This window comes from Streptococcus shenyangsis (assembly GCF_006385785.1).
Taxonomy (GTDB): Bacteria; Bacillota; Bacilli; order Lactobacillales; family Streptococcaceae; genus Streptococcus; species Streptococcus shenyangsis.
In genome coordinates, this window is the sequence record NZ_VFSH01000012.1 from 1 (window position 1) to 57,671 (window position 57,671).

Annotated in this window: 54 protein-coding genes, 2 pseudogenes and 1 riboswitch (1 of these 57 running past the window's edge); of the genes and pseudogenes, 40 read left to right on the forward strand and 16 right to left on the reverse strand. The window is 41.7% G+C overall.

All coding sequences use genetic code 11. From position 1 onward, the window contains the following. The 12 genes from FJR77_RS08280 to tig form a co-directional block, all read left to right on the forward strand. Window positions 1–2,255: Ig-like domain-containing protein (locus tag FJR77_RS08280; RefSeq protein ID WP_140860112.1), on the forward strand; the 2,255-nt coding region annotated here is incomplete at its 5' end. Window positions 2,256–2,694: 439 nt separating this feature from the next. After that, window positions 2,695–3,705: a choline-binding protein CbpJ gene (gene cbpJ / locus FJR77_RS08285; RefSeq protein ID WP_140834332.1), complete on the forward strand. Its 1,011-nt coding sequence runs from the start codon at window positions 2,695–2,697 to the stop codon at window positions 3,703–3,705. Between the two features lie 17 nt (window positions 3,706–3,722). Further along, window positions 3,723–4,619, forward strand: coding sequence for a choline-binding protein CbpC (locus FJR77_RS08290; RefSeq protein ID WP_140834334.1), 897 nt, complete (start codon window positions 3,723–3,725; stop codon window positions 4,617–4,619). A gap of 121 nt (window positions 4,620–4,740) precedes the next feature. Then, window positions 4,741–5,619 (forward strand): mevalonate kinase, encoded by an 879-nt coding sequence (gene mvk, locus FJR77_RS08295; RefSeq protein ID WP_140834336.1) that lies wholly within the window; start codon window positions 4,741–4,743, stop codon window positions 5,617–5,619. Then, window positions 5,601–6,554: a diphosphomevalonate decarboxylase gene (gene mvaD / locus FJR77_RS08300; RefSeq protein ID WP_140834338.1), complete on the forward strand. Its 954-nt coding sequence runs from the start codon at window positions 5,601–5,603 to the stop codon at window positions 6,552–6,554. The genes mvk and mvaD overlap by 19 nt, the downstream gene beginning before the upstream one ends. Further along, the gene (locus tag FJR77_RS08305; RefSeq protein ID WP_140834340.1) at window positions 6,541–7,548 is read left to right on the forward strand and encodes a phosphomevalonate kinase; all 1,008 of its coding nucleotides are present in this window, start codon (window positions 6,541–6,543) and stop codon (window positions 7,546–7,548) included. Before mvaD ends, FJR77_RS08305 begins: the two co-directional genes overlap by 14 nt. Beyond that, complete coding sequence (fni, locus tag FJR77_RS08310) at window positions 7,532–8,542, forward strand: type 2 isopentenyl-diphosphate Delta-isomerase (protein ID WP_140834342.1); 1,011 nt, start codon at window positions 7,532–7,534, stop codon at window positions 8,540–8,542. The genes FJR77_RS08305 and fni overlap by 17 nt, the downstream gene beginning before the upstream one ends. Window positions 8,543–8,618: 76 nt before the next feature. Beyond that, window positions 8,619–9,317 (forward strand): cell wall-active antibiotics response protein LiaF, encoded by a 699-nt coding sequence (liaF, locus tag FJR77_RS08315; RefSeq protein WP_140834344.1) that lies wholly within the window; start codon window positions 8,619–8,621, stop codon window positions 9,315–9,317. Beyond that, a complete protein-coding gene (locus FJR77_RS08320; RefSeq protein WP_140834346.1) occupies window positions 9,314–10,309 on the forward strand; it encodes an envelope stress sensor histidine kinase LiaS in 996 nt (331 codons plus the stop codon). Before liaF ends, FJR77_RS08320 begins: the two co-directional genes overlap by 4 nt. A 13-nt stretch (window positions 10,310–10,322) precedes the next feature. Beyond that, window positions 10,323–10,955, forward strand: a complete 633-nt coding sequence (locus FJR77_RS08325; RefSeq protein WP_140834347.1) for a response regulator transcription factor — start codon at window positions 10,323–10,325, stop codon at window positions 10,953–10,955. After that, a complete protein-coding gene (locus FJR77_RS08330; protein ID WP_140834349.1) occupies window positions 10,956–11,612 on the forward strand; it encodes a DNA alkylation repair protein in 657 nt (218 codons plus the stop codon). 92 nt (window positions 11,613–11,704) lie between these two features. Further along, the gene (tig, locus tag FJR77_RS08335; RefSeq protein ID WP_054435119.1) at window positions 11,705–12,988 is read left to right on the forward strand and encodes a trigger factor; all 1,284 of its coding nucleotides are present in this window, start codon (window positions 11,705–11,707) and stop codon (window positions 12,986–12,988) included. A 198-nt stretch (window positions 12,989–13,186) separates the two neighbouring features. On the opposite strand, the gene recD2 is transcribed toward tig, so the two are convergent. From recD2 to rnhC, 3 genes are all read right to left on the reverse strand, one after another. Continuing rightward, window positions 13,187–15,553, reverse strand: coding sequence for an SF1B family DNA helicase RecD2 (gene recD2 / locus FJR77_RS08340; protein WP_140834351.1), 2,367 nt, complete (start codon window positions 15,551–15,553; stop codon window positions 13,187–13,189). A gap of 243 nt (window positions 15,554–15,796) precedes the next feature. Further along, the gene (gene lepB / locus FJR77_RS08345; protein WP_049523793.1) at window positions 15,797–16,411 is read right to left on the reverse strand and encodes a signal peptidase I; all 615 of its coding nucleotides are present in this window, start codon (window positions 16,409–16,411) and stop codon (window positions 15,797–15,799) included. A 3-nt stretch (window positions 16,412–16,414) separates the two neighbouring features. Then, complete coding sequence (gene rnhC / locus FJR77_RS08350; RefSeq protein WP_140834353.1) at window positions 16,415–17,296, reverse strand: ribonuclease HIII; 882 nt, start codon at window positions 17,294–17,296, stop codon at window positions 16,415–16,417. 86 nt (window positions 17,297–17,382) lie between these two features. Here rnhC and zapA point away from each other — a divergent pair, with 86 nt between their 5' ends. From zapA to FJR77_RS08365, 3 genes are all read left to right on the forward strand, one after another. Beyond that, window positions 17,383–17,685 carry a cell division protein ZapA gene (gene zapA / locus FJR77_RS08355; protein WP_000002019.1) on the forward strand — a complete coding sequence of 101 codons (303 nt, stop codon included), beginning with the start codon at window positions 17,383–17,385 and terminating at the stop codon, window positions 17,683–17,685. Continuing rightward, window positions 17,682–18,230 carry a CvpA family protein gene (locus FJR77_RS08360; RefSeq protein WP_140834355.1) on the forward strand — a complete coding sequence of 183 codons (549 nt, stop codon included), beginning with the start codon at window positions 17,682–17,684 and terminating at the stop codon, window positions 18,228–18,230. Before zapA ends, FJR77_RS08360 begins: the two co-directional genes overlap by 4 nt. Before the next feature lie 218 nt (window positions 18,231–18,448). Continuing rightward, a complete protein-coding gene (locus FJR77_RS08365; RefSeq protein WP_140834358.1) occupies window positions 18,449–20,785 on the forward strand; it encodes an endonuclease MutS2 in 2,337 nt (778 codons plus the stop codon). Between the two features lie 50 nt (window positions 20,786–20,835). Here FJR77_RS08365 and FJR77_RS08370 read toward each other — a convergent pair whose 3' ends face one another. Next, on the reverse strand, window positions 20,836–21,765 hold the full coding sequence (locus FJR77_RS08370) for a helix-turn-helix domain-containing protein (protein ID WP_140834359.1): 930 nt from the start codon (window positions 21,763–21,765) through the stop codon (window positions 20,836–20,838). A 286-nt stretch (window positions 21,766–22,051) separates the two neighbouring features. Between FJR77_RS08370 and FJR77_RS08375 the strand changes: the two genes are divergently transcribed. The 9 genes from FJR77_RS08375 to FJR77_RS08415 all read left to right on the forward strand — a co-directional run bounded on the left by FJR77_RS08375 (window position 22,052) and on the right by FJR77_RS08415 (window position 31,056). Beyond that, window positions 22,052–23,095 carry an SPFH domain-containing protein gene (locus FJR77_RS08375; protein WP_140834361.1) on the forward strand — a complete coding sequence of 348 codons (1,044 nt, stop codon included), beginning with the start codon at window positions 22,052–22,054 and terminating at the stop codon, window positions 23,093–23,095. A gap of 9 nt (window positions 23,096–23,104) precedes the next feature. Then, window positions 23,105–23,515, forward strand: coding sequence for a hypothetical protein (locus FJR77_RS08380; protein WP_140834363.1), 411 nt, complete (start codon window positions 23,105–23,107; stop codon window positions 23,513–23,515). After that, window positions 23,515–24,543 (forward strand): hypothetical protein, encoded by a 1,029-nt coding sequence (locus tag FJR77_RS08385; RefSeq protein WP_140834365.1) that lies wholly within the window; start codon window positions 23,515–23,517, stop codon window positions 24,541–24,543. Before FJR77_RS08380 ends, FJR77_RS08385 begins: the two co-directional genes overlap by 1 nt. Further along, entirely contained in the window at window positions 24,544–24,966 is a 423-nt protein-coding gene (locus FJR77_RS08390; protein WP_140834367.1) for an MFS transporter, read from the forward strand. It begins immediately after the preceding gene. Window positions 24,967–25,128: 162 nt separating this feature from the next. Then, complete coding sequence (locus tag FJR77_RS08395) at window positions 25,129–26,043, forward strand: N-acetylmuramoyl-L-alanine amidase family protein (RefSeq protein ID WP_140834369.1); 915 nt, start codon at window positions 25,129–25,131, stop codon at window positions 26,041–26,043. Between the two features lie 61 nt (window positions 26,044–26,104). Further along, the gene (locus tag FJR77_RS08400; RefSeq protein WP_140834371.1) at window positions 26,105–27,664 is read left to right on the forward strand and encodes a DUF6287 domain-containing protein; all 1,560 of its coding nucleotides are present in this window, start codon (window positions 26,105–26,107) and stop codon (window positions 27,662–27,664) included. A 202-nt stretch (window positions 27,665–27,866) separates the two neighbouring features. Continuing rightward, a riboswitch (glycine riboswitch) is annotated at window positions 27,867–27,955 on the forward strand. Between the two features lie 90 nt (window positions 27,956–28,045). Next, window positions 28,046–29,368, forward strand: a complete 1,323-nt coding sequence (locus FJR77_RS08405) for an alanine/glycine:cation symporter family protein (RefSeq protein ID WP_140834373.1) — start codon at window positions 28,046–28,048, stop codon at window positions 29,366–29,368. A 131-nt stretch (window positions 29,369–29,499) separates the two neighbouring features. After that, a complete protein-coding gene (locus tag FJR77_RS08410) occupies window positions 29,500–30,048 on the forward strand; it encodes a carboxymuconolactone decarboxylase family protein (RefSeq protein ID WP_140834406.1) in 549 nt (182 codons plus the stop codon). 108 nt (window positions 30,049–30,156) lie between these two features. Beyond that, window positions 30,157–31,056 carry a TDT family transporter gene (locus tag FJR77_RS08415; RefSeq protein ID WP_140834375.1) on the forward strand — a complete coding sequence of 300 codons (900 nt, stop codon included), beginning with the start codon at window positions 30,157–30,159 and terminating at the stop codon, window positions 31,054–31,056. Window positions 31,057–31,080: 24 nt separating this feature from the next. On the opposite strand, the gene serS is transcribed toward FJR77_RS08415, so the two are convergent. The 3 genes from serS to FJR77_RS08430 all read right to left on the reverse strand — a co-directional run bounded on the left by serS (window position 31,081) and on the right by FJR77_RS08430 (window position 34,307). After that, entirely contained in the window at window positions 31,081–32,355 is a 1,275-nt protein-coding gene (gene serS / locus FJR77_RS08420) for a serine--tRNA ligase (RefSeq protein WP_140834377.1), read from the reverse strand. Between the two features lie 213 nt (window positions 32,356–32,568). Further along, the gene (locus tag FJR77_RS08425) at window positions 32,569–32,940 is read right to left on the reverse strand and encodes a DUF956 family protein (protein ID WP_140834379.1); all 372 of its coding nucleotides are present in this window, start codon (window positions 32,938–32,940) and stop codon (window positions 32,569–32,571) included. A 2-nt stretch (window positions 32,941–32,942) separates the two neighbouring features. Continuing rightward, entirely contained in the window at window positions 32,943–34,307 is a 1,365-nt protein-coding gene (locus tag FJR77_RS08430; RefSeq protein WP_140834380.1) for an aspartate kinase, read from the reverse strand. Window positions 34,308–34,516: 209 nt separating this feature from the next. Here FJR77_RS08430 and FJR77_RS08435 point away from each other — a divergent pair, with 209 nt between their 5' ends. The 13 genes from FJR77_RS08435 (at window position 34,517) to FJR77_RS08495 (ending at window position 45,075) form a co-directional block, all read left to right on the forward strand. After that, on the forward strand, window positions 34,517–35,302 hold the full coding sequence (locus FJR77_RS08435; protein ID WP_140834382.1) for an enoyl-CoA hydratase: 786 nt from the start codon (window positions 34,517–34,519) through the stop codon (window positions 35,300–35,302). A 91-nt stretch (window positions 35,303–35,393) separates the two neighbouring features. Then, window positions 35,394–35,828, forward strand: a complete 435-nt coding sequence (gene fabT / locus FJR77_RS08440) for a fatty acid biosynthesis transcriptional regulator FabT (RefSeq protein ID WP_140834384.1) — start codon at window positions 35,394–35,396, stop codon at window positions 35,826–35,828. Then, window positions 35,828–36,802 (forward strand): beta-ketoacyl-ACP synthase III, encoded by a 975-nt coding sequence (locus FJR77_RS08445; protein WP_140834385.1) that lies wholly within the window; start codon window positions 35,828–35,830, stop codon window positions 36,800–36,802. Before fabT ends, FJR77_RS08445 begins: the two co-directional genes overlap by 1 nt. 58 nt (window positions 36,803–36,860) lie before the next feature. After that, a complete protein-coding gene (locus FJR77_RS08450) occupies window positions 36,861–37,085 on the forward strand; it encodes an acyl carrier protein (RefSeq protein WP_140834386.1) in 225 nt (74 codons plus the stop codon). 117 nt (window positions 37,086–37,202) lie between these two features. Then, window positions 37,203–38,177: an enoyl-[acyl-carrier-protein] reductase FabK gene (gene fabK / locus FJR77_RS08455; RefSeq protein ID WP_140860115.1), complete on the forward strand. Its 975-nt coding sequence runs from the start codon at window positions 37,203–37,205 to the stop codon at window positions 38,175–38,177. Then, window positions 38,170–39,090, forward strand: coding sequence for an ACP S-malonyltransferase (gene fabD / locus FJR77_RS08460; RefSeq protein ID WP_140834388.1), 921 nt, complete (start codon window positions 38,170–38,172; stop codon window positions 39,088–39,090). The genes fabK and fabD overlap by 8 nt, the downstream gene beginning before the upstream one ends. 43 nt (window positions 39,091–39,133) lie before the next feature. Then, entirely contained in the window at window positions 39,134–39,865 is a 732-nt protein-coding gene (gene fabG, locus FJR77_RS08465; protein WP_140834389.1) for a 3-oxoacyl-[acyl-carrier-protein] reductase, read from the forward strand. A 21-nt stretch (window positions 39,866–39,886) separates the two neighbouring features. Further along, window positions 39,887–41,122, forward strand: a complete 1,236-nt coding sequence (gene fabF / locus FJR77_RS08470; RefSeq protein ID WP_140834390.1) for a beta-ketoacyl-ACP synthase II — start codon at window positions 39,887–39,889, stop codon at window positions 41,120–41,122. 2 nt (window positions 41,123–41,124) lie between these two features. Continuing rightward, window positions 41,125–41,610 carry an acetyl-CoA carboxylase biotin carboxyl carrier protein gene (gene accB, locus FJR77_RS08475; RefSeq protein WP_140834391.1) on the forward strand — a complete coding sequence of 162 codons (486 nt, stop codon included), beginning with the start codon at window positions 41,125–41,127 and terminating at the stop codon, window positions 41,608–41,610. Continuing rightward, window positions 41,607–42,029 (forward strand): 3-hydroxyacyl-ACP dehydratase FabZ, encoded by a 423-nt coding sequence (gene fabZ / locus FJR77_RS08480; protein WP_000565512.1) that lies wholly within the window; start codon window positions 41,607–41,609, stop codon window positions 42,027–42,029. Before accB ends, fabZ begins: the two co-directional genes overlap by 4 nt. Before the next feature lie 11 nt (window positions 42,030–42,040). Next, window positions 42,041–43,408, forward strand: a complete 1,368-nt coding sequence (gene accC, locus FJR77_RS08485) for an acetyl-CoA carboxylase biotin carboxylase subunit (RefSeq protein WP_140834392.1) — start codon at window positions 42,041–42,043, stop codon at window positions 43,406–43,408. A 36-nt stretch (window positions 43,409–43,444) separates the two neighbouring features. Then, the gene (gene accD / locus FJR77_RS08490; protein ID WP_140834393.1) at window positions 43,445–44,311 is read left to right on the forward strand and encodes an acetyl-CoA carboxylase, carboxyltransferase subunit beta; all 867 of its coding nucleotides are present in this window, start codon (window positions 43,445–43,447) and stop codon (window positions 44,309–44,311) included. Next, window positions 44,308–45,075, forward strand: a complete 768-nt coding sequence (locus FJR77_RS08495; RefSeq protein ID WP_140834394.1) for an acetyl-CoA carboxylase carboxyl transferase subunit alpha — start codon at window positions 44,308–44,310, stop codon at window positions 45,073–45,075. Before accD ends, FJR77_RS08495 begins: the two co-directional genes overlap by 4 nt. 264 nt (window positions 45,076–45,339) lie before the next feature. Here the strand turns inward: FJR77_RS08495 and nusB are convergent, their stop codons facing one another. The 6 genes from nusB to gatC all read right to left on the reverse strand — a co-directional run bounded on the left by nusB (window position 45,340) and on the right by gatC (window position 50,071). Further along, on the reverse strand, window positions 45,340–45,765 hold the full coding sequence (gene nusB, locus FJR77_RS08500) for a transcription antitermination factor NusB (RefSeq protein WP_140834395.1): 426 nt from the start codon (window positions 45,763–45,765) through the stop codon (window positions 45,340–45,342). Beyond that, entirely contained in the window at window positions 45,758–46,147 is a 390-nt protein-coding gene (locus tag FJR77_RS08505) for an Asp23/Gls24 family envelope stress response protein (protein WP_000536307.1), read from the reverse strand. The genes nusB and FJR77_RS08505 overlap by 8 nt, the downstream gene beginning before the upstream one ends. A gap of 21 nt (window positions 46,148–46,168) precedes the next feature. Then, window positions 46,169–46,729 (reverse strand): elongation factor P, encoded by a 561-nt coding sequence (efp, locus tag FJR77_RS08510; RefSeq protein ID WP_000568643.1) that lies wholly within the window; start codon window positions 46,727–46,729, stop codon window positions 46,169–46,171. 131 nt (window positions 46,730–46,860) lie between these two features. Then, the gene (gene gatB / locus FJR77_RS08515) at window positions 46,861–48,303 is read right to left on the reverse strand and encodes an Asp-tRNA(Asn)/Glu-tRNA(Gln) amidotransferase subunit GatB (protein WP_140834396.1); all 1,443 of its coding nucleotides are present in this window, start codon (window positions 48,301–48,303) and stop codon (window positions 46,861–46,863) included. After that, window positions 48,303–49,769, reverse strand: coding sequence for an Asp-tRNA(Asn)/Glu-tRNA(Gln) amidotransferase subunit GatA (gatA, locus tag FJR77_RS08520; RefSeq protein WP_140834398.1), 1,467 nt, complete (start codon window positions 49,767–49,769; stop codon window positions 48,303–48,305). Before gatA ends, gatB begins: the two co-directional genes overlap by 1 nt. Further along, entirely contained in the window at window positions 49,769–50,071 is a 303-nt protein-coding gene (gatC, locus tag FJR77_RS08525) for an Asp-tRNA(Asn)/Glu-tRNA(Gln) amidotransferase subunit GatC (protein WP_000705419.1), read from the reverse strand. The genes gatA and gatC overlap by 1 nt, the downstream gene beginning before the upstream one ends. A gap of 212 nt (window positions 50,072–50,283) precedes the next feature. Here gatC and FJR77_RS08530 point away from each other — a divergent pair, with 212 nt between their 5' ends. After that, entirely contained in the window at window positions 50,284–51,828 is a 1,545-nt protein-coding gene (locus FJR77_RS08530) for a peptide chain release factor 3 (RefSeq protein ID WP_140834400.1), read from the forward strand. A 1,006-nt stretch (window positions 51,829–52,834) separates the two neighbouring features. Then, window positions 52,835–53,077: pseudogene (locus FJR77_RS10525) on the forward strand (accessory Sec-dependent serine-rich glycoprotein adhesin); the annotation flags it as partial. A gap of 26 nt (window positions 53,078–53,103) precedes the next feature. On the opposite strand, the gene FJR77_RS10485 reads toward FJR77_RS10525, so the two are convergent. Both FJR77_RS10485 and FJR77_RS10490 read right to left on the reverse strand, forming a co-directional pair. After that, a complete protein-coding gene (locus tag FJR77_RS10485; protein WP_140834402.1) occupies window positions 53,104–53,373 on the reverse strand; it encodes a hypothetical protein in 270 nt (89 codons plus the stop codon). Between the two features lie 120 nt (window positions 53,374–53,493). Continuing rightward, on the reverse strand, window positions 53,494–53,865 hold the full coding sequence (locus tag FJR77_RS10490; RefSeq protein ID WP_140834404.1) for a hypothetical protein: 372 nt from the start codon (window positions 53,863–53,865) through the stop codon (window positions 53,494–53,496). Between the two features lie 781 nt (window positions 53,866–54,646). Here FJR77_RS10490 and FJR77_RS10530 point away from each other — a divergent pair. Then, a pseudogene (locus FJR77_RS10530) lies at window positions 54,647–56,341 on the forward strand (sialoglycan-binding domain-containing protein); the annotation flags it as partial. Between the two features lie 1,022 nt (window positions 56,342–57,363). Here FJR77_RS10530 and FJR77_RS10555 read toward each other — a convergent pair. Beyond that, a protein-coding gene (locus FJR77_RS10555; protein ID WP_456243020.1) for a hypothetical protein crosses the window boundary here: on the reverse strand, window positions 57,364–57,671 show its final stretch. It continues 2,299 nt past the right edge of the window; the window shows 308 of its 2,607 coding nt (coding positions 2,300–2,607); its start codon lies beyond the right edge, outside the window; its stop codon occupies window positions 57,364–57,366.

Consider the following 57,671-nt stretch of genomic DNA (forward strand, 5'->3'; position numbering starts at 1 on the left):
AAGACGGTAATAAGCTTGGTGAAGGCGTAGCGGACGAAAACGGAAAAGCTACAATCACACCAACGAAAGAGCTTCCAGCAGGAGACGTAACAGCGAAAGCAACAGATCCAGCAGGCAATGTATCAGAACCAAGTGTTCCAGCAACCGCAACTAAGGATACAAAAGCTCCAGCTAAACCAGAAGTTAAGACAGATCTAACAGATAAAGCAGGAACTAAGACACCAGTTGAAGTGACAGCAGAACCAGGATCTAAAGTTGAGTTGTTCGACAAAGATGGTCACAAGCTTGGTGAAGGCGTAGCGGACGAAAACGGAAAAGCTACAATCACACCAACGAAAGAGCTTCCAGCAGGAGACGTAACAGCGAAAGCAACAGATCCAGCAGGCAATGTATCAGAACCAAGTGTTCCAGCAACCGCAACTAAGGATACAAAAGCTCCAGCTAAACCAGAAGTTAAGACAGATCTAACAGATAAAGCAGGAACTAAGACACCAGTTGAAGTGACAGCAGAACCAGGATCTAAAGTTGAGTTGTTCGACAAAGATGGTCACAAGCTTGGTGAAGGCGTAGCGGACGAAAACGGAAAAGCTACAATCACACCAACGAAAGAGCTTCCAGCAGGAGACGTAACAGCGAAAGCAACAGATCCAGCAGGCAATGTATCAGAACCAAGTGCTCCAGCAACCGCAACTAAGGATACAAAAGCTCCAGCTAAACCAGCGGTAACACCAGTTGTAGATCCAAGCAACTTGACTGAAGCAGAAAAAGCTCAGGTAGCAGACGAAGTTAAGAAATCAAACCCAACAGTAACAGATGTTAAAGTTGGTAAAGATGGTACAACAACAGTAACCTTCCCAGATGGCAGCACAGCCGTTATTCCATCAGGTGATGCAGTTAAGAAATCATCAGATAACGCAGTTAAGGATCCAGCGGTAACACCAGTTGTAGATCCAAGCAACTTGACTGAAGCAGAAAAAGCTAAGGTAGCAGACGAAGTTAAGAAATCAAACCCAACAGTAACAGATGTTAAAGTTGGTAAAGATGGTACAACAACAGTAACCTTCCCAGATGGCAGCACAGCTGTTATTCCATCAGGTGATGCAGTTAAGAAATCATCAGATAACGCAGTTAAGGATCCAGCGGTAACACCAGTTGTAGATCCAAGCAACTTGACTGAAGCAGAAAAAGCTAAGGTAGCAGATGAAGTTAAGAAATCAAACCCAACAGTAACAGATGTTAAAGTTGGCAAAGATGGCACAACAACAGTAACCTTCCCAGATGGCAGCACAGCCGTTATTCCATCAGGTGATACAGTTAAGAAATCATCAGATAACGCAGTTAAGGATCCAGCGGTAACACCAGTTGTAGATCCAAGCAACTTGACTGAAGCAGAAAAAGCTAAGGTAGCAGACGAAGTTAAGAAATCAAACCCAACAGTAACAGATGTTAAAGTTGGCAAAGATGGCACAACAACAGTAACCTTCCCAGATGGCAGCACAGCCGTTATTCCATCAGGTGATACAGTTAAGAAATCATCAGATAACGCAGTTAAGGATCCAGCGGTAACACCAGTTGTAGATCCAAGCAACTTGACTGAAGCAGAAAAAGCTAAGGTAGCAGACGAAGTTAAGAAATCAAACCCAACAGTAACAGATGTTAAAGTTGGCAAAGATGGCACAACAACTGTTACTTACCCAGATGGCACAACAGTAGTAATCCCAGCAGATAAGGCAGTTAAGAAATCTAATCCAACAGCAACAGATGTTAACGTAGGTAAAGATGGTACAACAGCAGTAATCCCAGCTAATAAAGCAGATGATAAGTCTAAGGATGCAGATGGTGTTAAAGATCCATCAGTAACACAAGTTACAGATCCAAGCAACTTGACAGACGCTGAAAAAGCTAAAGTAGCAGAAGCAGTTAAGAAATCAAACCCAACAGCAACAGATGTTAAAGTAGGTAAAGATGGTACAACAACAGTAACCTTCCCAGATGGTACAACAGCAGTAATCCCAGCTGATAAAGCAGTTACATCTGCTGAACAAGGTTCACATGCAGTAGCACCAGCTGATAAAGCAGTTACATCTGCTGAACAAGGTTCACATGCAACAACACCAGCTAAGAAAGCAGGAGCGAAAGAGTTGCCAAATACTGGTACAGCAGATTCTACTGTAGCTATGGTAGCAGCAGCCGCAAGTGCATTACTTGGTCTTGGTCTTGCAGGCCGTCGTCGTAAAGAAGACGAAGAAGCTTAATTGGTAGATTATTTGATAATTATCAGATGATAAGTCCGATTTTCAAAGCTTAAATAAGTACCTCTCATAAGAAAATCCCCTAGCAGGAAAGTCTGCTAGGGGATTTTTGCATTTCAGGAAGTTGAAGGCTGACTGTAAGCGCGTCATAATATAGTGGAGTGAAATAAGATGTGAAGAAATAGATTAGGAAATTCAAATTAATTTCTAGGAATATTTTAGTATGCACAATGTAGTATTCTAGATTCAATATGATATATTTTAGGAGTCATGGTGTACTATTATAGTTTCAATATACTATAATTTCTAAAAATATTTTCAAAGCCAAAGTGTACTACTACTGTTTCAATTTTTAATATGTTTCGTTATTATATGATTTTAAGGCCGTCATATTGACATACAATTTAATTTTTACTATAATTCTTGCAGGAGGATACGTCTAATGAAAATAATAAAAAAATTGATGCAAATTGCATTGGCAGTCTTTTTCTTCGGTTTGCTAGCGACAAGTGCAGTATCGGCGGATGATGCTGATTCAGAAGGTTGGCAATTTGTCCAAGAAAATGGTAGAACCTACTACAAGAAGGGGGAACTCAAAGAAACCTACTGGCGAGTGATTGATGGGAAGTATTATTATTTTGATCCTTTATCTGGAGAGATGGTGGTCGGCTGGCAATATATTCCGTTTCCATCTAAAGGTAGTACAATTGGTCCTTACCCTAATGGTATAAGATTAGAAGGTTCCCCAATGCCAGAATGGTACTACTTTGACAAAAATGGAGTGCTACAAGAGTTTGTTGGTTGGGAAGCATTAGAGGTTAAAACTAAAGACAGCGTTGGAAGAAAGTATGGTGAAAAACGTACAAATCCGGAAGATAAAGAAGAGAAGAGTTTTTACACGAACTATTACTTTAATCAAAATCATTCTTTAGAGACAGGTTGGCTTTATGACCAGTCTAATTGGTATTATCTAGCTAAAACAGAAATTAATGGAGAAAACTATATTGGTGGTGAAAGACGTGCAGGTTGGATAAACGATGGTTCAGCTTGGTACTATCTAGATCCAGAAACTGGTATCATGCAAACTGGTTGGGAACAACTTGGCAATAAGTGGTACTACCTCCGTTCATCAGGAGCTATGACAACTGGCTGGTATCAGGAAGGCTCAACTTGGTACTATTTAGATGCTGAAAATGGCGATATGAAAACAGGCTGGCAATATCTTGGTAACAAGTGGTACTATCTCCGTTCATCAGGAGCCATGGCAACTGGTTGGGTGAAAGATGGTTCAACTTGGTACTACCTAAATGCAAGTAATGGAGATATGAAGACAGGTTGGACAAAAGTAAATGGAAACTGGTATTATCTCAATTCAAATGGAGCAATGGTTACAGGTAGTCAAACTATCGATGGTAAAGTTTATAACTTTGCTTCATCTGGTGAGTGGATTTAATATTGGAGGACATATAAATGAAACTTTTAAAAAAAACTATGCAAGTTGGACTAACAGCATTTTTCTTTGGTTTGCTAGCTACTAATACTGTATTTGCGGATACCACAGGTGGCCAATTTGTTGATAAGGATAATAGAAAATATTATGTAAAAGATGATCATAAAGCAATCTATTGGCATAAAATAGACGGTAAAACTTACTATTTTGGTGATAAAGGAGAAATGGTAGTTGGATGGCAATACTTAGAAATTCCTGGAACAGGTTATCGTGATAATTTATTAGATAACCAACCAATTAATGAAATTGGACTCCAACAAAAATGGTATTATTTTAGCTCAGATGGAGCTTTGCTAGAACAAACAGATAAACAAGTACTAGAGGCAAAAACGTCTGAAAATACAGGAAAAGTATACGGTGAACAATATCCTTTATCTGCTGAAAAGAGAACTTATTATTTTGATAATCATTATGCTGTAAAGACAGGTTGGACTTATGAAGACGGCAATTGGTATTATTTAAATAAGCTAGGAAATTTTGGCGATGATTCTTACAATCCACTACCAATTGGTGAAGTTGCTAAGGGTTGGACTCAAGATTTCCATGTTACTTTTGGCATTGATAGAAGCAAACCTGCTCCGTGGTATTACCTAGACCCAGAAACTGGCATTATGCAAACTGGTTGGCAATATCTTGGTAACAAGTGGTACTACCTCCGTTCATCAGGAGCTATGGCAATTGGTTGGTATAAAGATGGTTCAACTTGGTACTACCTAAATGCAAGTAATGGAGATATGAAGACTGGTTGGTTCCAGGTCAATGGCAAATGGTACTATGCTTATAGCTCAGGTGCTTTGGCAGTGAATACGACCGTAGATGGCTATTCTGTCAATTATAATGGCGAATGGATTCAATAATGAAAGAAGCGATTGTAAAGGAAACAATCGCTTTTTTTGTGAAAATATAATAAAATAGATAGGAAAGAATAAATACTTGTATGAAAAATGGGACGGCTTATTCGTCTAGTAAAAGGAAAATATGACAAAAAAACTTGGTGTCGGTCAGGCGCATAGTAAGATTATTTTAATAGGGGAGCATGCGGTCGTTTATGGTTATCCTGCTATTTCCTTACCTCTTTTGGAGGTGGAGGTGACTTGTAAGGTGGTTCCTGCTGAAAGTCCTTGGCGCCTCTATGAGGAGGATACCTTGTCCATGGCAGTTTATGCTTCGCTAGAGTATTTGGATATCACAGAAGCCTGCATTCGCTGTGAGATTGACTCGGCTATCCCTGAAAAACGGGGAATGGGTTCGTCAGCGGCTATCAGCATAGCGGCCATTCGTGCGGTATTTGACTATTATGGTGCTGATCTGCCTCATGATGTACTAGAAATCTTGGTCAATCGGGCTGAGATGATTGCCCATATGAATCCAAGTGGTTTGGATGCTAAGACCTGTCTCAGTGACCAGCCTATTCGCTTTATCAAGAACGTAGGATTTACAGAGCTTGAGATGGATTTATCTGCCTATTTGGTAATTGCCGATACGGGCGTTTATGGTCATACTCGTGAAGCTATTCAAGTGGTTCAAAACAAGGGCAAGGATGCCCTACCGTTTTTGCATGCCTTGGGAGAATTGACCCAGCAGGCAGAGGATGCGATTTCACAAAAAGATACTGAAGGATTGGGACAAATCCTTAGTCAAGCGCATTTACATTTAAAAGAAATTGGTGTCAGTAGTCCTGAGTCAGATTCTTTGGTTGAAACGGCTCTTAGCCATGGTGCTCTAGGTGCCAAGATGAGCGGTGGTGGGCTAGGTGGCTGTATCATAGCCTTGGCAGCCGATTTAACACAAGCTCAAGAACTAGCAGAAAGATTAGAAGAGAAAGGAGCTGTTCAGACATGGATAGAGAGCCTGTAACAGTACGTTCCTACGCAAATATTGCTATTATCAAATATTGGGGAAAGAAAAAAGAAAAAGAGATGGTGCCTGCTACTAGTAGTATCTCTCTGACTTTGGAAAATATGTACACGGAGACGACCTTGTCGCCTTTACCGACGGATGCGACGGCTGATGCATTTTATATCAATGGCCAGTTACAAAATAAGGCGGAGCATGCCAAGATGAGTAAGATTATTGATCGTTACCGTCCAGAGGGTGAAGGCTTTGTTCGTATCGAGACTCAAAACAATATGCCTACCGCGGCGGGTCTGTCCTCAAGTTCTAGTGGTTTGTCCGCCCTGGTCAAAGCTTGTAATGCTTATTTCAAGCTTGGATTGGATAGAAGTCAGTTGGCACAGGAGGCTAAGTTTGCCTCAGGATCATCCTCTCGGAGTTTTTATGGACCACTCGGTGCCTGGGATAAGGATAGTGGGGAAATTTATCCTGTAGAGACAGACTTGAAACTAGCTATGATTATGTTGGTGCTAGAGGACAAGAAAAAACCAATCTCTAGTCGTGATGGGATGAAACTTTGTGTGGAAACATCGACGACCTTTGATGACTGGGTCCGTCAGTCTGAGAAAGACTATCAGGATATGCTGGTTTATCTCAAGGAAAATGACTTTGCCAAGGTTGGGGAGTTAACGGAGAAAAATGCCCTGGCTATGCATGCTACGACCAAAACAGCATCACCAGCCTTTTCTTATCTGACGGATGCCTCTTATGAGGCCATGGACTTTGTCCGCCAGCTCCGTGAGCAAGGGGAAGCCTGCTACTTTACTATGGATGCTGGTCCCAATGTCAAAGTCCTCTGTCAAGAGAAAGACTTGGAGCATTTATCAGAAATCTTCAGTCAGCGTTATCGCTTGATTGTGTCAAAAACAAAGGATTTGAGCCAAGATGATTGCTGTTAAAACTTGCGGAAAACTCTATTGGGCAGGTGAATATGCTATTTTAGAGCCAGGGCAGTTATCTTTGATAAAGGCCATCCCCATCTATATGAAGGGGGAGATTGATTTTTCTGATAGTTACCGTATCTACTCAGATATGTTTGATTTTGCAGTGGATTTGACACCAAATTCTGACTATAGCTTGATTCAAGAAACGATTGCTTTAGTGGAAGATTTCCTGACTTATCGAGGTCAAACTTTAAGACCTTTTTCTCTAGAAATTCGTGGAAAAATGGAACGAGAAGGGAAAAAGTTTGGTCTGGGTTCTAGCGGTAGCGTCGTTGTTTTGGTCATCAAGGCTCTGCTAGCTCTATATAATCTTTCGGTTGATCAGGAGCTCTTGTTCAAGCTGGCTAGCGCGGTCTTGCTCAAGCGCGGAGACAATGGTTCTATGGGAGACCTTGCCTGTATTGTGGCAGAGGATTTGGTTCTCTACCAGTCATTTGATCGCCAAAAGGTGGCTGCTTGGTTGGAAGAAGAAAATTTGTCGACAGTTTTAGAGCGTGATTGGGGATTTTCAATTTCACAAGTGCAACCAGCCCTAGAATGTGATTTTCTAGTGGGATGGACCAAGGAAGTGGCTGTATCGAGTCACATGGTCCAGCAAATCAAGCAAAATATCAATCAGAATTTTTTAAATTCCTCAAAAGAAACGGTGGCTGCTTTGGTAGAAGCCTTGGAGCATGGGGAATCAGAAAAAATTATCGAGCAAGTAGAAGTAGCCAGCAAGCTCTTAGAAGGCTTGAGCGTAGATATTTACACGCCTTCGCTTAGACAACTAAAAGAAGCCAGTCAAAATTTGCAGGCTGTTGCCAAGAGTAGTGGCGCTGGTGGTGGTGACTGTGGTATTGCCTTGAGTTTTGATGCGCACTCAACTGAAACCTTAAAAAATCGCTGGGCCGATCTGGGGATTGAGCTCTTATACCAAGAAAGGATAGGACATGACGACAAATCGTAAGGACGAGCACATCCGCTATGCCCTTGAGCAGAAAAGTTCCTATAATAGCTTTGATGAGGTCGAGTTAATACATTCTTCGCTACCACTCTATGACCTGGATGAAATCGATCTTTCGACAGAATTTGCTGGTCGAAAATGGGATTTTCCTTTTTATATCAATGCTATGACGGGTGGAAGCGATAAGGGAAGAGAAATCAATCAAAAGCTGGCTCAGGTGGCGGAAGCCTGTGGTATTTTATTTGTAACGGGTTCTTATAGCGCAGCCCTCAAAGATCCAGCAGATGCCTCTTTTTCTGTCAAGTATGATCATCCAAATCTCCTTCTTGGAACCAATATTGGATTAGACAAGCCTGTCGAGTTAGGCCTTCAGACTGTAGAAGAGATGCATCCTGTTCTCTTGCAAGTGCATGTCAATGTCATGCAGGAATTGCTTATGCCTGAGGGAGAAAGAAGGTTCAGAAGCTGGCAATTGCATCTAGCAGATTATAGCAAGCAAATTCCTGTTCCTATTGTCCTAAAGGAAGTGGGCTTTGGAATGGATACCAATACAATCGAGAGAGCCTATGAACTAGGTGTTCGTACCGTCGATCTATCAGGTCGTGGTGGTACCAGCTTTGCCTATATCGAAAACCGTCGCAGTGGCCAGCGTGATTACCTCAATCAATGGGGTCAGTCTACCATGCAAGCCCTTCTCAATGCCCAAGGCTGGAAAGACAAGGTTGAACTCTTGGTTAGTGGAGGTGTTCGCAATCCGCTGGATATGATTAAGTGCTTGGTCTTTGGGGCTAAGGCTGTAGGACTGTCTCGAACAATTCTGGAATTGATTGAAACCTATTCAGTCGAAGAAGTGATTGATATTGTCCAAGGCTGGAAAGATGATTTACGACTCATCATGTGTGCCCTTAATTGTACAACCATAGCAGATCTGCAAAAAGTAGACTATCTTCTTTATGGAAAATTAAAAGAAGCAAAGGATCAGATGAAAAAGGCGTAACCACCGCCTTTTTTTCCATCTTCAGACCGAGGTGACTTTTTTGAATTGTGATAAAATAGAAGGAGAGGATGCACCTATGAGAAAATTTAAAATCTTTTTATTTATCGAAACCTGTCTGTTGACAGGAGCTCTGATTTTGATGGTATCAGAGCATTTTTCGCGTTTTCTGCTGATTTTATTCCTCTTTTTGCTTTTAATTCGCTATTACACTGGTAAAGAGGGCAATAATCTTCTTTTAGTGGTGGCAACCATTCTCTTCTTTTTCATCGTCATGCTCAATCCTTTTGTGATTCTAGCTATTTTTGTTGCAGTCATCTATAGCCTCTTTCTTCTTTATCCGATGATGAACCAGGAAAAAGAGCAGACAAATTTGGTTTTTGAAGAGGTGGTGATGGTTAAGAAGGAGAAAAATCGTTGGTTTGGAAATCTCCATCATTTTTCAAGCTACCAGACTTGCCAGTTTGATGATATCAATCTCTTTCGTCTCATGGGCAAGGATACTATTCATCTGGAGAGGGTCATCCTAACCAATCATGACAATGTCATTATCCTCAGAAAGATGGTAGGAACGACCAAAATCATCGTACCTGTAGATGTGGAAGTCAGTCTCAGCGTTAACTGTCTCTATGGTGATTTGACTTTTTTCAATCAGCCCAAGCGAGCCCTCCGAAATGAACACTATCATCAAGAAACAAGAGACTACCTTAAGAGTAACAAGAGTGTCAAGATTTTCTTGACCACTATGATTGGAGATGTTGAGGTGGTTAGAGGATGAAAAAACAAGCCTATGTAATCATTGCCATTACCTCCTTTCTGTTTGTCTTATTTTTCTCTCACAGCTTATTGGAAATTCTTGATTTTGACTGGTCTATTTTCCTGCACGATGTCGAAAAAATAGAAAAATTTGTCTTTTTGTTGCTGGTATTCAGCATGTCCATGACCTGTCTCTTAGCCTTATTTTGGCGAGGTATTGAAGAGCTTTCTCTAAGAAAAATGCAGGCTAATCTCAAGCGTTTATTGGCAGGGCAAGAAGTGGTTCAGCTTGCAGATCCAGATTTGGATGCCAGTTTCAAGTCCTTGTCAGGTAAACTTAACCTTTTGACAGAAGCTCTTCAAAAGGCTGAAAATCACAGTCTTGCTCAGGAAGAGGAAATTATCGAGAAGGAACGGAAGCGGATTGCTCGGGATTTGCACGATACAGTCAGTCAGGAGTTGTTTGCAGCCCACATGATTTTGTCAGGTATCAGTCAGCAGGCTTTGAAATTGGATAGAGAAAAGATGCAGACCCAGTTGCAGAGTGTCACAGCTATTTTAGAAACAGCCCAGAAGGATTTGCGGGTCTTGCTCTTGCATTTGCGGCCGGTTGAGTTGGAGCAGAAGAGTCTGGTTGAGGGAATCCAAATCCTCTTAAAAGAGCTTGAGGACAAGAGTGATCTTAAGGTTAGTCTCAAGCAAAATGTGACGAAATTGCCTAAGAAAATCGAGGAACATATCTTCCGTATCCTGCAAGAGTTAATCAGCAATACCCTACGACATGCCCAGGCATCTTGTCTGGACGTCTATCTCTATCAGACAGATTTTGAATTGCAACTGAAGGTGGTGGACAATGGGATTGGGTTCCAACTGGGGAGTTTAGACGACTTGAGTTATGGACTACGCAATATCAAGGAGCGGGTTGAAGATATGGCAGGGACGGTTCAGTTATTAACAGCTCCCAAGCAAGGGCTGGCGGTTGATATCCGTATTCCCCTGCTCGATAAGGAATGATAAAGGAGGAAAGATGAAAATTTTACTAGTAGATGACCATGAAATGGTCCGATTGGGCTTGAAAAGCTACTTTAATCTCCAAGACGATGTAGAAGTTGTGGGTGAGGCGTCCAACGGGTCTCAAGGTATTGACTTGGCCTTGGAACTGCGTCCGGATGTCATTGTCATGGATATTGTCATGCCTGAAATGAATGGGATTGATGCGACCTTGGCTATCCTCAAAGAATGGCCTGAAGCCAAGATTTTGATTGTGAGCTCTTATTTGGACAATGAAAAAATCATGCCAGTATTGAATGCTGGGGCTAAAGGTTATATGCTTAAGACTTCTAGTGCTGACGAATTACTTCATGCCGTCCGTAAGGTGGCTGTTGGCGAGTTGGCTATTGAGCAAGAGGTCAGCAAGAAGGTCGAATACCACCGCAATCACATAGAACTACATGAGGACTTGACTGCGCGTGAGCGAGATGTTCTTCAACTCATCGCCAAGGGCTACGAAAATCAGCGTATCGCAGACGAACTTTTTATCTCTCTCAAGACGGTCAAGACCCACGTGTCCAATATCCTAGCCAAGCTTGAGGTCAGTGATCGCACCCAGGCTGCAGTCTATGCCTTTCAGCATCATTTGGTAGGGCATGAGGAGTTTTAGATGAGTCTAACAGATTTACTTGTTGAGCTAGAAGCAGCAAAAAATTCAAAAAAGGCAGGGCCCATGGAATCCTATATGCGCCATCAATTTTTCTTCCTAGGTATTGCGGCTCCTGAAAGAAATGCACTCTATAAAAAATACTTTCCAAAAGCGAAAAAAACAAAGATTATCGACTGGAATTTTGTAGATACTTGCTGGGAAAAAGAGTTTAGAGAATACCAGTATGTGGCGGCCAATTATTTGAAAGCTATGCAGTCTTATCTAAAGGACAGCGATTTGCCTAAGCTAGAGCAGTTGGTTGTTACCAAATCTTGGTGGGATACGGTGGATATCCTAGATCGAGTAGTAGGGAGTTTGGTGTATGACCACCCTGAACTAGAAGAAATAATCTTAAAATGGAGCCTATCAGATAATATCTGGCTGAGACGGGTCGCTATTGACCACCAGTTGTTAAGAAAAGAGAAGACCAATGTTCAATTAATGGAAAAGATTCTGCTTCATAATTTGAACCAAACAGAATTCTTTCTCAATAAAGCCATTGGCTGGGCTCTAAGAGACTACTCCAAAACCAATCCAACTTGGGTAGCAGGCTTCATTGAGAAAAACAAGGAAAGAATGGCTGACCTTAGTATCAAAGAAGCGAGCAAGTACCTCTAGAGTGATTGAAAAGCGCGTTCATTACTTGAAAACAGTCGCCCATTTATGTTATAATAGACTGTATTTAAAAAATTTTAAGGAGAAATGACAGAATGTCTGTATCATTTGAAAACAAAGAAACAAACCGTGGTGTCTTGACTTTCACTATCTCTCAAGACCAAATCAAACCAGAATTGGATCGTGTCTTCAACTCAGTGAAGAAATCTCTTAATGTTCCAGGTTTCCGTAAAGGTCACCTTCCACGTCCTATCTTCGACAAAAAATTTGGTGAAGAGTCACTTTACCAAGACGTTATGAACGCTCTTTTGCCAAATGCTTATGAAGCAGCTGTAAAAGAAGCTGGTCTTGAAGTGGTTGCTCAACCAAAAATTGACGTAACTTCAATGGAAAAAGGTCAAGACTGGGTTATCACTGCTGAAGTTGTTACAAAACCTGAAGTAAAATTGGGTGACTACAAAAACCTTGAAGTATCAGTTGATGTAGAAAAAGAAGTAACTGACGCTGACGTTGAAGAGCGTATCGAACGCGAACGCAATAACTTGGCTGAATTGGTTATCAAAGAAGCTGCGGCTGAAAACGGTGACACTGTTGTCATCGACTTCGTTGGTTCTATCGACGGTGTTGAATTTGATGGCGGAAAAGGTGAAAACTTCTCACTTGGACTTGGTTCAGGTCAATTCATCCCTGGTTTCGAAGACCAATTGGTAGGTCACTCAGCTGGCGAAACTGTTGATGTTATCGTAACATTCCCAGAAGACTACCAAGCAGAAGATCTTGCAGGTAAAGAAGCTAAATTCGTAACAACTATCCACGAAGTAAAAGCTAAAGAAGTTCCAGCTCTTGACGATGAGCTTGCAAAAGACATCGACGAAGAAGTTGAAACACTTGCTGAATTGAAAGAAAAATACCGCAACGAATTGGCTGCTGCTAAAGAAGAAGCTTACAAAGATGCAGTTGAAGGTGCAGCAATTGATAAAGCTGTAGAAAACGCTGAAATCGTAGAACTTCCAGAAGAAATGATTCACGAAGAAGTTCACCGCTCAGTAAACGAATTCCTTGGAAACTTGCAACGTCAAGGTATCAACCCTGACATGTACTTCCAAATCACTGGAACTACTCAAGAAGACCTTCACAATCAATACCAAGCAGAAGCTGAGTCACGTACTAAGACTAACCTTGTTATCGAAGCAGTTGCCAAAGCTGAAGGATTTGACGCTTCAGAAGAAGAAATCCAAAAAGAAATCGAGCAATTGGCTGCAGATTACAACATGGAAGTTGCACAAGTACAAAGCTTGCTTTCAGCTGATATGTTGAAACACGATATCACAATCAAAAAAGCTGTTGAATTGATTACAAGCACAGCAACAGTTAAATAATCTTATACTCTTCGAAAATCTCTTCAAACTACGTCAGCGTCGCCTTACCGTATATATGTTACTGACTTCGTCAGTTCTATCTACAACCTCAAAGCAGTGCTTTGAGCAACCTGTGGCTATCTTCCTAGTTTGCTCTTTGATTTTCATTGAGTATTAATAAACAAAAAGCCCACCTGATTAGGTGGGTTTTCTTATACACTATTTTCCAAAAATCTCTTTGAGGTCTGCGTCTGTAATCCCAATCATGGCGGGGATGCTGTCCCAGTTTTCTTCGGTCAGGATGTAGGATTCTTCAGAGGCGCTTGATGTGGCTGTTTCAGAGACAGCTGGTTGCTTTTCTTCAACATTATCTAGTAGGTCACTGAAACGTTCAATCAGATAGGTTTTTCGGGCAGTTCCGATGTGTTGGGTTGCATAATCAAAGGCCTGTAATTCGCCTAGTAAGATAAGCTTGCTTTTGGCGCGTGTAATGGCTGTGTAGATGAGATTGCGCTCCAGCATACGCCTACTAGCACTAGTGATAGGCAGGATGACAACAGGGAACTCACTTCCTTGTGATTTATGGATACTCATGGCATAGGCCAAGCGAATCTTGTACCATTCGTTACGTGGGTAAGAGACCTCATTGCCATCAAAATCAATGACAATCTCGTCTTGCTTCGACTCGGTGTATTTACCAGGAATCAGGTCTGTTATGGTTCCCAAATCCCCATTAAAAACATTGATTTCAGCATCGTTGACCAAATGAATGACCTTGTCTCCTTTACGATAGTGGCACTGGGGAGCTTCAAAACTGAGTTGATCTTTTTGTGGTGGGTTGAGCAGGTCTTGCATGAGCTGGTTGATGGCATCAATCCCTGCTGTTCCTCGGTACATGGGAGCCAGAACTTGGATATCACGGGCAGGGATACCACTTCTGAGGGCAGCCCCTAAGATTTTTTCAATGGTAGCAGGAATATGTCCGCTAGCAATTTCAAAGTAGGAACGGTCAGCTTTTTTCTGGGTAAAATCAGCTGGCAAGATGCCCTGTCGAATTTGACTAGCTAGGGTGACGATGGTTGATTCTTCGCTTTGCCGGTAAATTTTTTCCAAGCGAGTCTGAGGAATTAAGGGAATATGGAGTAGATCCGCTAGAACCTGTCCGGGACTGACAGACGGGAGCTGGTCGCTGTCACCCACGATAAGGATCTTGCTGTTAGAAGAGATGTTGGAGAAGAGTTGATTGGCCAGCCAAGTATCTACCATGGAAAATTCATCTACGATGATAAAGTCAGCATCCAGATAATCTTCCAGATGACTGGTATCATCGTCACCTGTCATTCCTAAATGACGGTGTATGGTCGCGCTAGGCAAGCCTGTTAATTCATTCATGCGTCGAGCAGCTCGTCCAGTTGGAGCAGCAAGAAGAATCGGCAAGTTGCTTTTCTTCCTGAGGTCAAGTCCCTCTAACAGGGCGTAAACAGCGATGATCCCATTGATAACAGTTGTCTTACCAGTACCAGGTCCACCTGTCAGGATAAAGACCTTGTTCTGGATAGCATCACAGATAGCCTGTTTTTGAATATTATCATACTCAATTCCCAGCTCTTCCTCGACAGTAGCGATATGTTTTTGAATGGTTTCTAAATCATGACTCTTCTGTTTTCCTTTTTCAAGGATACGAACCAAGTGACTGCGGATGCCTTCCTCGGCGAAAAAGAGGCTGTTGTCAAAAATTTTGGTATCAATCTGCTGAACCTTGTCTTCTTCAATCAGGTAGGAGAGTTCTTGGGCCACTTGGCTGGGGTCCAGTTCCACGGGGCGAGAAGATTCAAGGAGAGTAAGGGTTTGTTCCAGCAAATCCCGTGCTTCAACATAGGTGTCCCCTGTTTCCATACAGGTCTGAAAAAGACTATGTACTAGACCGGCGCGGAAGCGTTCTGGAGCCTGACTTTCGATACCTAGTTCCTCTGCTAGTTGGTCAGCAATGGTAAAGCCTAAACCCTTGATATCCTCAACCAACTGGTAGGGATAGTTTTCAACCACATCAAGGGTTTCTTCCTTGTAAAAGTCTTGAATCTGGAAGGCTAGTTTGTTGGGAATGCCGTAGTTGGCAAGTTTGGCCAAAACCATCTCTGTTCCGTAGTTGAGACGAAGGGTGGAAACGAAAGCCTCACGATTTTTGGCAGAGAGTCCTGAGATGCCTTCTAGCTTTTCTGGGTGTTGCAAAATTTCGTCAATGGTATTGTCGCCATATGTATCCACAATTTTCTGAGCTGTCTTGAGACCAATCCCCTTGAAATGGCTACTTGAAAAGTACTTGACCAAGCCCTTGCTAGTTGGTTTTGCGCGTTCATATCGGCTGATTTGCAGTTGCTCCCCATACTTGGAGTGCTGGACAATTTGCCCCCAAAAAGTATAGTCTTCTCCCTCGATCACGTCAGCCATGGTGCCCGTGACAATGATTTCAAAATCATTAAAATCCTCTGCGTCCGTATCTTCGATTTCTAGGAGGAGGATGCGATAAAAATTGCTGGGATTTTCAAAAATAATCCGTTCAATGGTTCCTGAAAAATAAACTTCCATAAGATTCCTTTGCATAAATAGGTGAGAGTTAATACTCTTCGAAAATCTCTTCAAACCACGTCAGCTTCCATTTGCAACCTCAAAACAGTATTTTGAGCAGCCTGCGGCTAGCTTCCTAGTTTGCTCTTTGATTTTCATTGAGTATAACTTTGTTTCTATCTTAATCAAACTGGATAGTGAATAATCATATTCTCACGATAGAAGAAGAGGCTGAGATTCTTGATTCTCGGCCTCTTAGGTCTCTTAAAATGTTCCGATACGGGTGATTGGCCAGAAGCGGAATTTAGCTTCCCCTGTGATATCTTTTGCTTTAAAAGTACCTACATGGCGGCTGTCGCTAGAAACCAAGCGGTCATCTCCGAGGAGAAGGTATTCTCCTTCTGGGACAGTAAAGCTAAAGTTAGTATTGTAGTTGACATCGACTGTGAAGGCTTGGGCTTTTTGAGCGATACTTCTAAAGAAAGTGCCTTTATTTCCTTCAAATCCCTTGCCTGAGTAAGTGCTTTGGAGTTTGTCATCCTTGAAACGTTTGATGTAGTCTGCTAGGTAAGGTTCGTCCGTCTCTTTATCATTGATGTAAAGTTTATCATTTTCGTAACGGATGGTATCGCCAGGCATTCCAATCACGCGCTTGACGATGTCCTTATTGCCATCTTCCTCATGGGCCACCACGATATCAAAACGGTCAATAGGGAGGTGTTTGACAACAAAGAGAATTTCACCGTCCGCTAGGGTCGGATCCATGGAATGTCCTTCTACGCGGACATTGCTCCAAAAAAAGATACGGCTTAAGGCTAGTAATGACAGAATTAGGAGGAATAATCCCCACTCTTTTAGGAAATGTTTAAATGAATTCATAATTTACCTTTCTAAGCGTTTTTTCGCTTTTTCAGTATTTTTAAAGTGTAGCTTGGCGCAGAAATTGAGTCCCTTCATGCCATAGGCTTGCAAAATCTGGCTAGCTACCTTATCAGAAGCAGTTCCAGCTCCACTTGGAAGTTGATAGCCCAGTTCTCGTCCCAGATTTTCAAGATTTTCCAGAAAGAGGTCACGCGCAATGATAGAAGAAACTGCGACAGCCAAGTATTTGCCCTCAGCCTTTTCTTCTAAGCTGATAGGATTGCTGAAACGATTGGCCTCTTGTGCCAAGTACTTGTCATAATTTTTAGCACTGGTAAAGGCATCAATCACAATTTTCTCAGGCTGAAGTCCTTTTTGAAGGAGGAGATAGATAGCCTGGTTATGGAGGGCTACCTTAACAGAAACAGCATTGTAGCGTTCTCCGATGACCTCGTTGTACTTGCTTGGTGAGAGAAGCAGGGCCTGGTGCTGGATTTTTTCCTTGAGAATAGGGGCAATCTGACGAATCTTTTGGTCGGTCAGAGTTTTAGAATCTCCCACACCGAGTTTTCGCAAGAAGTCATGCTGGTCAGGTGTGACAAAGGAAGCCACAACTGCAAGCCCACCAAAGTAGGAACCATTTCCCACCTCATCTGTCCCAATTAAAGGAAGATTTTGTCCCCTGGTTTCCTCTACAGCTTGATAGCCAAAGAAACTGGCGTATTTCTCAGCCCCTTCACCCTGAAGCAAGACCTTTCCAGAAGTATAGATAGAAACTGTTGCTTGAGGTAGTCGCAAAAAGTAGCGGATATAGGGATTCTTGCTGGGAGCCAGACTGGTTTGATAGTGTTCAAGAAAAGCCTGAATCTCCTTTTCACTTGGTGTGAGTGTTATACTTGCCATAGTTTCTATTGTACCATAAAAGCAGGCAAATTTGTAAAAACTGACAAAGTTAGCGAATTTTGGTATAATATCGTGAGGTGAATTTTATGGCAAATCTAAATCGATTCAAATTTACATTCGGAAAAAAATCATTAACCTTGACAAGCGAGCATGATAATCTCTTTATGGAGGAAATCGCCAAGGTTGCGACAGAAAAATACCAAGCAATTAAAGAACAAATGCCTAGCGCAGATGATGAAACAATCGCTCTTTTGTTGGCAGTCAACTGTTTATCAACTCAGCTCAGCCGTGAGATTGAATTTGACGATAAGGAACAAGAGCTAGAAGAACTCCGTCACAAGCTTGTGACTTGCAAGCAAGAACAGAGCAAGATTGAGGATTCCTTATGATTTCACTCCTTCTTCTATTGGTCTTGGCTTGGGGATTTTATATCGGCTATCGGAGAGGCCTGCTCTTACAGATTTATTACCTGATTTCAGCTATGGCATCGGCTTTTATGGCTGGCCAGTTTTATAAGGGACTTGGAGAGCAGTTCCATTTATTACTTCCTTATGCAAATCCGCAGGAAGGTCAGGGAACTTTCTTTTTCCCATCGGATCAACTCTTTCAGCTGGATAAGGTCTTTTACGCAGGGATCGGTTACTTGCTTGTATTTGGGATTGTCTATAGTATCGGTCGTTTGCTTGGTCTCCTATTACACTTACTTCCTAGTAAAAAACTGGGTGGTAAGTTGTTCCAAGTTTCAGCAGGTGTCTTGTCCATGTTGGTGACCTTATTTGTCTTGCAAATGGCCTTGACCATCTTGGCGACTATCCCCATGGCAGTTATACAAAATCCTCTTGAAAAGAGTATCGTCGCAAAACATATCATCCAGAGCATACCAGTAACAACTAGTTGGCTTAAACAAATCTGGGTGACAAATTTAATCGGATAAAAAGGGCAGGAGTTTTCCTAGCCCTTTGTTTACAGATTTGACTCGAATCTATCAGAATGTAAAAATCTAATACTCTTCGAAAATCTCTTCAAACCACGTCAGCTTCCATCTGCAACCTCAAAACACTGTTTTGAGCAACCTGCGGCTAGCTTCCTAGTTTGCTCTTTGATTTTTATTGAGTATCATACACCTAGACATTCAAAGACAAGGAAATAACGATGAACAAGAAAATATTAGAAACATTAGAGTTCAATAAGGTCAAGGCCTTGTTTGAACCTCATTTGTTGACCGAGCAGGGCTTGGAGCAATTGAGACAGCTGACTCCGACTGCTAAAGCGGATAAAATCAAACAGGCTTTTGCTGAGATGAAGGAAATGCAGGCTCTCTTTGTCGAGCAACCGCATTTTACTATTCTCGCAACCAAGGAAATCGCAGGAGTCTGCAAGCGTTTGGAGATGGGGGCGGACCTCAATATCGAGGAGTTCCTCCTCTTGAAGCGCGTACTTCTTGCCAGCCGAGAGCTGCAAAGTTTTTATGCCAATCTGGAAAATGTCAGCTTGGAAGAATTAGCCCTTTGGTTTGAGAAATTACATGATTTTCCGCAATTACAAGGAAATCTCCAAGCCTTTAATGATGCAGGTTTCATTGAAAATTTTGCCAGTGAAGAATTGGCGCGCATCCGTCGAAAAATCCATGATAGCGAGAGTCAGGTACGCGATGTTTTACAGGACCTGCTCAAGCAAAAAGCGCAGATGTTGACAGAAGGGATTATTGCCAGCAGAAATGGCCGTCAGGTTCTACCTGTCAAAAACACTTACCGTAATAAGATTGCAGGTGTCGTCCATGATATTTCTGCCAGCGGAAACACCGTCTATATCGAACCCCGTGAGGTGGTCAAACTGAGCGAAGAAATCGCTAGTCTGCGAGCAGATGAGCGTTATGAAATGCTTCGCATTCTCCAAGAAATTTCTGAGCGTATCCGCCCTCATGCGGCTGAGATTGCCAATGATGCTTGGATTATCGGCCATCTGGACTTGATTCGTGCCAAGGTCCGCTTTATCCAAGAAAGGCAAGCAGTCGTACCTCAGCTGTCAGAAAATCAAGAAATTCAACTGCTACATGTCTGCCATCCTTTGGTCAAAAATGCCGTCGCAAATGATGTCCATTTTGGCCAAGATTTAACAGCCATTGTCATCACAGGTCCCAATACTGGTGGTAAGACCATCATGCTCAAAACTCTGGGATTGACGCAGATCATGGCTCAGTCTGGTTTGCCGATTTTAGCAGACAAGGGAAGTCGTGTTGGTATTTTTGAAGAAATTTTTGCTGATATTGGCGATGAACAGTCTATTGAACAGAGCTTGTCTACCTTCTCTAGCCACATGACCAATATTGTGGATATTCTTGGCAAGGTCAATCAACATTCACTCTTACTCTTGGATGAGTTGGGGGCTGGTACAGATCCCCAAGAGGGAGCCGCTCTTGCCATGGCTATTCTGGAGGACCTTCGCCTGCGTCAAGTCAAGACTATGGCGACCACCCACTATCCAGAACTCAAGGCCTACGGTATTGAGACAGCCTTTGTGCAAAATGCCAGCATGGAGTTTGATACTGCAACTCTTCGCCCGACCTATCGCTTTATGCAGGGTGTTCCTGGCCGAAGCAATGCCTTCGAAATCGCTAAACGTTTAGGCCTATCTGAAGTTATCGTAGGGGATGCTAGTCAGCAGGTCGATCAGGACAATGATGTCAATCGGATTATTGAGCAGCTGGAAGAGCAGACGCTAGAGAGTCGCAAACGCTTGGATAATATCCGTGAGGTGGAGCAAGAAAATCTCAAGATGAACCGTGCTCTCAAAAAACTCTACAACGAGCTCAATCGTGAAAAGGAAACCGAGCTTAACAAGGCGCGTGAACAGGCTGCTGAGATTGTAGACATGGCCCTCAGTGAAAGTGACCAGATTCTCAAAAATCTCCACAGTAAATCTCAACTTAAACCCCATGAAATCATTGAAGCCAAGGCCAAGCTGAAGAAATTGGCTCCTGAAAAAGTGGACTTGTCTAAAAACAAGGTCCTTCAAAAGGCCAAGAAAAAACGAGCTCCAAAGGTGGGAGATGATATCGTGGTTCTCAGTTATGGCCAGCGTGGTACCCTGACCAGTCAACTCAAGGATGGTCGCTGGGAAGCCCAAGTTGGTTTGATCAAGATGACCTTGGAAGAAAAAGAATTTGACCTTGTTCAAGCTCAGCAAGAAAAGCAAGTCAAGAAGAAACAGGTCAATGTTGTGAAACGAACTTCTGGTCGTGGCCCACAAGCCAGACTGGACCTTCGAGGCAAACGCTATGAAGAGGCTATGAATGAGCTAGATGCCTTCATTGACCAAGCCCTGCTTAATAATATGGCTCAAGTTGACATCATCCATGGTATCGGAACAGGTGTCATCCGTGAAGGAGTTACCAAATACCTACAAAGAAACAAGCATGTCAAGAGTTTCGGCTATGCCCCACAAAATGCTGGAGGCAGTGGTGCGACTATTGTGACTTTTAAAGGATAAGAAAAGCCTGAGGAAATATGTAGTTCCTCAAGCTTTTTTTGCTTTCTAGATTAGATATCTAAAGGTTGTCCAGTGCGATTGAGTTGTGTGACAGTAACAAAGAAATCCTCTCTCATTCGAGTCAGAAGTTGATTTGGATAGATTTGTTCAAAGTTATCAAGACTAGCAAAGATATGTTTAGCAAGCTCTAGACCTTTGACATCATCTTGTCTGAGAAAATTATTAGCCCGCTCCATGGAAAGACCAATCATCTCTGTCATCTTGGTACTCAGTAGAGGGAAGGTATTAATCACTTCCAGAGTCTTCAACGCTAGATTTTCAGCTTTATCATAGTAGCCATTAACAGAGTAATGCTTGATAGCAGTTCTTAAGCAGGCAATATAGTAGTCAGCAGTACGGATTGAATGGTATTCAGTCTGTTTTTTTAGAGTATCTAATAAGTGGTAGAGTCTGTAGTCTAAAAATTCGATTGAAAAGTGAGGAAGGATAGATGAAAAGATATTCACTTCAATTTTATTCCAATCGTCCAATTCACTAAGATAGTTCTTGATATATTCTAGTTCTTGATAATCTTTTGGAGTCAGAAAAGAATCGCCGATGATGTTTGCGATAGCAAATTTATTGACTACACGATTGGCAATTACATAGTGTTCAGCAATCCCAGGATTTTCTAAGGGCTGATTAATCAAGCTAATAATCTTTTTAAATTCACGCTTATAGGCCAAATCAGCAACTTGAGCCTGTAATTTATGAAATTCAGTTGGGAACATCTGCGTTTTGAGACTATCAAAGGTTTCTTTATCAATTCCAATATTAGAAAGAATCTCTTCAAATTTTTGAATGGTTATTCGAGATTTTCCTTGCTCAAACTGACGTAAAAAGTGAGGAGTCACTGTAGTTCCAGCAGCTTCCTTCTGTGTAAATCCTCTCTCCTCGCGGATGGCCTTATAGACTAATCCATACACACTTTCATCTTGCATCCTAAATCTCCTCAAGTCCTTTTTTTCATTCTATCATAATTCTACCAGTTTTTAAGGAAATTTTTAGAAAAAAGTAATTATAGTTACGTTTTTTCGGGGGGGGGGGGGGTAATTGTTCAATAAAGGTAAATATAGATACGCTTTTAGTAAATAAGGTAAATAGCATGCTATACTGTAACCGTAAACAACAAAATATAAAAGGAGATTACTTATAATTATAATTTGTTAAATGCCTCTACGAAATAATAGAGAGTTACTAAACAAGTTGTTATGAAAAGGAGTAGTTATGGCATTAAATATATTTGAAGTTGTTCGGTATGAAGGAGAAGATACTAGGAATATACTAGCTTGGCGACATCCTAATAAAAATATGAAACCTGGAACAACTTTGATTGTTAATCCTGGTCAGCGAGCTGTTTTTTTCTCAAATGGTCGAGCTGTTGAAAGTTATGAGGAAGGTAAACATAAGATTGATGGAAACAATACTCAGTTTCTATCTGGACTAAAATCTTTTGTCAGTGGGGGTGTGTCACCAGATTCTTCGTTCCTTTGGTTTGTCAACATGTACGATTTACAACCAATTGGATGGGGGACACCGTCACCGATATTGGTTAGAGATCCAGAAAGTCAAATTCCTGTTGAGCTAAAATCGTATGGGAACTTTATTCCGAGAATTGTTGATTTAGAAACTTTTATCTTAGAGTTTATGCCAAGCCATCCAGATATGATTACAGCTGATGTCTTTCAAAAACGCTTTAGACAAGCTGCTATAGGCATTATCAATTCAGCTGTTTCTCAGGTGGTTTATAACAATAAGATTGCAGTCATTGATATTGAAAAGCACACGTATGATATAGCTTTGGAATTATCAAAAATTTTATCAAATCATTTTTCTAAATATGGGATTAGTGTTGAAGAATTCAATATTGAATCTCTGAAGGTTAATAAAGATAGTCATGGTTATAAGGAGATTTTTGAATATCATCAAAGAGTTTTGACTTCCAAAGGTAAACGTGCAGGTCGTGACATTGAAGGTTACACTTATCAAGAAGAGCGTCAATTTGATGTTTTAGAAGAAGCAGCACAAAATGAAGGCTCTGCAGGTAACCTAATGGGAGCTGGTATGGGGATATCTATGGGACTTGGATTAGGAGCCCAATTTGGTAATTTGATGGGAAGTATGGGAAATACGCCTTCACCAGATAAACAACCAAATCAGAATCAATCCGTTTCAAATGAAGAAATCGGTTTAGCTAAGTTTTGTAGTCAATGTGGGACTGCATTTTTAGAGGGAGCTAAGTTCTGTTCCAATTGTGGTCAGGCAAGATAGGAGAAGAATATGAGTAAAAATATTTGGATTTATGTAGCTGGTGCTGTGACCATCATTACTACAATTATTTTAGGATTATTAATTCCGCATCTATCTATTTCTTTATACTATGTTGCCTTGGGATTTTTAGTAATAGCAGAGTTTGTGTTTTTCCTACAAATGGTTATCAAGCGTCAATTTACAGATTGGCTACCAATCAATGTAGTTACAGCTATTTGGATAATTGGGCAAGTTTTCATGATGCCTCTAGTACAAATTTTACCAAGTTTTCTATTTTGGATTATTGAAGTACTAGCAATCGGTTTGGTGGCCATTATAGGCTCTTTAACAGCAGCGGATAGCCACTATCGTAAAGAACGGGCAGAAGCTTTCTCAGAAAATGCAGAGGATGTTTTTAATACTAAAAAGGGAGATTATTGATGTATCAAATATTTAGATTTTTTAGTTTATACTTTATCGGCTTAACGAGTACTATGTTATTTGTTATTCTCATATCTTGGGGATTTAATGGATTCGATACTATAAGGTTTTTACGTTCATCACCAGTTATATTTACTTCTTTTTCTTTGCTTTTATCTGCCTTTGTTTATTATAGTTGTGGAGTTTTAGAAAATATCAAAATAAAAGCAAAAGCTTTAGATGATGTATATAATGGAGAAGAATCATATAAGGATTCCCTTGATGGAATGTATAATTTATACGATGATGAAAACAACATATACTATGAGGGAGAGGTTGAAAGTTTTTTTGAGACTGCCTGGAGAGTATTGGGAGTATTTATAAAGTGGTTTTTTCTTCAATTAGTATTTTTTGTTTTCAATATGATTTTTACGTCAAATATTGGAATAGAGGCTGGAGCGGGAATACTTTTTTCCATTGTAAGTTTTACTAGTATTGGTATATTTATTGGAATTCCTCTCTTTATTTTTCGTTTACTAGAATGGACGGAGGAGAGAGTTTTGACTTATACACCTTTGATGTCTTTAATCATAATACTCTATTCTGTTCCTAATGTTCCTTATATTATTTTTGCCCTACTATTGTTATGTATCAGACCTCGTGGAAGTTCTATAGCAGAAAATATTGAGGAATGTTTCACCTTTGAAAATTTAAAATATTATGCAACCTTACCTACAGCTATTTTGACAGTCGGTGTTTTTACAACTGCATCATCAAATAAATTATTAAGCTTTATTCTCATTATTGTTACATATCTTGTATGTTTAGTAACTGTCTTAGTAATGACTTATCAGGAGTCAAAACGAGACGAGGAGCGTAAGAAACAGAAGGAAATTAAAAATTTACATCGGATTTTTGCAAGACATAAAATTACAGAATATTCTTATGCGGTCATTTGTCCATCATGTAGTAGCTATAACATTCTTGAATTGGGTAAGGGGAAAGACTGTGGACATTGTGGAGCATGGCTATCTAGAGAGGAGAATTAAATGAGACGTCATCGTTTAATCATTACAAAGTTAATTTATCCAATACTATTTGTGATTAATGTCTACTTGGGTATTCAATTCTATTTATATTTCACATCTTTTCCAGATAAATTTATAAACTATGTCTCGCCTATATACTTGATTGTTTTCTCTGCTTTTGTTTTCTTCTTAGTCTTATCTTTCTTTGTTTTAATGAAGACACCTACTATGAAGAAATATGAAAAGAGTCTAAAAACAGTTTTAGAATATGAGAAACGTGATGAAGATGTTATTCAAAGTCAAGGACAAAAGATCAGCAAAGAAACAGATTATCGTTTATCTGCTAAACGAGTCTACTGTCCAACATGTGATGCACCAACAGAAGGTGTGGTTGGTTCTTCCCTAACCTGTGAAAATTGCGGGGAGACTTTTGAAGTATCTTAGTCATTAGAAATGGATAAAAAGTTAAGTATGGTTTCCCTGATATAAAAAAGTTAGTTTAAAAATCAAATAAAGTATAAATACAGATACTCTTTTCATAAAAATAGTAGAGTCCATACATTACTGTTAGTGTAAACAATAAAAATTTAAAGGAGGTTTTTGATAATGAAGTCAAAAACAGTTTTAGTAACCAGCCTAGCGGCTGCAACATTTGGTCTTGTCTCTCTTGTAGACACAACAGGAGTTCTACCTTTTTCAGCGCAAACGGTGCAGGCTGACACACAAACTCTTATCCCAACGGCAAAATATTATATTATTCTTCCGAATGATGCAGAAATATTTAATAGATGGAAGGGAACTGTTAATATTCCTATTATTGGGGCTACAAAAACTACTCCAGAATTATCTTATTTCCAAGAATCTGATCGCAACTATATAGCTCTTGAGAATAAGTCTGGTGCCAATTACATAGAGTGGAAGGGGACTGTAGAAGAGTTTAAAGAGGCTATTAAGAAGCTGACGGATAAAAAACCAACTCCAAATCCAGCTCCAATTCCACAATCGGATAAAAAACCAACCCCAGATCCAACTCCAATTCCAAAATCTACAGTTCCATCTGGATGGTCAGGTTCGTCCTACTACCAAAATGGTACGAAAGTTACTAATAAGTGGATTTTCGATAAAAACTATAATTCCTACTTCTACCTAGATGCTTCAGGTAACTTTGTCCAAAATTCTTGGGTAGGAAACTATTACCTTAAATCAGGTGGTTACATGGCTAAGAGTGAGTGGATTTTTGATAAGAACTATGGTGCCTACTATTATCTAACGTCTGAGGGAAGCTATTCTTACAGTACTTGGGTTGGTGATTATTATGTTAAATCAAATGGTAAGATGGCTACAAAAGAGTGGATTTTTGATAAAAACTATGATTCATACTATTATTTAACATTAGAAGGCAGCTATGCTCGTAACACATGGGTAGGTGACTACTATCTCAAATCAAATGGTAAGATGGCAGTCAACGAACGTACCCCAGATGGCTACCAAGTAGATAGTTCAGGTAAGTGGGTTAAATAAAATAAAAATAGTGAAAGGAATTAGCACGGGCTGATTCCTTTCTCTTAGATAAGGGAGCAATATGAAAAAGTTATTATTAGCCACAACACTTTCACTAACACTAGTTCTAGGAGGGTGTCAGTATCTACCTTGGAACAAAACTATTGAACCAGCATCCGAGAAAGTAGCAAGTCCAGAGATAGATTACAACCAATACAACAAGGTTCTGGATGACTACGAAAAAGTAGTGAAAGGCACCTCGTCGACTGATATAGATGTCAATCCCCTAGCTAGTCAAGTAAAGTCTTCTCAAGGCTTTTATACAGATGTGGTTTATCACAAGACGGATTTGAATAATGACGGAGTGGATGAACTCTTGCTTGCTCTTGAAATGAAGGGTGGTGGGAAGAGTTTGCTTGATATCCGCACTTTGAAAGATGAAAAAGTGATTCGTCTGATCAATCAAGAAAATCGTTTAGACCAGATTGGTGAGAGAATGACAGTCGGTATCCTGCCAGACAATTCTCTGCTCTATCGTGGAGCTGGTACAGCAACGAGTCACATCTATGCCCACTATCAATTTAGTGAGGACGGCCAGTCCTTGGTGAAGGCCAAGGAAGCTCAAGAGCTAGCAGATCTTGGTGTCGGTTCGCCCATTTCTCTAGAAACCCTAAGTTGGAAGTCAGTTTCTGATAAAATTCCTGGAGGGGCAAGTGCAGATAAGGGTACGGAAGAAACTAAACCAACCGTTGATTATAGTCCTTATAATAGCATTTTGAAGGATTATGAGTTTCTTCTAGACCATAAGTCAGAGGTTAAGGATAATATCAATCTAACTGCTAATGTCTATGCAGGGATGGCAGAACGCAGTCAAGCCTTTACCTATGCAATGGTTGATATGGATAAAAATGGCATTGATGAATTGATTGTATCTTCGAAAAATGGTAGTGAGATTTTAGATATTTTCACACTCAAAGATCAGAAAGTTATTCGCCTCACCAATTCTGAAAATAAAATGCAGATGCTTGGAACTCGATTCAAAGCCTATCTCCTAGAAGATGGGAAGCTTTATACCCAGTGGAATCCGTTCGCAGGAGATCCACAAACCATTCATACTATTTGGAAGTTGAATAGTGGTGGAGACAAACTAGAGAAGGTTAAAGAAGCCAAGACAGAGGATGAAGTTAGTCCTGGTACTCGAATGAATCTATCTAATCTTACTTGGAAATCTGTAACAGAAAAATTTGCTACAACATCATCTTCAACTAGCAAAACTGTTTCTAGCAAAATGGATATTAACTCCATAAAAAATGGGGATTTTTCTAGCATTGAGGGAAGATGGAGTAAAGGTAATGGTGGAGAAGATTTAGTTTTTAGTAAGGATGGGCTAGTGGCTCCAGAACAGTTTAAAGTTGACCTTGCAGAATCAGAAATAGTAAATGATTTTCTACGAGCTCGCTATTCAGGTCCAGCTTTTGGAGTCTTTATTCAATTCATACCAGCAGGAGTTAGAATACCAGACGAGACATCAATGGATGGATTAATATCAGACGCTTCGGATATTAGTAAAGATAGAATTCTCTATCGTGCTTCATTTCCAGTACATAATAAACCAGAACAATTCTTATATCGTGTGGAATAAGAGTGAAACAGATTGATTTAATAACTAATAGCACCTCATGCACATGGGAATGCTCAATCTTTTTCTACAGAGTCAAATAAGAATTTTCTAAAACACATTGACAAAAGCCAACATTTTTTGTAAAATGAGAATCAATTAAATACCAACACCGAATGAAGTTTAATAGAAGTGGTAAATCGTTTGATTTTCCATGACTGTAAATGGACGGAACTCTGGAGAGACCGTAAAGGCACCGAAGGGGCAAGGCAGGCAACTGCTCAAACTCTCAGGTAAAAGGACAGAGCTAGGATAGACCGCTTTTTGGCATTTATCTAAGCATTCCAGAGTACATGTATCTTGCATGTGCTCTTTCTTTTGGGGTTGAAAAGATAGGAGAAGGAAATGTTAGAATTGCTTAAATCAATTGATGCTTTTGCTTGGGGCCCACCCCTCTTGATTTTATTGGTCGGGACAGGGATTTACCTAACTGCCCGTCTAGGCCTCTTGCAGATTTTGCGTCTGCCCAAGGCCTTCCAGCTTATTTTTACCAAGGATAAGGGGCATGGAGATGTATCCAGCTTTGCGGCCTTGTGTACAGCCCTAGCAGCGACAGTTGGTACGGGAAATATTATCGGGGTGGCGACGGCTATCAAGGTCGGTGGCCCAGGAGCTCTCTTTTGGATGTGGATGGCTGCTTTCTTTGGAATGGCTACTAAGTATGCGGAGGGACTGTTAGCTATCAAATACCGTACTAAGGACGACCATGGTGCAGTAGCGGGAGGTCCCATGCACTATATTCTTCTAGGGATGGGAGAAAAGTGGCGTCCACTTGCTATCTTCTTTGCCCTGGCAGGTGTGCTAGTAGCTTTATTGGGAATCGGGACCTTCACACAAGTCAACTCGATTACAGAATCTATCCAAAATACAACGGCTATTTCGCCAGCCATCACTGCTCTTGTGTTGTCTGTATTTGTAGCGATTGCTGTCTTTGGTGGACTCAAGTCCATTTCAAAGGTTTCAACTACTGTTGTTCCTTTTATGGCTATTATTTATATTTTGGGAACTCTTACAGTTATTTTCTTTAATATCGGGAAAATCCCTGCCACAATCGCTTTAATCTTGACATCAGCATTTAGTCCTGTTGCTGCGGTGGGTGGATTTGCTGGTGCTAGCATTCGGATGGCTATCCAAAATGGTGTTGCGCGTGGTGTGTTCTCAAACGAATCTGGTCTGGGTTCAGCTCCCATTGCAGCTGCAGCTGCTAAGACAAATGAACCGGTAGAGCAAGGATTGATTTCCATGACAGGAACCTTTATTGATACCCTCATTATCTGTACCTTGACTGGTTTAACCATCTTGGTGACTGGTGTTTGGAGTGGTGATTTGAATGGAGTTGCCTTGACTCAGTCAGCCTTTTCAACAGTCTTTTCACACTTTGGGCCTGCCCTCTTGACCATCTTCCTTGTGCTCTTTGCCTTTACAACGATTTTAGGTTGGAACTATTACGGGGAACGCTGTTTTGAGTTTCTCTTTGGGGTTCGCTTTATCTGGCTCTACCGTGTGGTCTTTGTGTTCATGGTCTTGTTGGGAGGATTTATCGAGTTGGATATGGTTTGGATTATCGCAGATATCGTCAACGCTTTGATGGCTCTGCCAAACTTGATTGCCCTCTTAGTCTTGTCGCCGGTCGTTATTGCTGAAACTAAAAAGTATTTTAATAAATAATGAAATCACACATTGCGTGTGATTTTTTGCTTTCATAAAAAATTTCTATCAGTGTAATTTAAAATATATATTATACAAGGTATAGAATCTGTGATAGACTAGATTTCAACAACATGAAAAGAGGTTTTATGATGACAACATTTACAATTCATACAGTCGAATCAGCACCAGCAGAAGTGAAAGAAGTTCTTGAAACAGTAGAAAAAGATAATAATGGCTATATTCCTAACCTAATCGGTCTCTTGGCTAATGCACCGACTGCTTTAGAGGCTTACCGTACTGTCGGAGCTATCAACCGTCGCAACAGCTTGACGCCTGTTGAGCGCGAAGTAGTGCAAATCACGGCTGCCGTGACCAATGGTTGTGCCTTCTGTGTCGCAGGTCACACAGCTTTTTCAATCAAACAAATCCAGATGAACGATGACCTTCTTCAAGCCCTTCGCAATCGTACTCCAATTGAAACAGATCCTAAATTGGACACCCTAGCTAAGTTTACCTTGGCAGTTATCAATACCAAGGGTCGTGTAGGAGATGAAGCCTTGGCTGAGTTTCTAGAAGCTGGTTATAGCCAACAAAATGCCTTGGATGTGGTTCTTGGTGTCAGCCTAGCAAGCCTCTGCAACTATGCCAACAATCTAGCCAGTACACCAATTAACCCAGAATTGCAACCTTATGCTTAATTCATATCTGAGTAAAATGAAGTCTGAAATAATCGGACTTCATTTTTTATCCCCTCATTTAAGCGCTTTTATGCTATACTGAAACTAACATGATTATTGGAGGTTAGGATGAAGAAACTCCCCTTAGTATTTTCTGGTTGTTTGCTAGGTTTAGCAGGAGCTGGGAATCTCGTTTTAGATACGTTGCCGGTTCTGTCCCATCTTTTTAGTCTGACAGGTTTGATTTTGTGGATTTATTTTCTAATTCTACATCTCTTTAATTGGAAGGAAACCAGGCAAGAATTGACCAAGCCTCCTCTTTTGTCAGGAATGGCCACCTTCCCCATGGCTGGGATGATTTTATCGACCTATGTCTTTCGCGTCTTCCCTCATCTTCCTTTGGTAGCGCAAGGGCTCTGGTGGTTTTCATTTCTCTTGGATTTGACCTTGATTGCTGTTTTCACCATCAAGTTTGCCTGTCCAGGTAAGAGAGTCAGTGCGACTCCAAGCTGGACGGTTCTCTATGTGGGGATAGCAGTGGCTGCCTTGACCTATCCTCTGGTAGGTATCATCGAAATTGCCTATGCGACCTTGAGTTTTGGTTTTCTCCTAACCTTCTATCTCTATCCACTTATTTATAGCGATTTAAAGAAACATCCGCTCCCACTAGCCTTGCTTGGGCAAGAAGGAATCTACTGTGCTCCCTTCTCTCTACTCTTGGCTTCTCTGGTTCGAGTTGGAGGAGCCAGCCTACCGACTTGGCTCTTGATTGTCATGATTTTGGCTTCTCAATCCTTCTTTTTCTTTGTTTTGACTCGCCTGCCCAATATTTTAAAACAAGGCTTTCAACCAGCCTTCTCAGCCCTCACCTTCCCGACCATTATCACAGCTACTTCGCTTAAGATGGCTCAGGGAATCTTGAAACTTCCATTTTTGGATTATTTGGTACTGGTTGAAACCGCTATTTGCTTAATTATTTTACTCTTTGTATTAGGCGCTTATCTGATTTGGTTACGAAAAAAGGTCTAGCTAGAAATAGCTAAACCTTATTTTTTATGGTTTGATAACTTCAGCTCCACCCATGTATGGACGAAGTGCTTCTGGGATGGTCACAGAACCATCTTCATTTTGGTAGTTTTCAAGAATTGCAGCCACTGTACGTCCAACTGCAAGTCCAGAACCGTTCAAGGTATGGAGCAATTTCACCTTGCCATCAGCTTCATCACGGTAACGGATTTGGGCACGACGGGCTTGGAAATCTTCTGTGTTTGAACAGCTTGAGATTTCACGGTAATTGTTTTGCGCTGGAATCCAAACTTCCAAGTCGTAAGTCTTAGCGGCTGAGAAGCCCATATCTCCAGTAGAGAGCGCAACGACACGGTATGGAAGATTGAGCTTTTGAAGGATATTTTCAGCGTTGGCTGTCATTTTTTCCAATTCTTCGTAAGATTCTTCTGGCTTGGCAAATTTGACCATTTCAACCTTGTGGAATTGGTGCAAACGAATCAAGCCACGAGTATCACGACCAGCAGAACCAGCCTCAGAACGGAATGATGGACTCATAGCAGTAAAGTAGATTGGTAGGTCTTTACCGTCCAGAATTTCATCACGGTAGTAGTTTGTCAGAGGAACTTCAGCTGTAGGGATAAGGACATAATTGCTGTCGCTGAGTTCAAAAGTATCTTCCTTGAATTTTGGATATTGACCAGTACCAAACATAGAGTCGTGGTTAACCATGTATGGTGTGATGACTTCAGTATAGCCTTCCTTGCCATGCTCATCCAACATAAAGTTGTAGAGAGCACGTTCCAAACGAGCACCGAGGCCTTTATAGAAGAGGAAGCGAGCTCCTGTTACCTTACCACCGCGTTCCCAGTCAAGGATACCAAGGTCTTCACCAAGATCCCAGTGGGCTTTTGGCTCGAAGTCAAACTCGCGTGGAGTACCCCAACGGCGAACTTCCACATTGTCGTCTTCGTCAACCCCAACAGGAACGCTGTCAGCTGGGATGTTTGGAAGAGTAGTGGTAAATTCTGTCAATTTAGCATCGATTTCTGCCAATTCAGCATCCAAAGCTTTGACTTCAGCAGATAGATTTTGCATGGCAGCAATCTTGTCATCTGCATTTTCCTTGTTGCGTTTGGCTTGGGCAATCTCAGCAGAAACTGTGTTGCGTTCTGCTTTGAGAGTTTCAACCTTGACCAAAATATCACGACGTTTAGCATCGATTTCTTTCATCTCATTCAAGATAGCAGCCTCTACACCACGTGTAGCTAATTTTTCTGCGACAGCATCAAAATCTGTACGAATACGTTTGATATCTAACATAAGAACTCCTTTATGAAAAAAGCACACCTGACAAAGCGTTGGAGTGGCAGGGCCACGGTTCCATCCAACTTCACAGGTGTGCACTTGATTGTGTATGTAATTGTTACTAACGGTAGAATTTCACCTATCCCTCCTATCTGCTCGCAGCACCCGCAGACTTTCTGAAAGAAGAAGATAACCTACTTATCCGTTGCTATGATTATACTAAAGTTTCTACTTTTTTGCAAATAGATTTTTAAATTTTTGACTAATGGTCTGAATCAGGGTAGGAAGTTTGACGACCCTGTCATTTCCCAGTTTTTCGCGAGCAATTTTGAGAATAGCACCTGAGTCTTTTGAAGCAAAGAGGAATTTTCCTTTGTCTGTAAAGACTTCGAAGTGGCGACTGATTTTCCGCCCAGTGACATTGGCTCCAATCTGGTTGATATGGCTCCAAGGAATCTGGATAAATTGTTCGACATTGACATCTGGGTAAAATTCCAGAGCCTGATCTCCGACAAGGAATTTCCCAACTTTCCCAGCTATAGAGAGATAGGAAGTTCCTGTTGTATTGAGGAGCACTGTTTTGTTAAGAGATTGGGCCATGACTAGTCTTCCTTACTTTCACCGAAAAAGGCATTGTAAAGGGCTTTAATAGCTGCTTTCTCTTGGTCCTTATGGACAACAAACATAATAGATACTTCACTAGAACCTTGAGACATCATCTGGATGTTGATCTTATTTTCAGATAGAGCACGTGTCGCAGTAGCAGTTACTCCGATATGACTCTTCATCTTTTCACCAACAATCATAATGATTGAAAGGTCGTGCTCGATTTCTGCATGGTCTACTTCAGCCTTTTGAACCAACTGACGAAGGATTTCTTCTTCCTTGATAGGAGTTAGTTCGCGAGAACGGAGGATGATTGAAAGATCGTCGATACCTGTTGGCATATGTTCCCAACCGATGTTAAGATCTTCAAGGATTTGTAGAACCTTGCGTCCGAATCCAACCTCACGGTTCATGAGGTATTTCGACATGTTGATGCTGACAAAGTCAGAATCACCGGCAATTCCCACTACTGGAAATTCATCACTACTGTGTTTTAGAACGATACGGGTACCTGGATGGTCAGGATTGTTGGTATTCTTGATAACCAGAGGAATTTTTCCACGGTAGGCAGGAAGAAGTGCCTCGTCATGAAGAACTGAGAATCCTGCATAGGCCAACTCGCGCATTTCACGGTAGGTTAGCTCAGGAATAGAGTGTGGTTGGTGGATAATTCCTGGGTGAGCTGCAAAGATACCATCAACATCCGTAAAGTTTTCATAGAGATCAGCTTTAACCCCTGCAGCAATGATAGAACCTGTAATATCAGAGCCTCCACGTGAGAAGGTACAGATTTGATTTTCCTTGGTAACTCCAAAGAAACCAGGAATGACAAGGACTTCATTTGCATTTGTCAATTCTTCAATCTTGTCATAACTTGATGGCACGATGCGAGCGTTGCCCGGTTCACTTGTGACCACAATCCCAGCTTCTCTAGGATGAACATAGCGTGCATCGATACCGTTTTGGTTAAAATAGGCAGCAATCAATTTGGCATTGTTGTTTTCACCCGCTGCTAGGAAAGTATCGTAGAGAAATTCGTTTTCTTCGATAGGAAGACTTGCCAAGGCACGAATGCTTTTTGAAATTTTTTCTAGAACAGCTGGTTTCAGTCCTAATTCACTAACCATAGCGGCATAGCGATCGATAATCCAGTTCTGACTTTTGCTAATATCGTTACCAGCAACATAGTCGCGGTAGTATTTAATCAAGGCATCCGTAACCTTCGTATCTTCAGTATTGCGTTTACCAGGTGCAGAAACAACTACAAAACGACGCTCTTTATCGCTTTTGACGATGTTCAAAACTTTTTCTAATTGACTAGCAGAGGCAAGGGAGCTACCTCCAAATTTAACAACTTTCATAAGAACTCCTAAAGTAAGTATTTTATACGATTATAGCAGAAAGAAAACCTTTTTTCAATGAAGAAAATGAGATGCTTTCTATGATAAAGCGAGTCTTCTTAATCGGCTGAGACACTTTCAGCCGATTTTTTCTTGCTTTCTGCTCCTAAAAAAGATATACTTTGATAATAAAATAATTTAAACGGCTTACGAAATAAAAAGGAGTCCTGATGGAACACATTATTTATCAGCTTGAAGAGGACTTGGCAATCATTACCTTGAATCGTCCTGAGGTCGCTAATGGTTTCCATATTCCCATGTGTGAGGAGATCTTAGAAGCCTTGACTCTGGCAGAAGAGGATCCAACTGTGCATTTTATCTTAATCAATGCGAATGGCAAAGTTTTCTCAGTTGGGGGAGATTTAGTAGAGATGAAGCGTGCAGTAGATGAGGATGATATTCCATCATTGACGAAAATTGCAGAACTAGTCAATGCTATTTCTTATAAAATCAAGCAAATTGCAAAGCCTGTTTTGATGGAAGTTGACGGGGCTGTTGCAGGTGCCGCAGCGAATATGGCTGTTGCTGCGGATTTCTGTCTTGCAACGGATAAGGCTAAGTTTATCCAAGCCTTTGTTGGGGTTGGTTTGGCTCCAGATGCAGGTGGGATTTATCTCTTGAGCCGCAGTATCGGTGTGACGCGTGCTGCTCAATTAGCCATGACAGGTGAGGCTTTGACCGCAGATAAAGCTCTGGAGTGGGGGCTAGTTTACCGCATTTCTGAAGCTGATAAACTTGAAAAGACGAGAGAACAGCTTCTTAAAAAATTAAGACGTGGCTCAGCTAATTCTTATGCAGCTATCAAGAAGTTGGTTTGGGAGAGCCAATTTAAAGATTGGCAAGATTATGCTGCTTTAGAATTGAAACTGCAGGAATCCTTGGCCCAAACAGAGGATTTTAAAGAGGGAGTTCGGGCCCATTCGGAGAGAAGAAGACCGAAATTTACTGGAAAATAAGAAAATACTTGCACTGTTCTTTGAAGTTTGATATAATTTTTTTGTCAAATGTTTTGATTGTGAAAGTTTTTTGAAAAGGAGGGAAAAGAGATTGGACTACCAACGAATTAATGAATATTTAACATCTATATTTAACAATGTCCTCGTCATCGACGAAGTTAGCTTGAGGGGTAGTCGTTTCAAGGATATCTCCATCAAAGAAGTCCATACAATCGATGTAATTGGAAAATTCCCAGAAGTGACACCAAGTCAAGTGTCAAAAGAGTTGATGGTGACTCTTGGGACTGTTACGACGAGTTTAAATAATCTCGAACGTAAGGGGTACATTGAACGCATTCGCTCAGAGCAGGATCGTCGTGTGGTGCATCTACATTTGACAAAGAAGGGTCGCTTGGTTCATAGACTACATAAACGCTTCCACAAGGCCATGGTCGAAAATATTATCGACGGTATGAGCAAGGAAGAAACTGAGGTTATGGGCAAAGGTTTGACGAAACTTTATCAATTTTTGGAGGATTTGAAATAATGGCTTTTGCAAAAATAAGCCAGGTTGCTCATTATGTGCCAGAGCAAGTGGTTACAAATCATGATTTGGCCCAGATTATGAATACCAATGATGAGTGGATTTCAAGTCGGACGGGAATACGACAAAGGCATATTTCAAGAACAGAATCTACTAGTGATTTGGCTACAGAGGTTGCTAAGAAACTGATGGCAAAAGCTGGAATCACAGGGGAGGAGTTGGATTTCATCATCCTAGCTACCATTACTCCAGATTCGATGATGCCCTCTACAGCTGCTCGTGTCCAAGCCAATATTGGAGCTAATAAGGCCTTTGCTTTTGACTTAACAGCTGCTTGTAGTGGATTTGTATTTGCTCTTTCAACTGCTGAAAAGTTTATCGCTTCTGGTCGCTTTCAAAAAGGCTTGGTGATTGGCAGTGAAACCCTCTCTAAAGCAGTCGATTGGTCGGACCGATCAACAGCTGTTTTGTTTGGAGATGGTGCTGGTGGTGTTTTGCTAGAAGCTAGCGATCAACAGCATTTCTTAGCAGAGAGTCTCAATAGCGATGGTTCACGAAGCGAGTGTCTGACCTATGGACATTCAGGCTTGCATTCTCCATTTTCAGATCAAGAAAATGCAGATTCATTTTTGAAGATGGATGGGCGCGCGGTCTTTGATTTTGCCATTCGAGATGTAGCCAAGTCTATCAAACAGACTATTGATGAATCTCCTATAGAGGCGACAGACTTGGATTATCTGCTACTTCATCAGGCTAATGACCGTATTTTGGATAAGATGGCTAGGAAAATCGGTATCGACCGAGACAAACTTCCAGCCAATATGATGGAATATGGCAATACCAGTGCAGCCAGTATCCCGATTTTACTTTCAGAGTGTGTAGAACAAGGTCTTATCCATTTAGATGGTAGCCAGACTGTTCTGCTATCAGGCTTCGGTGGAGGCTTGACCTGGGGCACGCTCATTCTTACAATTTAGGTAATCATGTGGTGAACACATTGTTATAAAAAACTATTTATTTTAAAGGAGTCCTATCATGGCAGTATTTGAAAAAGTACAAGAAATTATCGTTGAAGAACTTGGAAAAGACGCATCAGAAGTAACACTTGAATCAACTTTTGATGATTTGGATGCAGATTCATTGGACTTGTTCCAAGTAATCTCAGAAATTGAAGATGCTTTTGATATCCAAATCGAAGCAGAAGATGACTTGAAAACAGTTGGTGACTTGGTTTCCTACGTTGAAGAGCAAACAAAATAAGCAGAATATGAGATAGAAGGAGTAGGGAAACCCGCTCCCTCTTGTTTAGGCAATAGTTTGATTGTCAAATTATGACGATATCGAACTATTACGTAAGCAAGAAACGATGGAGGGACTATGAAAACGCGTATTACAGAATTATTGAACGTTGATTATCCTATTTTCCAAGGAGGAATGGCTTGGGTTGCTGATGGTGATTTGGCAGGGGCTGTTTCCAAGGCTGGAGGACTAGGTATTATCGGCGGGGGAAATGCCCCTAAAGAAATTGTCAAGGCTAATATTGATAAGATCAAATCATTGACTGATAAACCCTTTGGTGTCAACATCATGCTCTTGTCTCCCTTTGTGGAAGATATTGTAGATCTCGTTATCGAGGAAGGGGTTAAGGTAGTGACAACAGGCGCAGGAAATCCTGGCAAATACATGGAACGCTTCCATGAAGCAGGGATTACAGTTATTCCTGTTGTACCAAGTGTTGCCCTAGCTAAACGCATGGAAAAAATCGGTGCGGACGCTGTTATTGCAGAAGGAATGGAAGCTGGGGGGCATATCGGTAAATTAACAACCATGACCTTGGTGCGTCAAGTAGCGGCAGCTGTATCTATTCCTGTTATTGCTGCAGGAGGGATTGCAGATGGTGAAGGTGCTGCGGCTGGCTTTATGCTAGGTGCAGAGGCTGTTCAGGTTGGAACGCGTTTTGTCGTTGCAAAAGAGTCTAATGCCCATCCAAATTATAAGGCCAAGATTTTAAAAGCTAGAGATATTGATACTACGATTTCAGCTCAACACTTTGGACATGCTGTTCGTGCGATTAAAAACCAATTGACTCGTGATTTTGAAAAAGCTGAGAAAGATGCCTTTAAACAAGAAAATCCTGATTTGGAAATCTTTGAACAAATGGGAGCGGGTGCTCTAGCTAAAGCGGTTGTTCACGGAGATGTGGATGGTGGATCTGTTATGGCAGGTCAAATTGCAGGCCTTGTTTCCAAAGAAGAAACCGCTGAAGAAATTTTAAAAGATTTGTATTACGGAGCAGCTAAGAAAATTCAAGAAGAAGCCTCTCGTTGGGTAGGAGTTGTAAGAAATGACTAAAACAGCCTTTTTATTTGCTGGTCAAGGTGCCCAGTATCTAGGTATGGGTCGTGATTTATATGATTACTATCCTATTTTCAAAGAAACGATTGATCAAGCTAGTCAGGTACTTGGTTACGATTTGCGTTATCTCATTGATACGGAAGAAGAAAAACTTAATCAGACCCGCTATACGCAACCAGCTATTTTAGCAACTTCAGTTGCTATCTATCGTTTATTGCAAGAAAAGGGCTATCAGCCAGACATGGTTGCTGGTTTGTCCCTTGGAGAATACTCTGCCTTGGTGGCTAGCGGCGCCTTGGATTTTGAAGATGCGGTAGCCTTGGTTGCTAAGCGTGGAGCCTATATGGAAGAAGCGGCTCCTGCTGGCTCTGGCAAGATGGTAGCAGTTCTCAATACGCCAGTAGAGATTATTGAGGAAGCCTGTCGAAAAGCTTCTGAACTTGGAGTGGTTACCCCAGCCAACTATAATACACCTGCACAAATCGTGATTGGTGGAGAAGGGGCTGCAGTTGACCGAGCTGTTGAACTCTTGCAAGAAGCAGGTGCTAAACGCTTGATTCCTCTCAAGGTTTCAGGGCCTTTTCATACCGCTCTCCTTGAGCCTGCTAGTCAGAAACTAGCTGAAACTCTAGCTCAAGCAAGTTTTTCAGATTTCACCTGTCCCCTAGTCGGCAATACAGAAGCTGCAGTTATGAAAAAAGAAGACATCGCTCGACTCTTGACGCGTCAGGTCAAGGAACCAGTTCGTTTTTATGAAAGTATTGCAGTCATGCAAGAAGCAGGCGTAACCAACTTTATCGAGATTGGCCCGGGGAAAGTCTTGTCAGGCTTTGTCAAAAAAATTGATAAGACCGCTAAACTAGCCAATGTTGAAGATCAGACTAGCTTGGAAGCTCTTCTAGGAAACTAGTAATCCCTTCTCCCATAAATGCGATAGAAAACAGGAGAAAAGAATGCAACTAAAAAATAAAAATATCTTTATTACAGGTTCGAGTCGTGGAATTGGTCTTGCCATTGCCCACAAGTTTGCTCAAGCAGGAGCCAACATTGCCTTAAACAGCCGTGGGACAATCTCAGAGGACTTGCTAGCCGAGTTTTCAAACTATGGTGTCAAGGTAGTTCCCATTTCAGGGGATGTGTCGGATTTTGCAGACGCTAAGCGTATGGTTGAGCAAGCTATTGCAGAGCTGGGTTCAGTAGATGTTTTGGTTAACAATGCAGGAATTACCCAAGATACCCTGATGCTCAAAATGACAGAAGCAGATTTTGAAAAAGTGCTTAAAGTAAATCTGACTGGTGCCTTTAACATGACACAATCAGTCTTGAAACCGATGATGAAAGCCAGAGAAGGTGCTATCATTAATATGTCTAGTGTTGTTGGTTTGATGGGAAATATTGGTCAAGCTAACTATGCAGCTTCTAAGGCTGGTTTAATTGGTTTTACCAAGTCTGTGGCGCGTGAAGTAGCCAATCGCAATATCAGGGTTAATGCTATTGCACCTGGAATGATTGAGTCCGATATGACAGCTGTTCTATCAGAAAAGGTAAAAGATGCCATGCTGGCGCAAATTCCTATGAAAGAATTTGGACAGGCAGAGCAGGTTGCAGATTTGACAGTATTTTTAGCAGGCCAAGATTATCTAACTGGTCAAGTAGTTGCCATTGATGGTGGCTTAAGTATGTAGCAGAAGCTAGAGGTGAAAAAGATGAAACTAAATCGCGTAGTAGTAACAGGTTATGGGGTAACATCTCCAATCGGAAATACACCAGAAGAATTTTGGAATAGTTTGACAACTGGAAAAATCGGAATTGGTCAAATAACAAAATTCGATCATAGTGACTTTGATGTGCATAATGCAGCAGAAATCCAAGATTTTCCTTTTGATAAATACTTTGTTAAGAAAGATACCAATCGTTTTGATAACTATTCTTTATATGCCTTGTACGCAGCCCAAGAAGCTGTCAATCATGCCAATTTGGATGTAGAGGCTCTTGATAAAGATCGTTTTGGTGTTATCGTGGCCTCTGGTATTGGTGGAATCAAAGAAATTGAAGATCAAGTGATTCGCCTAAATGACAAAGGACCAAAACGTGTGAAACCATTGACCCTTCCAAAAGCTTTGCCAAATATGGCTTCAGGAAATGTTGCTATGCGTTTTGGAGCAAACGGTGTTTGTAAATCCATCAATACTGCCTGCGCTTCCTCAAATGATGCGATTGGGGATGCTTTCCGCTCGATTAAGTTTGGTTTCCAAGATGTTATATTGGTAGGTGGTTCAGAAGCCTCTATCACACCTTTTGCTATTGCTGGTTTCCAAGCCCTAACAGCTCTCTCTACTACAGAGGATCCAACTCGTGCTTCTATTCCATTTGATAAGGATCGTAATGGGTTTGTCATGGGTGAAGGTTCGGGGATGTTGGTTCTTGAAAGCCTTGAACACGCTGAAAAACGTGGCGCTACTATCCTTGCTGAAGTGGTTGGTTACGGAAATACTTGTGATGCCTACCACATGACTTCACCACATCCAGAAGGTCAGGGAGCTATCAAGGCCATCAAACTAGCTTTGGAAGAATCTGAGATTTCTCCAGAGCAAGTAGCCTATGTCAATGCTCACGGAACCTCAACTCCTGCTAATGAAAAAGGAGAAAGTGGAGCGATCGTAGCTGTTCTTGGTAAGGAAGTACCTGTATCATCAACTAAGTCTTTCACAGGACATTTGCTGGGGGCTGCAGGTGCAGTAGAAGCTATCGTCACAATTGAAGCCATGCGTCATAACTTTGTACCAATGACAGCTGGAACAAGTGAAGTATCAGATTATATCGAAGCCAATGTCGTTTATGGACAAGGCTTGGAGCAAGAAATTCCATACGCTATTTCAAATACTTTTGGTTTTGGTGGCCACAATGCAGTTCTTGCTTTCAAACGTTGGGAGAATAAATAAGTATGAATTTAAACGATATTAAAGACTTGATGGCCCAATTTGACCAGTCAAGTTTGAGAGAGTTTTCTTATAAGAATGGGACGGATGAATTGCAGTTTAGCAAGAATGAAGCGAGACTTGTATCTGAAGTTGCACCTCAAGTCGCTCCAGCACCTGTTCTAGGAACACCAAGTCCAGTAGCTCCTACATCTACTCCAGCAGAGACTGTAGCAGAAGAAGTTCCAGCTCCAGCAGAAACAAGTGTGGCTGCTGAGGGAGATGTTGTAGAGAGCCCACTTGTTGGAGTGGCTTACTTGGCTGCTGGTCCAGATAAACCTGCCTTTGTAACAGTTGGTGATAGTGTTAAAAAAGGTCAAACATTGGTAATTATCGAAGCCATGAAAGTTATGAATGAAATCCCAGCTCCTAAGGATGGTGTGGTAACGGAAATTCTCGTTTCTAACGAAGAAATGGTTGAGTTTGGTAAAGGATTGGTACGTATCAAATGATCGATATTCAAGGAATCAAAGAAGCTCTTCCCCACCGTTATCCTATGCTCCTAGTGGACCGTGTCTTGGAAGTGAGCGAGGATACCATTGTTGCTATCAAAAATGTGACCATCAATGAACCTTTCTTTAACGGCCATTTTCCTCAATATCCAGTTATGCCAGGTGTTCTGATTATGGAAGCCTTGGCGCAAACAGCTGGTGTCTTGGAGTTATCAAAACCTGAAAATAAAGGTAAACTAGTCTTTTACGCTGGTATGGACAAGGTTAAATTTAAGAAGCAAGTTGTACCAGGTGACCAATTAGTTATGACGGCAACGTTTGTAAAACGTCGCGGTAGCATTGCCGTTGTTGAAGCAAAGGCTGAAGTGGATGGCAAGCTTGCAGCTAGTGGTACTCTTACCTTTGCAATAGGGAACTAAGGAGGTTCTCCATGTTTCGAAAAATTTTAATTGCCAATCGTGGTGAAATTGCGGTTCGTATTATCCGTGCGGCGCGTGAATTGGGCATTGCGACGGTGGCGGTTTATTCAACTGCTGATAAGGAAGCTCTTCATACGCTTTTGGCAGATGAAGCAGTTTGTATTGGCCCTGGTAAGGCGACAGAGTCTTATCTCAATATTAATGCGGTTCTATCAGCTGCAGTTTTGACTGAGGCAGAAGCCATCCACCCAGGTTTTGGATTTCTCAGTGAAAATTCCAAATTTGCGACCATGTGTGAAGAGGTGGGAATCAAGTTTATCGGTCCATCTGGCCATGTTATGGATATGATGGGGGATAAGATCAATGCGCGCGCTCAGATGATCAAAGCAGGCGTGCCTGTCATACCAGGTTCAGATGGAGAAGTGCATAACTCGGAAGAAGCTTTGATTGTTGCTGAAAAAATTGGCTATCCTGTTATGCTCAAGGCTTCAGCCGGTGGTGGTGGTAAAGGGATTCGTAAGGTTGAAAAACCAGAAGACCTTGTTTCAGCCTTTGAAACAGCCTCTAGCGAAGCAAAGGCAAATTATGGCAATGGTGCCATGTACATAGAACGGGTTATCTATCCAGCTCGTCACATCGAGGTTCAAATTCTAGGAGATGAGCATGGACATGTGATTCACTTGGGTGAACGGGATTGTTCTCTTCAACGGAATAATCAAAAGGTTTTAGAAGAAAGTCCTTCGATTGCAATCGGAAAAACGCTGCGCCATGAAATCGGTGCTGCTGCTGTTCGAGCGGCAGAGTCTGTTGGCTATGAGAATGCAGGGACCATTGAGTTTCTTCTTGATGAAGCCAGTGGCAAATTCTACTTTATGGAGATGAATACTCGTGTACAAGTAGAACATCCAGTAACAGAATTTGTTTCAGGTGTTGATATCGTTAAGGAACAGATTCGCATTGCAGCAGGTCAACCTCTGTCTGTTAAGCAAGAAGATATTGTTCTACGAGGTCATGCTATTGAATGTCGTATCAATGCTGAAAATCCAGCCTTCAACTTTGCTCCAAGTCCAGGTAAGATTACCAATCTCTATCTTCCAAGCGGAGGTGTTGGCTTGCGCGTGGATTCAGCAGTTTATCCAGGCTATACCATTCCCCCCTATTATGATAGTATGATTGCTAAAATCATCGTTCACGGTGAAAATCGTTTTGATGCCTTGATGAAAATGCAACGTGCCCTCTACGAACTAGAGATAGAGGGGGTGCAGACCAATGCAGATTTCCAGCTTGACCTCATTTCAGATCGCAATGTCATTGCTGGAGATTACGATACTTCCTTCTTGATGGAAACTTTCTTACCCAAATATCAAGAAAAAGAATAAAATGACTTCAAGAGTTTAAACCGAAAAGGGGAATCAATGGCTCTATTTAGTAAAAAAGATAAGTATATTCGAATCAATCCCAATCGTTCGGTTAGGGAAAAGCCTCAAGCCAAGCCAGAGGTTCCAGATGAATTATTCTCCCAGTGTCCAGGCTGCAAGCATACCATCTATCAGAAGGATCTGGGAAGTGAGCGTATCTGTCCACATTGTAGCTATACCTTTCGTATTTCTACCCAAGAACGCTTGGCTTTGACGATTGATATGGGAACCTTCAAGGAATTGTTTACAGGGATTGAAAGCAAGGATCCCTTGCATTTCCCTGATTATCAAAAGAAACTAGCAGCTATGCGTGAAAAAACTGGTCTGGATGAAGCTGTTGTGACAGGAACTGCTCTTATTAAAGGTCAGACTGTGGCTCTTGGGATTATGGATTCCAACTTTATCATGGCTTCTATGGGTACGGTTGTAGGGGAGAAAATCACTCGCTTGTTTGAGTATGCGACGGTTGAAAAGTTGCCAGTTGTCCTCTTTACAGCCTCTGGTGGAGCCCGTATGCAGGAAGGAATCATGAGTCTCATGCAAATGGCTAAAATCTCTGCAGCAGTTAAGCGCCATTCAAATGCTGGTCTCTTTTACCTGACCATTTTGACAGATCCAACGACAGGTGGTGTAACAGCTTCTTTCGCTATGGAAGGGGATATTATTCTAGCAGAACCACAGAGCTTGGTCGGTTTTGCTGGGCGTCGTGTGATTGAAAATACGGTTCGTGAAAGCTTGCCGGAGGATTTCCAAAAGGCAGAATTCCTATTGGAGCATGGATTTGTGGATGCTATTGTTAAAAGAAGGGACTTGTCAGATATGATTGCTAGTCTAGTCAGATTGCACGGAGGGAGTCCTAGATGAATATTGCAAAAATAGTCAGAGAAGCGCGTGAGCAGAGTCGCTTGACAACCTTGGATTTTGCGACAGGCATTTTTGATGACTTTATCCAATTACACGGTGACCGTTCTTTTCGTGACGATGGTGCAGTTGTTGGTGGTATCGGCTGGCTTGGAGACCAAGCTGTAACAGTAGTTGGTATCCAAAAAGGCAAGAGCTTACAAGACAACCTCAAACGGAATTTTGGGCAACCGCATCCAGAAGGTTACCGCAAGGCCTTACGTTTGATGAAACAGGCTGAAAAATTTGGCCGTCCAGTTGTGACCTTTATCAATACTGCAGGTGCCTATCCTGGTGTCGGCGCGGAAGAACGTGGACAAGGGGAAGCTATTGCTCGCAATCTCATGGAAATGAGTGACCTGAAAGTTCCGATTATCGCCATCATTATCGGTGAAGGTGGTTCAGGTGGAGCTCTGGCTCTGGCAGTCGCAGACCGTGTCTGGATGCTGGAAAATTCCATCTATGCCATTCTCAGTCCAGAAGGCTTTGCTTCCATTCTATGGAAGGACGGCACTCGTGCCATGGAAGCAGCAGAACTGATGAAAATCACCTCACATGAACTGTTAGAAATGGACGTGGTGGATAAGGTGATTTCTGAAGCAGGACTTTCTAGCAAAGAACTGATTAAAAGTGTCAAAAAAGAACTACAAGACGAGCTAGCCATGCTTTCACAAAAACCTCTAGAAGAGTTGTTGGAAGAACGATATCAACGATTTAGAAAATACTAATACTCTTCGAAAATCTCTTCAAACCACGTCAGCTTCGCCTAGTCGTATATATGTTACTGACTTCGTCAGTTCTATCCATAACCTCAAAACCGTGTTTTGAGCAGCCTATGGCTAGCTTCCTAGTTTGCTCTTTGATTTTCATTGAGTATAATTCTTTAGAATACGCAAAAACTAGAACTGGAAGTCAGTTCTAGTTTTTATGTGCTTCTTACTCTATATCAAGAGAAAGTCAAAAGGTGCTTGGAAGACCAAACACTTTTTTGATTATTTATTTTCTTCAGTTACAAATTGACTAAGCAGTCCGTTGATAAAGCGGGCTGATTTTTGATCTGAAAAATTCTTGGCAAGTTCAATAGATTCATTGACTGCTACCAGCTGAGGTGTATCAAATGATGTGATTTCAAAGATTCCCAAGCGTAGTAAGTTTTTTTCGACCAAGGTCAAGCGTTCAACTGTCCAGCCTGACTTGAGATGCTGGTTGATTTGGTTATCTAATTCTTCTTTTTGAGCTTGGATACCAGAAACCAAGTTTAGAAGAAAGGCTGGGATTTGCACATCTGCATCTTCACGGTCATGTGTGTAGGCAAAGTGACAAGCTGTTTCCACATCTGTACCGAATTCAAGACTCATAAGAGCTTGAAAAGCGCATTTACGAAGTTCGCGTCTAGATTCTAATAATGGACTAGTCATTGAGGAAGTCCTCGTTAAATAGATCTTTCAACTCAGGTTTTGGTGTTTTATCTGGAACGATTCCTGTAACATGGATATTGACAGCAGAAAGTTCTACATCAGCCATATCATGGACAGCATCTTTGACCGCTTTTTGAATAGCAAGAGCTACTTTTGGCACTTTCACACCGTACTCAAGATAGAGGTAGATGTCAGCAGTTAGTTCTTCGTTGCTTTCTTTTAAGTAGACGCCACGACCAAGAGAGAGTTTTGATAAGGTATCAGATACGGATTTATTTGAAAATGAGTGGACACCATCAACTTTAGCAGTTGCGATGGCAATGATTTTTTCAAGTACACGTGGAGCGATAACGATTTCGCCAAATTGTTCTTCAGTTCCCATAGAATGACCTCTTTCTAGAGATTAGGCACGAGAAACGTAAGTTCCTTCTGCAGTGTTGATGATCAATTTTTGTCCAGCTTCGATGAAGTCTGGAACGTTGACAACAAGTCCAGTTTCCATAGTTGCTGGTTTACCAGAACCTGTAACAGTAGCACCTTTGATAGATGGTTGTGTTTCAGCAACTGTCAATTCAACAGTAGTTGGTACAGTTACACCGATTACTTCAGTTCCGTAGAATTGGATTTTCACATCAGAGTTTTCAAGGATGTAAAGCAGTTCATTTTCAACGTTTACGACTGGGATTTCGTATTGGTCGTAAGTTTCAGTGTTCATGAAGTAGGCAGTTTCATCCATTTTGTACAAGTATTGAGCTGGAACAGTTTCGATAATAGCTTGTTCGAATTTTTCTTCTGGACGGTAGCTTGTATCAAAAGTAGAACCAGTACGGACATCACGTAATTTCATACGCATGATAGTGTTCCCTTTACCTGGTTTATGGTGGCTAGCTTCCAAAACGCGGATCAATTTTCCGTCTGCAGTTTCAAATGTCATACCAGCTTTCAATTTGCTTGCTTCAATCATGTTTTTACCTCTTTAATAAATATTATTACTCTTCATTTTACCATAAAATCTTCTGGAAATAAAGCCAAAATAGTTATTGGGATTTGGTAGGAGCGAAAAAAACCAACCTCAGGGCTGGTTTCTTTTACATATTAATCTTCTTTCAACTTTGCCAATTCTTGGGCAAGTAGTTTAAGGGCAACTTGTGGGTTGGCTTGGCCTTTGGTTGCTTTCATCAGGAAGCCTGTGAAGGCCTTGTCTGCGTTACGTTTACCTGACTTGAAGTCGGCAACTGCGGCTTCGTTATCCGCAAAGACTTGGTGGATAATTGGAATCAAGACAGCTGGATCTGAGATTTGGACCATGCCTGCTTTTTCCACGTATTCACGCGCTCCACCGCCATTTTTCGCCAGGTGGACAAAGACTTTCTTAGCAATCTTAGAAGAGATCGTACCGTCTTCGATGATGGCAATCATTTCAACCAAGTTTTCTGGTGTCAATTCGATTTGTTCCAGTGTCTTGCCTTCAGCGTTCAAGAACTGAGCAACCTCACCTTGGAGCCAGTTAGAGACTTGTTTAGCATCGCCACCGAGAGCAACAGCTTTTTCAAAGAAATCAGAAGTGACTTTGTTCGCAGTTAACTGACTAGCATCATAGTCTGACAAGCCAAGGTCAGATACATAACGCGCACGGCGTTCTTTTGGAAACTCTGGCAACTCTGTACGCATTTCTTCGATCCACTCATCTGAAATTTCAAAGATAGGTAGGTCAGGTTCTGGGAAGTAGCGGTAGTCAGCAGCGCCTTCCTTAACACGCATGAGGATAGTTGTCTTGTTGGCTTCATCGTAACGGCGTGTTTCTTGGCGAATTTGACCACCTGAACGAAGGATTTCAGCCTGACGTTGGACTTCGTATTCAAGACCTTTGCGGACATTTGAGAAGGAATTCAAGTTCTTCAACTCAGTCTTGGTACCGAATTTTTCTTGACCATAAGGACGAAGGGAGATGTTAGCATCCACACGCATAGAACCTTCTTCCATCTTGATGTCAGAAATACCAGCGTACTGGATGACTTCCTTGAGGGCTGTCAGATAAGCGTAGGCTTCTTCTGGCGAACGCATGTCAGCTTCAGATACAATCTCGATCAATGGCACCCCTTGGCGGTTGAGGTCTACATAAGAGTAGCCGTCTGTACCGTGGGTGTTTTTACCAGCATCTTCCTCTAGGTGGGCGCGTTCGATACCGATTTTCTTGGTCGTACCGTCTTCTAGCTCAACTTCAATCCATCCATTGTAACCAATTGGCTCATCAAATTGAGAAATTTGGTAGGCTTTGGGATTATCAGGATAGAAGTAGTTCTTGCGGTCAAAGTGCATCTTTTTATGGATGTCCATATTGAGGGCAAGAGCAGCCTTGATACCGGCATCAACAACACCTTTATTGAGAACTGGCAGAACTCCTGGGAAAGACCAGTCAATCACGTTAGTGTTGGCATTTTGCTCATTTCCAAAGTGGGCAGAAGTAGGTGAGAAGATTTTTGAATTGGTGTTGAGCTCTACGTGGACTTCAAGTCCAATGACTGTTTCAAAGTTCATTAATTGTCACCTCCAAAAATCACGGGTTGTTGTTTATGGTAGTCTGTTGTTGCTTCAAAAGCAGCAGCAGCTTGGTAAATGGTTTCCTCAGAATACTTAGGACCAATCAATTGTAGACCGACAGGTAGACCTTGAGAGAATCCAGCAGGAATCGAAATTCCTGGGAGACCAGCCAAGTTGACTGGGATGGTCAAAAGGTCAGCCAAGTACATGGCAACTGGGTCGTGGTTGAGAGAATCCAAGTCATAGGCAACGCTTGGTGCAGTTGGGCCCAAAATCAAGTCGTAATCCGCAAAGACTTTTTCGAAATCTTGAATGATGAGTGTACGAACTTGACCAGCCTTTTTGTAGTAAGCATCATAGTAACCTGATGAAAGGCTGAAAGTACCTAGCATGATACGACGTTTTACCTCTTCACCGAAACCTTGGCTACGGCTGTTTACATAGATTTCATCAAGATTAGTCGCATCTTCTGCGCGGTAGCCGTAACGGATACCGTCAAAACGTTGCAAGTTTGATGAAGCTTCAGATGAAGCGATGATGTAGTAAACTGCCACACCGTATTTAGAGTGAGGAAGGCTGACTTCTTCGACGATAGCGCCAAGTTTTTCAAAGTGCTTAGCAGCATTTAGAATAGTTTCCTTAACCTCTGGGTCAATCCCTTCACCAAGGTATTCCTTAGGCAAAGCGATTTTCATGCCCTTGATGTCTTGACCGATTTTTGAAGTAAAGTCGGCAATGCGGACAGGAGCAGAAGTGGAATCTTTAGCATCTTCGCTAGCAATAGCGTTGAGTAAGAGGGCGTTTTCCTTAACAGTAGGAGCAAAAGGTCCAATCTGGTCTAGCGAACTACCGAAGGCAATGAGACCGAAACGTGAAATTGTTCCGTAGGTTGGTTTGAGACCAACAATCCCGTTGAAGGCGGCAGGTTGGCGGATAGAACCACCAGTATCAGAACCAAGTGACAAGCGGACTTGACCTGAGGCTACGGCTGCGGCAGAACCACTTGATGAACCACCGGGAACCTTGCTTTGGTCCCAAGCATTTTTAGTGGCACCATAGTGTGAAGTTTCACCTGAACCACCCATGGCAAATTCGTCCATGTTGGTCTTTCCAATGATAATCATGCCTTTTGATTTAGCATTTGACACAGCTGTCGCATCAAAGATAGGCTCGTAGTTGTAGAGCATTTTTGAGGCAGCAGTTGTGAGAATACCGTCTGTAGAGATATTATCCTTAACTGCAAGTGGAATTCCTGAAAGGACATTATCAGCATCAATTCCAGCTTCATCAATGGCTTTAGCTTGAGCAAGTGCTTGCTCCTTAGCGATGGTAACAAAAGCGTTAATAGCTGTCTCGCGAGACTTGATATCTTCAAGCGTAGCTTGGGTCAATTCAGTTGCAGAAATTTCCTTAGAGACAAGGAGATTATGCAAGTCTTCAATGGTTTTATTGTTAAAAGTCATTAGGCATCTCCTCCATCGTCTAGGATAGCTGGTACCTTGATATAGTAGTTGTCTTTTTCAGGTACGTTTTTAAATAAGCGATCACGGTCTGTTCCTTCTTCGGCCACATCAGGGCGGAGCACAGTCTTGCGATCAGCCATGGTCGTAGTAGGTGCGACACCAGTTGTGTCAACTTCGCCCAGCAATTCAACCATGTCAACAATCTTAGACAAGGTCGTCGCAAAGGCAGCAGTTTCTTCTTCAGAGAATCTTAATTTTGAAAGATTGGCAACGTGTGTTACCTCTTCTTGCGTAATTTTCATCTTGCATCCTTTCGTGAAATGATGATTTTTAGTCTGTTCTATTTTACCATATTTTCCTATAAATAAGGGAGGGATAAGTGAAAAGAAATAGAAATTGAAAAAAATGCTAAAATCCGATATAATGGAGTGTTGAAAGGAATGGTAAAATCCAATGTAAAAATCATTCTTAGCTATTGAAACAAGAAAAATAGAGAATCAAAGAAAGAGAACTTATGAATATTCAAGAAGAAATTAAGAAACGCCGTACTTTTGCCATTATCTCCCACCCTGACGCGGGGAAAACAACCATCACTGAGCAACTGCTCTACTTTGGGGGCGAGATTCGTGAAGCTGGTACCGTAAAAGGGAAGAAAACAGGAACTTTTGCCAAGTCTGACTGGATGGATATCGAGAAGCAACGTGGGATTTCGGTGACCTCATCTGTGATGCAATTTGACTACGACGGAAAACGCGTGAATATCCTCGACACGCCAGGACACGAGGACTTTTCAGAAGATACCTATCGTACCTTGATGGCGGTGGATGCTGCGGTCATGGTCGTGGACTCTGCTAAGGGTATCGAGGCTCAGACTAAGAAATTATTTGAGGTTGTGAAACATCGTGGCATTCCAGTCTTTACCTTTATGAACAAGCTAGACCGTGACGGTCGTGAGCCACTAGACCTCTTGCAAGAGTTGGAAGAAGTCTTGGGCATTGCTAGCTACCCGATGAACTGGCCAATCGGGATGGGGAAAGCCTTTGAAGGCTTGTATGACCTTTATAACCAACGCTTGGAGCTCTACAAGGGGGATGAACGTTTCGCTAGTCTAGAAGATGGGGACAAGCTTTTTGGTAGCAATCCTTTCTACGAGCAAGTCAAGGATGACATTGAGCTTTTAAATGAAGCTGGAAATGAATTCTCAGAGGAAGCTATTCTGGCTGGAGAATTGACACCTGTCTTCTTCGGTTCAGCCTTGACAAACTTTGGTGTGCAAACATTCCTTGAAACCTTCCTTAAGTTTGCTCCAGAACCACATGGACACAAGAAAACAGATGGTGAAATTGTGGGTCCTTATGACAAGGATTTCTCAGGATTTGTCTTTAAAATTCAAGCCAACATGGACCCTCGTCACCGTGACCGTATCGCCTTTGTCCGTATCGTATCGGGTGAATTTGAGCGTGGTATGAGTGTCAACCTGCCTCGTACTGGTAAGGGCGCTAAACTGTCGAATGTTACTCAGTTTATGGCGGAAAGTCGTGAGAATGTGACCAATGCCGTGGCAGGAGATATCATCGGGGTTTACGATACAGGTACTTATCAGGTTGGGGATACCTTGACAGTTGGAAAAAACAAGTTTGAATTTGAACCCCTGCCAACCTTTACACCTGAGATTTTTATGAAAGTTTCTGCTAAGAATGTTATGAAGCAAAAATCCTTCCACAAGGGGATTGAGCAATTGGTGCAAGAAGGAGCCGTTCAGCTCTATAAGAATTACCAAACAGGTGAGTACATGCTAGGAGCTGTGGGGCAACTCCAGTTTGAAGTCTTTAAGCACCGTATGGAAGGTGAGTACAATGCAGAAGTAGTCATGACCCCAATGGGTAAAAAGACCGTTCGTTGGATTAAGCCTGAGGACCTAGATGAACGGATGTCATCAAGCCGAAATATCTTGGCTAAAGACCGTTTTGACCAGCCAGTCTTCCTCTTTGAAAATGACTTTGCCTTACGTTGGTTTGCGGATAAGTATCCAGACGTAGAGTTAGAGGAAAAAATGTAGATCGCCAAAGTTACTTGATTGTGTAACAATCTAAGTAACTAACGCCAAGTTTCTATGGAACTTGGCTAGGCGCTCCACTAGTAAAGTTTTACGAATAATATCGATTCGTAAAACTTTACGTCGTAACGGGTAGTGAGTGGTCTAGCTAACTGCCTCACTAACTGAGTTTTACAAATGGAATCGATTTATAAAACTCAGTGTCGTAATCTAATAATCGGTAACCGCTATGGCGGTCTACCTAAACGCTTCACTAGGAAAAATCCACGAATATTATCGATCCGTGGATTTTTCCGTCGTAACTTGTAGTGAGTGGTCTAGCTAACTGCTTTACTAACTACGTTTGGCAAATGGAATCGATTTGCCAAACTCCGTGTCCTAGTGTAACAATTGGGAAGCCTTATGTCATTTGAGCTATCCGTTATTATTAGAATAAGTCCATGAATGTTATTGTTCGTGGGCTTTTCATCGTAATTTTAGATAGTTAGAGTAGCTGTCTTTCTTACTAAATTTTGTCAATATAATGTTCTCCGCCCTTTTCTGTGCTAGTTCAGTAAAATTCTTTTATAAGACAAGAATTTCAGTAACTAAGGAGACTAATCAAAAACTTGATAGAACACATGTTTTCTTGCCAATCTACTCACGTAATATCCTAGTGAAACTATATGTATTGAAATTTAACAGTGAACTCTAGCTAGCGCTGTGATTCGGCAATAGTATGATTGATTAATGAAATAGAATGTTTGAATATAGAAAAATTTATATTTTTATTCAAAGTAAAATAAATTAGAAGTATACAAAAAATAGCGATATATATATATATATATATATATATTAAATGCGTTTTCGGTTTATTTATAAAAGTTTTATATTAAACATAAAACGTTATTATATAGTATTATTTTTTTGAATTCTATTGCTTTTTAAATCAATTTTTTTTATAATATTAAAGATTAACTTAGAATTGGGTGAATTGTACCCTTAACCTAAGTTTAGAAAAGGAGATAACATGTTTTTCAGACGTCAAGAGGGTCAATATCGTGAAACTGATCGTGTGACCCGCTATAAGTTAGTGAAATCCGGTAAGCATTGGCTACGGGCTTCCACTTCTTTATTTGGTTTGTTTAAGGTTTTCCGTGGTAGTGTCGACACTACTCAAGTTATGACCGAAGTGGTTGAGAACCAAACAAACAATACGATTACAGGCCTCGATATTATAAGGGGACTTGCAGCTACAGGAGCTGTATTAGGCGGAGCAGTGGCAACACAAACTACTGTTCATGCCAATGATGCGGTTGCTCTTGAAAAGACATTGGAGTCATCGGATGTTTTAGCTACAAATGACTCAGTCGTTCTTGGATCTGTTTCGAAAGCAAATCCAGAAGAATCGGCAAGTTTGTCACACTCAGAAAGCGAGAGTGTGTCTAGTTCAGAATCGACTTCTGCTAGCCAATCAGTGAGCGCTAGCACTTCTGCAAGTATGTCAGCAAGTACTTCTGCTTCTGTTAGTGCGTCGACAAGTACTTCTGCAAGTGTATCAGCAAGCACTTCTGTAAGTTCTAGTCAGTTGATGGTTCATTCAGAGGACAGTTCGGTTGCGACTAGCGCTGCTAGTGTTGAAACTGCTGGACAATCCGAATCTACTTCAGCTGAAAATCAAGTAGTTAGTCAAGGCTTGCCAAACTCTAATTTGTCTGCACCTGTCTTGGACTCTGCTAAGTCAGCAACAGGTTTGATAGAGAAAACTTCCGAATTAACAAGTTTGGCAGGAGTGACTGCTGGTGCCTTGTCATCGGTAGAAGTATCTACAAAGAAAAATGAAGAAGATCGTAAAAAGCTGGCTAAAATTTCAGCTGAAATGGGTGAGTATTTAGCTAAGGCGGCAGATCTTCCAGATACGAGTGCAGCCATCCTTAAGGTGGAAACTGCCATTACTGAGATTGAGTCAGCTTTAAAGGATCCAACTGCTGATCTTGGTAGTGTTGTCAAAACGGCAACTTCAGCTCGTAATTCTATTGCCAATGCAGTTTTACGTGCCACTTCAGGTCAACGTGATGGCCGTAATGGACAAGCGATAGAGAGGGGTGCTTCTCCTAGAGCAACATTCTCTAGCCATGGTACGACAGCCTCAATTGCGTCTACTAATTATAATCCAAATACTCATGAAGTTGTTTGGCGTATTAATATGCATGCTAACAATGCCTTGCATCATGTAGGGCTGATTGCGGATGTAGATTCCAATACGACGATTAATCGTGTGACCTTTAATGGACAAGAGATGGCGAAACGTGGTGGTTCAAGAAATGAGTATGTCTATGATATCCGCCATGATAAACAAAGAAACCTAGAAGCAACGCTTGAAGTTCATGCCACTGTAAACAAGCAGTCGAAAGCTGCAAGCTTGAACGCAAAAGTTGCTACAAGTAGTCAACCGTTTACAAGTGCGGATACTTCTGGAAATTATAGCGGTTCAATCAGTTCAACTGTTCCAACTAGTGGGACAGGTCAGTATAGAAGTGCGGGAGGTCAGGACCGTACGGCAGATAATATACCTACTCTTTCGATTTCGCCTTCTTCTGTAGAAATATATAACGATGAAGTACTTGGTGGCTCAACTGGTATTCCATTTGTCATGAGAGATGATAAAGGGGTGGTAAGTTTGCTATCTAGTCCGAACAATACTATCATCACTGGTTTGACCATGAAGTATGCACCAATCGGTAATCAAGGGTTTAAACCTTATTATTCTAATGGACAGTATCCTAGAGAACACACATCGGTTGTAAGTGGAACAATTGGTCGTAGTGACGGCTGGAAACCAATGACTCCGGGTACTTATCCTCTTAACTTCCAAGTGGTTGATACTATAGGGCAACGTACCGATGGAAGTTTAAATCTGACGATCAAAGGTTACAATGAGCGTAATACTCCTATTAGTGGAGATGCTGTTGCAGTCAACAACCCTGCATCTTTGAGTAAGACTGAGAAAGATCAAATCCTAGCTAACTTCAGGAGCAAAAATGCTGATATTCTCGCGGGTACTGACTATGTGAAGGACTCTGAAGGCAATAAAGAAATTACGGTATCTGATACAGGTCTTATCACTCTTACTTATCGTGATAATACTGTTGATACAGTTCAAGCGAATGTGACAGATGCAACTGAGCCAACTGTTGATTACACTGTGAAAGTAAATAATCAAACACCCAAAACAGATAGTGATGGACGTTTTATTTTTTATGCTGGAGATAGGATTCAGATTACTTTCACTGGTAATGACAACTTTGGAAAATTAACAGAATTGACATTGAATAAGCAAGGTTCAAATAAAAAATTAGAGCCTCTGAATGACTTCTTTGAAGGAAACTCTACTAAATGGGGGAGTGGTGCAGTAGACAATATTACAAGTCTAACTACCGCTCCAGCTACAAAGACAGTGGATGTTACTGTCAATGATAATATGCAGTGGTCGTCTGGTAATAAATTTTCTCGTGTAGTTAAAGCAGTCGATCCTTCAGGGAATTCTAAAATTAGTTCTTGGTTTGGTGTTGTTCAAGGGGAGCTAAAGGATCGTCTTCCAGTGACAAATCCTGAATTGACAACTGTTGCAAATAAAAACAACTTGACCGGAGAGGAAAAGACTGCTGTCAAGAATGCCATCTATGCCAAAAATGCTAAAGCAGATCACCGTATCGATGATATTGAAGTCCAGGCAGATGGTACAGCAACGATTGTCTACAATGATAAAACACGTAGTACTCCAATTCCACAGTCAGCTACAGTCAATGAGCGACCAACAATTAAAAACTTAACTCCTGGACCTAATGCAAAAATTGATGGTGAGAATCCGCGTAAGATTATCGTTTATCGTGAAGAAGAATTCAGTGTGGATGTTAATTTGACTGATGACCGTGGTCGATTGGACCAGATTAAGGTTCACAAAAATGCCTATAATGAACGTCCGTCACGTGATTTCGAAGTTACGGATGGTACTCCTATAGTGGAGGCTGCGAATGGAACACGTATTAACTTTACGGATAAGACAAGTAATTTAGGAAAAGATGGCAATGCGACAGATGCTAATCCGTATAAAGTAACTATTTCAGGTCATGTAGGTAAGGGTCAGTCAGTCAGTGCCAATGCTAGTAGTAACATCTGGAATCGTTATATTTCTGGATATGATCAATCTACCACAACGAATAATAACGGACAAAATGAAACTGCCAATAATGCCAATATCCAGATTGAGTTCCGCAAGCAGTCTGATAAGTACACTCCGACAGCAACAAATCCTACAGTCAAGGTGACTTCAAATGGAACTGTTCCAAATTTGGGACCGGCAGAGAATTATATTTCTAATAAGCGTGATTTGCCAACTGAAGGAACAACAGCAGGTACAAGAACGACTTATAAATGGAAGAGTGGCGAGAACTCACCTGTTAAAAATGGTAAATTAACACGAACAGTTATAGTAACTTATCCAGATGATTCGACAGATGAAGTTCCAGTTACTATTACGGTAGATGATTCAGAGTATAAATCGCTGTCCGCCTCAACGAGCGCATCGACAAGTGCCAGCCAAAGTGCCTCAACGAGCGCATCTAAGTCCGCGTCGACAAGTGCAAGTCAAAGTGCATCAACAAGTGCATCTAAGTCATTGTCGACGAAAGCAAGTCAGTCCGCATCGACAAGTGCAAGCCAAAGTGCCTCAACGAGCGCATCTAAGTCTGCGTCGACAAGTGCAAGCCAAAGTGCCTCAACGAGCGCATCTAAGTCTGCGTCGACAAGTGCAAGCCAAAGTGCCTCAACGAGCGCATCTAAGTCCGCGTCGACAAGTGCAAGCCAAAGTGCCTCAACGAGCGCATCTAAGTCCGCGTCGACAAGTGCGAGCCAAAGTGCCTCAACGAGCGCATCTAAGTCCGCGTCGACAAGTGCAAGCCAAAGTGCCTCAACGAGCGCATCTAAGTCCGCGTCGACAAGTGCAAGCCAAAGTGCCTCAACGAGCGCATCTAAGTCAGCATCGACAAGTGCAAGCCAAAGTGCCTCAACAAGCGCATCTAAGTCCGCGTCGACAAGTGCAAGTCAAAGTGCATCAACAAGCGCATCTAAGTCCGCGTCGACAAGTGCAAGTCAAAGTGCCTCAACAAGTGCATCTAAGTCCGCGTCGACAAGTGCAAGCCAAAGTGCCTCAACAAGCGCGTCTAAGTCTGCGTCGACAAGTGCAAGTCAAAGTGCCTCAACAAGCGCATCTAAGTCCGCGTCGACAAGTGCAAGTCAAAGTGCCTCAACAAGCGCGTCTAAGTCCGCGTCGACAAGTGCGAGCCAAAGTGCCTCAACAAGCGCATCTAAGTCCGCGTCGACAAGTGCAAGTCAAAGTGCCTCAACAAGCGCGTCTAAGTCCGCGTCGACAAGTGCGAGCCAAAGTGCCTCAACGAGCGCATCTAAGTCCGCGTCGACAAGTGCAAGCCAATCAGCAAGCACGTCAGCTAGCCAGTCCGCGTCGACAAGTGCAAGCCAATCAGCAAGCACATCAGCTAGTCAGTCAGCATCAACAAGTGCGTCAGAATCAGCGTCAACAAGTGCATCTGAGTCAGCGTCAACAAGTGCGTCAGAATCAGCATCAACAAGTGCGTCAGAATCAGCGTCAACAAGCGCATCTGAATCAGCATCAACAAGTGCATCTGAGTCAGCGTCAACAAGTGCATCTGAGTCAGCAAGCACATCAGCTTCTGAATCAGCATCAACAAGTGCGTCAGAATCAGCGTCAACAAGTGCATCTGAGTCAGCGTCAACAAGTGCGTCAGAATCAGCAAGCACAAGCGCATCTGAATCAGCATCAACAAGTG

Coding starts and splice junctions, on each gene's coding strand:
- FJR77_RS08400 (WP_140834371.1), top strand. CDS start 26,105: ATGAAAAAGTTATTATTAGCCACAACACTTTCACTAACACTAGTTCTA.
- lepB (WP_049523793.1), bottom strand. CDS start 16,411: ATGAATTCATTTAAACATTTCCTAAAAGAGTGGGGATTATTCCTCCTA.
- FJR77_RS08390 (WP_140834367.1), top strand. CDS start 24,544: ATGAGACGTCATCGTTTAATCATTACAAAGTTAATTTATCCAATACTA.
- FJR77_RS08425 (WP_140834379.1), bottom strand. CDS start 32,940: ATGGCCCAATCTCTTAACAAAACAGTGCTCCTCAATACAACAGGAACT.
- fabF (WP_140834390.1), top strand. CDS start 39,887: ATGAAACTAAATCGCGTAGTAGTAACAGGTTATGGGGTAACATCTCCA.
- nusB (WP_140834395.1), bottom strand. CDS start 45,765: ATGACTAGTCCATTATTAGAATCTAGACGCGAACTTCGTAAATGCGCT.
- FJR77_RS08430 (WP_140834380.1), bottom strand. CDS start 34,307: ATGAAAGTTGTTAAATTTGGAGGTAGCTCCCTTGCCTCTGCTAGTCAA.
- accC (WP_140834392.1), top strand. CDS start 42,041: ATGTTTCGAAAAATTTTAATTGCCAATCGTGGTGAAATTGCGGTTCGT.
- FJR77_RS08385 (WP_140834365.1), top strand. CDS start 23,515: ATGTATCAAATATTTAGATTTTTTAGTTTATACTTTATCGGCTTAACG.
- FJR77_RS08325 (WP_140834347.1), top strand. CDS start 10,323: ATGAAAATTTTACTAGTAGATGACCATGAAATGGTCCGATTGGGCTTG.
- mvk (WP_140834336.1), top strand. CDS start 4,741: ATGACAAAAAAACTTGGTGTCGGTCAGGCGCATAGTAAGATTATTTTA.
- FJR77_RS08445 (WP_140834385.1), top strand. CDS start 35,828: ATGGCTTTTGCAAAAATAAGCCAGGTTGCTCATTATGTGCCAGAGCAA.
- rnhC (WP_140834353.1), bottom strand. CDS start 17,296: ATGGCAAGTATAACACTCACACCAAGTGAAAAGGAGATTCAGGCTTTT.
- accB (WP_140834391.1), top strand. CDS start 41,125: ATGAATTTAAACGATATTAAAGACTTGATGGCCCAATTTGACCAGTCA.
- FJR77_RS08375 (WP_140834361.1), top strand. CDS start 22,052: ATGGCATTAAATATATTTGAAGTTGTTCGGTATGAAGGAGAAGATACT.
- FJR77_RS08450 (WP_140834386.1), top strand. CDS start 36,861: ATGGCAGTATTTGAAAAAGTACAAGAAATTATCGTTGAAGAACTTGGA.
- gatA (WP_140834398.1), bottom strand. CDS start 49,769: ATGACTTTTAACAATAAAACCATTGAAGACTTGCATAATCTCCTTGTC.
- FJR77_RS08360 (WP_140834355.1), top strand. CDS start 17,682: ATGATTTCACTCCTTCTTCTATTGGTCTTGGCTTGGGGATTTTATATC.
- FJR77_RS08370 (WP_140834359.1), bottom strand. CDS start 21,765: ATGCAAGATGAAAGTGTGTATGGATTAGTCTATAAGGCCATCCGCGAG.
- tig (WP_054435119.1), top strand. CDS start 11,705: ATGTCTGTATCATTTGAAAACAAAGAAACAAACCGTGGTGTCTTGACT.
- FJR77_RS08320 (WP_140834346.1), top strand. CDS start 9,314: ATGAAAAAACAAGCCTATGTAATCATTGCCATTACCTCCTTTCTGTTT.
- mvaD (WP_140834338.1), top strand. CDS start 5,601: ATGGATAGAGAGCCTGTAACAGTACGTTCCTACGCAAATATTGCTATT.
- FJR77_RS08505 (WP_000536307.1), bottom strand. CDS start 46,147: ATGGGAACTGAAGAACAATTTGGCGAAATCGTTATCGCTCCACGTGTA.
- FJR77_RS08415 (WP_140834375.1), top strand. CDS start 30,157: ATGAAGAAACTCCCCTTAGTATTTTCTGGTTGTTTGCTAGGTTTAGCA.
- FJR77_RS08365 (WP_140834358.1), top strand. CDS start 18,449: ATGAACAAGAAAATATTAGAAACATTAGAGTTCAATAAGGTCAAGGCC.
- fabK (WP_140860115.1), top strand. CDS start 37,203: ATGAAAACGCGTATTACAGAATTATTGAACGTTGATTATCCTATTTTC.
- gatB (WP_140834396.1), bottom strand. CDS start 48,303: ATGAACTTTGAAACAGTCATTGGACTTGAAGTCCACGTAGAGCTCAAC.
- FJR77_RS08380 (WP_140834363.1), top strand. CDS start 23,105: ATGAGTAAAAATATTTGGATTTATGTAGCTGGTGCTGTGACCATCATT.
- serS (WP_140834377.1), bottom strand. CDS start 32,355: ATGTTAGATATCAAACGTATTCGTACAGATTTTGATGCTGTCGCAGAA.
- FJR77_RS08530 (WP_140834400.1), top strand. CDS start 50,284: ATGAATATTCAAGAAGAAATTAAGAAACGCCGTACTTTTGCCATTATC.
- efp (WP_000568643.1), bottom strand. CDS start 46,729: ATGATTGAAGCAAGCAAATTGAAAGCTGGTATGACATTTGAAACTGCA.
- FJR77_RS08435 (WP_140834382.1), top strand. CDS start 34,517: ATGGAACACATTATTTATCAGCTTGAAGAGGACTTGGCAATCATTACC.
- fabG (WP_140834389.1), top strand. CDS start 39,134: ATGCAACTAAAAAATAAAAATATCTTTATTACAGGTTCGAGTCGTGGA.
- FJR77_RS08410 (WP_140834406.1), top strand. CDS start 29,500: ATGACAACATTTACAATTCATACAGTCGAATCAGCACCAGCAGAAGTG.
- fabZ (WP_000565512.1), top strand. CDS start 41,607: ATGATCGATATTCAAGGAATCAAAGAAGCTCTTCCCCACCGTTATCCT.
- zapA (WP_000002019.1), top strand. CDS start 17,383: ATGGCAAATCTAAATCGATTCAAATTTACATTCGGAAAAAAATCATTA.
- fabD (WP_140834388.1), top strand. CDS start 38,170: ATGACTAAAACAGCCTTTTTATTTGCTGGTCAAGGTGCCCAGTATCTA.
- FJR77_RS08495 (WP_140834394.1), top strand. CDS start 44,308: ATGAATATTGCAAAAATAGTCAGAGAAGCGCGTGAGCAGAGTCGCTTG.
- recD2 (WP_140834351.1), bottom strand. CDS start 15,553: ATGGAAGTTTATTTTTCAGGAACCATTGAACGGATTATTTTTGAAAAT.
- accD (WP_140834393.1), top strand. CDS start 43,445: ATGGCTCTATTTAGTAAAAAAGATAAGTATATTCGAATCAATCCCAAT.
- liaF (WP_140834344.1), top strand. CDS start 8,619: ATGAGAAAATTTAAAATCTTTTTATTTATCGAAACCTGTCTGTTGACA.
- FJR77_RS08305 (WP_140834340.1), top strand. CDS start 6,541: ATGATTGCTGTTAAAACTTGCGGAAAACTCTATTGGGCAGGTGAATAT.
- FJR77_RS08290 (WP_140834334.1), top strand. CDS start 3,723: ATGAAACTTTTAAAAAAAACTATGCAAGTTGGACTAACAGCATTTTTC.
- FJR77_RS08395 (WP_140834369.1), top strand. CDS start 25,129: ATGAAGTCAAAAACAGTTTTAGTAACCAGCCTAGCGGCTGCAACATTT.
- cbpJ (WP_140834332.1), top strand. CDS start 2,695: ATGAAAATAATAAAAAAATTGATGCAAATTGCATTGGCAGTCTTTTTC.
- gatC (WP_000705419.1), bottom strand. CDS start 50,071: ATGAAAATTACGCAAGAAGAGGTAACACACGTTGCCAATCTTTCAAAA.
- fni (WP_140834342.1), top strand. CDS start 7,532: ATGACGACAAATCGTAAGGACGAGCACATCCGCTATGCCCTTGAGCAG.
- FJR77_RS08405 (WP_140834373.1), top strand. CDS start 28,046: ATGTTAGAATTGCTTAAATCAATTGATGCTTTTGCTTGGGGCCCACCC.
- FJR77_RS08330 (WP_140834349.1), top strand. CDS start 10,956: ATGAGTCTAACAGATTTACTTGTTGAGCTAGAAGCAGCAAAAAATTCA.